Raw genomic sequence first — 57,015 nt, 5'->3', positions numbered from 1 at the left:
CCCTTGGCGTAGAACTCCCGGCGGCCGGCGAGCAGCGCGGCCACGAAGGCGGCGGTCAGCGCGATCGAGACCCAGTTCTGCGGGTAGCGCCGGATCTCCGGGAACGCCATGGCGAACGCGAACAGCGCGAGGAACAGGCCGCTCAGCACGAGGTTGAGGATCCAGGCGGCCCGCTTGCGCCGCCGCATCGTGATCGCGAGGAACGCGGTGAACACGCCGGAGGCGAAGCCCGCCGTCAGCAGGTACGGCGTGAAGAAGTCCTCCTGGTTGTGCCGCCGCACGTCCTGCCCCAGCGACACCCACACCGCGCTGAGGAAGTTGACGAAGGCGACGGCCCGCAGGTACCACACGGCGGAGGCGGCGGCCCGCCGGGAAACCCCGACGGCCCGCCACCGTTCAACGGCAATCCGGACATCTCCCATGGAGATGGATCATATGGGCGCTCTCGCGGTGAACGCCGTCACACGCACGGGCCTCACCGTCGCCGGTGACACCGCTACTCCTCCGGCTTGTCCTCCGACACCCCGGCCGCCTCTTCCCCGGCGCGCTCGGGGAGTTCGGCCGCCAGCGCCGCGGCGGAGCGCACCAGCGGGAGGGCCAGCAGCGCCCCCGCTCCCTCACCCACCGTCACGCCCTGGGCCAGCAGGGGCTCCAGGGCCATCCGGTCCAGCGCCTTCGCCTGGCCCGGCTCGCCGCTGTCGTGGCCGGCCAGCCACCAGTCCGGCGCCCGGAACGCGATCCGCTGCGCGACCAGCGCGCACGCGGCCGTCACCACCCCGTCCAGCACCACCGGCAGCTTGCGGACCGCCGCCTGCAGCAGGAAGCCGGTCATCGCCGCGAGATCGGCCCCGCCGACCGCCGCCAGCAGCTGCACCTGGTCACCGAGCACCGGCCGGGCCCGCCGCAGCGCGTCCCGGATCGCCGCGCACTTGCGCATCCACGCCAGGTCGTCGATGGCGAGCCCGCCCCGTCCGGTCACCACGGACGCGTCGGTCCCGCACAGCGCCGCGATCAGGACGCAGGCCGCCGTGGTCCCGCCGACGCTCACGTCGCCGAGCACCACCAGATCGGTCCCCGAGTCGGCCTCGCCGTCCGCCAGCGCCATCCCCGCCCGGAAGGCGGTCTCGGCCTCCTCCGGGGTGAGCGCGTCCTCGACGTCGATCCGGCCGCTGCCGCGCCGCACCCGGTGCGACACGACCTCCGCGGGCAGCGCCTGCGGGTCGCAGTCGAGGGCCATGTCGACGATCCGCAGCGGCACCCCGAGCCGCCGCGCCAGCACCGCCACCGGGCTGGCCCCGGCGAGGACCGCCCGCACCAGCACGTCGGCGGTGCCCGCGGGCCGCGCCGAGACGCCGAGTTCGGCGACGCCGTGGTCACCGGCGAAGAGCAGGACCCGCGGCCGTTCGACCGGCCGTACCGGCACGCACCCCTGCGCGGCGGCCAGCCACTCGCCCAGGTCGTCGAGGCGGCCCAGCGCCCCGGGCGGCACGACCAGCCGCTCCCGGCGGGCCTCCGCGTCACGGCGCACGCCGCCGTCGGGGCGCTCGATCAGATCGGTGAAGTCGTCGAGATTAAGCGAGCTCATTCGCCGAACAGTACCGGCACCGCACGAACGGTTCGGTGCCAGATCGCCACCACACCCGCACGGCGTCTTGGCAGGCAAGATCCGTATCCCATACGTTCCATTTTGCAGTGGATTGCCTACTGGGAGCACAGGGAGCCGCCGATGCCGCCCACACCCGAACTCCTGCCGGGCGCCGACCGGTTCCACGAACCGCGCCGCGCGGACTGCCCCTGGTGCGGCTCCCGGCGCCTGCGCACCCGGCTGCGCACGCCCGACCTCCAGCACCGCCGGCCCGGCACCTTCGCCGTCGACGAGTGCCGCGACTGCGGCCACGCCTTCCAGAACCCGCGCCTGACCGCCGAGGGGTTCGTCTTCCACCACCGGGACCACTACCAGGGCCGCCTGGAGGACCACGCGGACCGCCTGCTCGCCACCCGCGCCGGCCGCCGCAGACACCGCGCCGCCGCCCGCGCGGTGCTGGCGCTGACGGAGCCGGAGAGCTGGCTGGACGTCGGGACCGGCCGCGCCCACTTCCCGCGCGCGGCCAGGGAACTCTTCGCGTACACGTCGTTCGACGGCCTGGACTCGACCCTGCGCGTGGTGTGGGCCCAGGCCGACGGACACGTCGAGGAGGCCCACTGCGGCCACCTGACCGCACCCGACATGCAGGCCCGGCTGCGCGCCCGCTACGACGTCGTCAGCATGTTCCGGCACCTCGAACACGCCCCCGACCCGCGCGCCGAACTCCGCGCGGCGCTCGCGGTGCTGCGGCCCGGCGGCCACCTCCTGATCGACACCGCCGACCCGCGCAGCGCCTACGGCACCCTGCTCGGCAAGTGGTGGGTCCCGCACGGCCAGCCCCGCCACCTGCACCTGCTGCCGCCCGCCAACCTGCGGGCGGAACTGGAGGCGCAGGGCTGCGAGATCCTGCGGGCCGACCGCGGCGCGCCGCACATCCCCTACGACATCTCCGCGGCGCTCGCGCTGCTGCTGGGCCGCCTGCTGCCCCGGCGGGCGCTGCGCGCGACGGCCCCGCTGGTGGCCGCCGCCGCGGCCGTCGACCACCTGCTGGCCCCGCTGCTGCGCCGCACACCCTTCTCCAACGGCCACCGGATCATCGCGAGGAAGACGCGCTGACGGCCCCGGCCCGGCACCGGGCGCTCCTACCTCAGCACCAGCGCCTGGCCGGCCACCACCAGCACCACCTGTTCGCACTCGGCCGCGAACGCCGTGTTCAGGCGGCCCAGTTCGTCCCGGTAGCGGCGTCCCGACGCCGTGGCCGGGACGATGCCCGAGCCCACCTCGTTGGAGACGGCGACGACCGTCCGCCGGGTCGAGCGCACCGCCTCCGTCAGCTCCCGCACCCGCTCCCGCAGCGCCTTCTCGCCGCCCGACGCCCACTCCGTGTCGTCCCACGCCCCGACGGCGTCCATCGCGTCCGTCAGCCACAGCGACAGGCAGTCCACCAGCAGCGGCGGCCCGTCCTGCGCCAGCAACGGCACCAGGTCGCACGTCTCGGTCGTACGCCACGAACCCGGCCGCCGGTCCCGGTGCACCGCCACCCGGGCCGCCCACTCGGTGTCCCCGCCGCGGGTCCCGCCCGTGGCGACGTAGAGCACGTCGGGGAAGGACTCCAGCCGCCGTTCGGCCTCCACGGACTTGCCGGACCTCGCCCCGCCCAGCACCAGCGTCCGGCGCGGCACGTCGGGCACCTCCTCGTACACCCCGACCGTCAGCGTCGTGCCGTCCGGCACCGCCCGCGCCCCGGCCGCCGCCAGCCGCCGCCGTGTCTCCGGTCCCGGCGGCACGTCGTGGCCGAGATGGACGGCGACGACGTCGGTGGCCGGACCCACCGCGCCCACCGCCCGCAGCCGCGCCAGCGCGTCGGGCCGTCCCACGACGTCCAGGAGCGCCATGTCGTACGACTCCGAGCCGCCGTTCTCCAGCCCGGCCGGCGCGCCGCCCGGCGGCAGGTACAGCATCCGCTGCCCGTCGGGACCGGTCACCGCGTACCCGGTGCCGCCCGCGTCCATCGCCAGCGCCCGCACCCGGTGCCCGGTCAGCAGCGTCAACTCCCGGCCGTCCGGCACCCGTACCGGCTGCGGCAGCCCGGCCGGCACCTCGACGGCGGGCCCGTCGTGCGGATGCGACAGCAGCACCTGCCGCACCCCGGTGAGGGACCGTCCGGCCCGCGCCGCCGCGAACGCCACGCCCGGCGTCAGATCGAGCAGCAGCGTGCCGTCCACGAGCACCGAGGCGGCCGCCCTGGCGTCCTCCCCGACGGCACGGGCACAGGCCGCGCAGGGACAGTCCGGGCGGGGCAGGCCCGCGGGGGCACCGGTACCGAGCAAAGTCACTTCCACGGACCGATTCTCACCCGTCCCGACGGTTCCCGCTCCGGCCATCGGCCCGGAGTCGAGCCCGCAACCAGCAGAGTTTTCGTCGCCCCGCTTATACGATGCACCAGTTGGATCAAAGGAGGCCTACATGGCGGCATGGACGTGGCGGTTCGAGAAGGCCGACGGGACGGAGGTCCAGCCCGCGGTGGAGCCAGAGGAGTTCACCACCCAGGGCGACGCCGAGTCCTGGATCGGCGAGCAGTGGAAGGACCTGCTGGCCGGCGGCGCCGACCAGGTGCGGCTCTACGAGGACGCCACCGAGATCTACGGCCCGATGAGCCTGCACGCGAACGAGTCCTGAGAGGTGCCGGTCAGGGGCGGCTCCCGACGGGGCCGCCCCGCCGTCACTGCTCTCCCAGGGTCACGTCCACGGTCCGTTCGACGTCCTCCCGGCTGTAGGTCACCGTCGTCTTCTGCCCCGGCCGGTCCGCGGCGAGCGACTCCGCCAGTGAGGTGATGGTGGTGACGTGCTCGCCGCCCAGCCCGGTGATGATGTCCCCGGCCCGGATGCCGGCCTTGTCCGCCGCGTCCCTGGGCTTCACCGTCACGACGGCCACCCCGGCGGGCTGGTAGTTCACGTCGACGACGGTGCGCCCGCTGATGCCGAGCGCGGCCCGCCCCGAGTCCGTGACCTTGCCCTGCTTGATGATCTGGTCGGCGACCGTCTTCACCATCGACCCCGGGATGGCGAACCCGATCCCGGGCGCCGCGCTGCCGCCCAGGTCCGGATCGCTCGCGGCCAGCGTCGGGATGCCGATGACCTGGCCGTCCAGGTTGACCAGGGCGCCGCCGCTGTTGCCGGGGTTGATCGCGGCCGACGTCTGCACCATGTTCGGGATGGTGGCGCCGGTGCCGCCGCCCTCCTGGTTCTCGCTGACGGTCCGTCCGGTCGCCGACACGATGCCCTCGGTCACGCTGGACGACAGCCCGAGCGGCGAGCCCATGGCCAGCGTGATCTGCCCGACCTCGACCTTCTCGGTGTCCCCGAAGGACGCCGCCTTCAGCCCGTCAGGCTTCTTGTCGAGCCTGAGCACCGCCAGGTCCTGCTCGGGGTAGGAGTAGACGAGCGTCGCGGTGAGCGGTTCCTCGCTGTTGGCGGTCGTCACCTTGAACTTCTTCTCGCCCTGGACGACATGCGCGTTGGTGACGATGTGTCCGTCACCGTCGTAGACCACGCCGGATCCCAGGTCCTTGGTGGCCTGGATCTGCACCACCGACGGCAGGACGTCCTTGATCACCCTCTGGTACTGGCTCTGCAGATCGGACGCCGCCGCGGGGACGGCCGCCGCCCGTGCGGTCGAGGGGTCCCCGGCCGGGGAGCCGGCGGCGGAGCAGCCGCAGAGCAGGGCGAGACAGCAGGAGCCGAGCGCGGCGGCCGTACGCGGGATCCGGCGGGTACGGGAAGCGTCCATGCCCCCGAGTCTCGTCGTGGGGTGCCGGTCCGGCGCGTGCTGCTGACCCGAACGGGCAGCACGCCGCGGGTTCAGCCGCGGACCCCGCACAGATGCAGCAGCGCGGCGACCGCGCGGTACGGATCGGTCCGCCCGGCCCGCTCCTCGGCCGCCAGCAGCGTCTCCAGATCCCCGGGCGCTCCGGCGCCGTCCGGGGCCGTGTCCGTGAACACCCGTACGCCGTACCAGGAGTGCAGCGGCGCCCCGATGCCGGCGAGCGCCGCGGTGACGGCCGCCAGCCGGTCGGCGCGCACGTCCAGGCCGAGCCGGTTGCGGTAGGAGACGGTGTCGAAGGCGTCCAGCGCCCCCGCCCAGTCACCGCTCAGCCCCGGCCGCATGGCCAGCGCGTCGGCGTTGCGCACCAGCAGCGACAGCAGCCCGCCCGGCGCCAGCATCCGGGCCAGTCCGGCCAGCAGCGCGTCCGGCTCCTCGACGTACATCAGCACGCCGTGACAGAGCACCAGGTCGAAACCGCCCGGCAGGAAGTGGACGCCCGTGTCCCGGCCGTCGCCCTCGACGATCCGCACCCGCTCGCGGATGCCCTCCGGCTCACCGGCCAGGGCCTGGCGCGCGGCGGCGATCATCGCCGGTTCGCGCTCGACACCGGTCACCTGGTGCCCGGCACGGGCCAGCCGCAGCGCCTGCGTGCCCTGTCCCATCCCCACGTCGAGCACCCGCAGCCGCTGCCCCACCGGGAACCGGCCGGCTATCTGCTCGTCGAGCTGCCGGGCGACCAGCTCCTGTCGTACGACGTCACGCAGTCCGCCCAGCTTCTCCAGCCAGGCCTTCGCCGCGCCCCCGGTGAACGGCTCTGCGCTCAGGGCCGCTCTCCGCGCTTGACCTGCGGCTTGGGCAGCCGGAGCCGACGCATCTGGAGGGAACGCATCAGACCGTAGGCGACGGCGCCCTTCCGGTTCTGGTCGGGGAAGCGCTCGGTGAGGCGCTTGCGCAGCCGGATGCCGCTCACCGCCGCGTCGAGCACGATCAGCACGATCACGACCAGCCACAGCAGCAGCGCGATGTTCTTGATCGCCGCGTTGTTGACGACGCTCATGACCAGGATGATCACGGCAAGCGGCAGGAAGAACTCCGCCACGTTGAACCGCGAGTCGATCCAGTCGCGGGCGAACTTGCGGACCGGGCCCTTGTCACGGGCCGGCAGGTACCGCTCGTCGCCGGTGGCGAGCGCCTGGCGCTGCCGCTCCATGGCGGCACGCCGGTCCTCCCGCTGACGCTTGGCCGCGTCCTTGCGGTTGGTCGGCGTGCTGGCCACACTGCGACGCTGGGTCTGGGCCGCACTGCGCTTGGGCGTGGGCCTGCCCTTGGGCGCCTGCGGGTCACGGGTCTGCTTGGAGTCGGTCACCGCCGCCTTGTCGGCGGGGGCCTTCTCTTCCTTGGCACGGCTACGGAACACAAAACCCAAGGGTACGGGGTGGATGCGTGTGGGCCCTAGTCCGGCGGGGAACGATCCCGCAACGCCGGACGTCTCCATGGGGGACAGAGGGGACGATGCAGACGCTTCGCTCAGGGTTCACTCTCCTACCTGTGCCGGAGCGGAGCGGTCGGCAGTCGTCCTTGGGGATGAGCGCATCGGTCCCCGAACAGTGCGGTAATGGAGGCAGGGCCCGTACTGTGGGTTCTGTCGCAGGATCTGTGAGCCGGAGTCCGTCAGAAGGGGGCGCGCGAAGCCCATGAGCGGTGTCATGAAGCGTATGGGGATGATCTTCCGCGCGAAGGCGAACAAGGCCCTGGACAGGGCCGAGGACCCGCGCGAGACCCTCGATTACTCGTACCAGAAGCAGCTCGAACTGCTCCAGAAGGTGCGCCGCGGGGTGGCCGACGTCGCCACCTCCCGCAAGCGGCTCGAACTCCAGCTGAACCAGCTCCAGCAGCAGTCCTCCAAGCTGGAGGACCAGGGGCGCAAGGCGCTCGCGCTCGGCCGCGAGGACCTCGCCCGCGAGGCGCTGTCCCGCCGCGCCGCCCTCCAGCAGCAGGTGACCGACCTGGAGACCCAGCACTCCACCCTCCAGGGCGAGGAGGAGAAGCTCACCCTCGCGGCCCAGCGCCTGCAGGCCAAGGTGGACGCCTTCCGCACCAAGAAGGAGACCATCAAGGCCACCTACACCGCGGCCCAGGCGCAGACCCGCATCGGCGAGGCCTTCTCCGGCATCTCCGAGGAGATGGGCGACGTCGGCCTCGCCATCCAGCGTGCCGAGGACAAGACGCAGCAGCTCCAGGCCCGCGCCGGCGCGATCGACGAACTCCTCGCCTCCGGCGCCCTCGACGACCCGACGGGCATGGCCAAGGACGACATCGCCGCCGAGCTGGACCGCCTCTCCGGTGGTACGGATGTGGAGCTGGAACTCCAGCGGATGAAGGCGGAGCTGGCCGGCGGCCAGCCGCAGCAGGCCATCGAGGGCGGCGCCGGCCAGGACCGGCAGGCGCAGCAGCCGCAGGACACCCCGCGCTTCGACAAGCAGTAGCCGACGCCTGGAGGGCGACATGGCCGACATGGTCGTAAGGATCATGGGGGAGGGCCAGGTGAGGCTGGCCGACAGCCACCTCACCGAACTGAACAGGCTGGACGACGAACTCCTCGCGGAGACCGAGTCCGGCGACGAGGCGGCCTTCCGCCGCACCCTGACCGCCCTCCTGGACAAGGTCCGGGAGCTGGGCAGCCCGCTCGCGGACGACGCCCTGGAGCCCTCGGACCTGATCCTCCCCTCCCCGGACGCGAGTCTGGAGGAGGTCAGGGCACTCCTGAGGGACGACGGCCTGATCCCGGGCTGACCCGAGGCCCCTGACCCGAGGCCCGCGGACGAAGGCGGACCCGTATCCCCGCCCACCCCCTCCGGGGCCGCGGACGAAGGCCGGTCCGCACATTGATCAGCCCGTCCGGCGCTTGAGGACGAGGCCGTTCAGGCCGAAGCGGGGGTGCGGGGGCGGCAGCCCCCGCGAACGGCACCCGCGGCGGCGGGCCGGAGCGCCGGTTCCGGCGCACCCGGAGCCGCCGTACTGTTCACACCGTGAGCCCCTTCGAAAGAGCCCGCTGCCGCGTCGGCGCCCACCCGCTCGCGGTGGACGCGGTCATCGCCGCGGGCGCTCTCGTGTGCATGGTCGTGAGCTCCTTCGCCGTCCCGCACGGCGCGCACGGCGTCGCCTGGGGCATCCGCACCCCGGACCCGCTCAGCCTGGTCCTGATGACGCTCGCCGCCGTCGCCCTGGTCTTCCGCCGGCACGCCCCGAAGACGGTCCTCGCCGTCACCGGCGCGGCCTCCGTCGTCGAATGCGTCACCGGCGACCCCCGCGCCCCCGTCGCGATGGCGGCCGTCGTCGCCCTCTTCACCGTCGCCGCCACCACCGACCGCCGCACCACCCTGCGGGCCGGCCTGCTCACCATGACCGTGCTGACCACCGCCGCGATGGCCGCGGGCCCGCTGCCGTGGTACGCCCAGGAGAACCTCGCGATCTTCGCCTGGACCGGCATCGGCGCCACCGCGGGCGACGCGGTGCGCAGCCGGCGGGCCGTCGTCCAGGCCATCCGGGAGCGGGCCGAACGCGCCGAGCGCACCCGCGAGGAGGAGGCCCGCCGCCGGGTCGCCGAGGAGCGGCTGCGCATCGCCCGGGACCTGCACGACGTCGTCGCCCACCACATCGCCCTGGTCAACGTGCAGGCCGGCGTCGCCGCGCACGTCATGGACAAGCGGCCCGACCAGGCCAAGGAGGCGCTCGCCCACGTCCGCGAGGCCAGCCGCTCCGCGCTCAACGAACTGCGCGCCACCGTCGGCCTGCTCCGCCAGTCCGGCGACCCCGAGGCCCCCACCGAACCCGCGCCCGGCCTGCACCGCCTCGAAGAGCTCGCCGACACCTTCCGCAACGCCGGCCTCCAGGTCGAGGTGGCCCGCGCCGACCAGGGCACCACCCTGCCCGCCGCCGTGGACCTCGCCGCCTACCGGATCATCCAGGAGGCCCTGACCAACGTGCGCAAACACGCGGGGCCCGAGGCCAAGGCCGAGGTCAGCGTCGTACGCGTCGGACCGCACATCGAGGTCACCGTCCTGGACGACGGCCCCGGCGAGGGCGCGGAGTCCGCCGCCACCGAAGGCGGCGGCCACGGCCTGCTCGGCATGCGCGAGCGCGTCACCGCCCTGCGCGGCACCCTCACCACCGGCCCCCGCTACGGCGGCGGCTTCCGCGTCCATGCGATCCTGCCCGTCAAGACCGACGCCGACGACCGTACGGACCGCCGCACGGCCGCCCTGGGGGATTCCGCATGACGATCCGTGTGCTGCTCGCCGACGACCAGGCACTGCTGCGCAGCGCGTTCCGCGTGCTCGTCGACTCCGAGCCGGACATGGAGGTGGTCGGTGAGGCCTCCGACGGCGCCGAGGCGGTGCGGCTGGCCGGGCAGACGGCGGCCGACGTCGTCCTGATGGACATCCGGATGCCGGGCACCGACGGGCTGGCCGCCACCCGGATGATCAGCGAGGATCCGTCCCTCGACCGGGTCCGGGTGGTCATCCTGACCACGTTCGAGGTCGACGACTACGTCGTCCAGGCGCTGCGCGCCGGTGCCTCCGGCTTCCTCGGCAAGGGCAGCGAACCCGAGGAGCTGCTGAGCGCCATCCGGGTCGCCGCCGGCGGCGAGGCACTGCTGTCCCCGGCCGCCACCAAGGGCCTGATCGCCCGGTTCCTCGCCCAGGGCGACGACGGAGCCGACGGCCGCGACCCGGCCCGCGCCGAGCGGCTGGACGCGCTCACCTCACGCGAGCGCGAGGTACTGGTCCAGGTCGCCGGCGGACACTCCAACGACGAGATCGCCGAGCGCCTGGAAGTCAGCCCGCTGACCGTGAAGACGCACGTCAACCGGGCCATGGCCAAGCTGGGCGCCCGCGACCGGGCGCAGCTCGTCGTGATCGCCTACGAGTCGGGACTGGTCCGCCCGCGGATGGACTGACCTCCACCCGCGCGTACTCCACCGGGAGTATGAGCCCGGTGAAGGACGGCACTCAGGGCCTACGGGAGGGGGGCCGCGCATGGGTGAGGGTGGTGGGGTGGGCGCTCACAGGTGCCCCCTGTGCCGCTCGTCCGTCGCTCACGCGCACCGCTCCGCAGCTCCGCGCACAGCAGCTCACCGAAAAGAGACCCTGACCCATGTCCTGGCTGTCCCGATTCAGCCTCGCGCAGCGGGCCCTGATAGGCCTCATGTCCTTGATCGCGCTCGTCTTCGGAGCGATCGCGATCCCGCAGATCAAGCAGCAGCTGCTGCCCACCATCTCCCTGCCCATGGTGTCCGTGATCGCCCCCTACCAGGGCGCGGCGCCGGACGTCGTCGAGAAGCAGATCGTCGAGCCGATCGAGAACAACCTCGAAGGCGTCGAGGGCGTCACCGGCGTCACCTCGACCGCGAGCGAGGGCAACGCCGTGATCATGGCGTCCTTCGACTACGGCAACGACACCAAGCAGCTGGTGGCCGACGTCCAGCTGGCCGTCAACCGCGCCCAGCTCCCGGCCGACGTCGACCCGCAGGTCATCTCCGGCTCCACGGACGACATGCCGACCGTGGTGCTCGCCGTCACCTCCGGAAAGGACCAGCAGGCCCTCGCCGACCAGCTCGACAAGACGGTCGTCCCGGACCTGAAGGGCATCGACGGCGTGGGCCGCGTCCAGGTCACCGGCGTGCGCGACCTCCAGGTCACCGTCACCCCCTCGGACGCGAAGCTGGCGAAGGCGGGCCTCACCTCCGCCGCCCTCGCCCAGACGCTCCAGGCGGCCGGCGCGACCGTGCCGGCGGGCTCCTTCGACGAGGACGGCGCCAACCGCACCGTCCAGGTCGGCGGCGGCCTCACCTCGCTGGCGCAGATCAAGGACCTGAGGGTCACCGGACAGGGCGGCACGAAGCCCGTGCGCCTCGGTGACGTGGCCTCGGTCGCGGAGCGGGAGGCCCCGGCCGACTCGATCACCCGCACCGACGGCCGTCCCAGCCTCGCCGTGAACGTCACCATGGACCACGACGGCAGCGCCGTCTCCATCTCGAACGCGGTCAAGGACAAGCTGCCCAAGCTGCGTCAGGACCTCGGTTCCGGCGCGACCCTCACCGTGGTCAGCGACCAGGGTCCCGCGGTCTCCAAGTCCATCAAGGGCCTGACCACCGAGGGCGCCCTCGGCCTGGTCTTCGCGGTCCTGGTCATCCTGGTCTTCCTGGCCTCGGTCCGCTCGACCCTGGTGACGGCGGTCTCCATCCCGCTGTCGGTGGTCCTCACGCTCATCGTGCTGTGGACCCGCGGCCTCTCCCTCAACATGCTCACCCTCGGCGCGCTCACCATCGCCATCGGCCGGGTCGTCGACGACTCGATCGTGGTCCTGGAGAACATCAAGCGCCACCTCGGCTACGGCGAGGAGCGCCAGGCCGCCATCATCGGCGCGGTCCGCGAGGTGGCCGGCGCGGTCACCTCCTCCACCCTCACCACGGTCGCCGTCTTCCTGCCGATCGGCCTGGTCGGCGGCATGGTGGGCGCCCTGTTCGGCTCGTTCAGCATCACCGTGACGGCCGCGCTGCTCGCCTCCCTGCTGGTCTCCCTGACGGTCGTACCGGTGCTGTCGTACTGGTTCCTGCGGGCCCCGAAGGGCACCCCCGAGGACGCCGCGGAGGCCCGTCGCGCGGCCGAGGCGAAGGAGGCCGACAGCCGGCTCCAGCGCGCCTACGTGCCCGTCCTGCGCTTCGCGACCCGGCGCCGCCTGACCAGCGTGCTGATCGCCGTCGTGGTCCTGGTCCTCACCTTCGGCATGGCCGGGGCGCTGAAGACCAACTTCTTCGACCAGGGCGACCAGGAGGTCCTCACCGTCAAGCAGGAGCTGAAGCCGGGCACCAGCCTGGCCGCGACCGACGCGCAGGCGAAGAAGGTCGAGAAGCTGCTCGCCTCCGTCGACGGGGTCAAGGACTACCAGGTCACCATCGGCTCCTCCGGCTTCATGGCGGCCTTCGGCGGCGGCACCGACACCAACCAGGCGTCGTACTCCGTGATGCTGGACGACGCGGCGTCGTACGACAAGGTGCAGACCGCCATCGAGGACGGCCTGCACAAGCTGCCGGGTGTCGGGACGACCACGGTGTCGGCCGGTGACGGCTTCGGCAGCCAGGACCTGAGCGTCGTCGTGAAGGCGGCCGACGCGGACGTGCTGCGCAAGGCCTCCGAGCAGGTCCGGGCCACCGTCGCGAAGCTCGACGACGTCACCGACGTCACCAGCGACCTCTCCCAGAGCGTGCCGCGCATCTCGGTGAAGGCCAACTCCAAGGCCGCCGCGGCCGGGTTCGACGACCAGACGCTGGGCGCCGCCGTCACCCAGGCGGTCAAGGGCACCACGGCCGCGAAGGCCACCCTCGACGACACCGAGCGGGACGTCGTCGTGAAGTCGGCGAAGCCCGCCGAGACCCTCGCCCAGCTCCGCGCCCTCAAGCTCGGCCCGGTGAAGCTCGGCGACATCGCCACCGTGAAGGTGGTGGACGGGCCGGTCTCGATGACCCGGATCGACGGCCAGCGCGCCGCGACCGTCTCGGCGAAGCCGACCGGTGACAACACCGGCGCGGTCAGCAGCCAGCTCCAGTCCAAGATCAAGGCGCTGAAGCTCCCGGCGGGTGCGACGGCCTCGATCGGCGGCGTCACCTCGGACCAGGACAGCGCGTTCAAGAACCTGGGCCTGGCGATGCTGGCGGCGATCGCGATCGTCTTCATGCTGCTGGTGGCGACCTTCCGTTCGCTGGTCCAGCCGCTGATCCTGCTGGTCTCCATCCCGTTCGCGGCGACCGGCGCGATCGGCCTGCTGGTCGTCACCGGCACCCCGATGGGCGTCCCGGCGATGATCGGCATGCTGATGCTGATCGGCATCGTGGTGACCAACGCGATCGTCCTGATCGACCTGGTCAACCAGTACCGGCGCCAGGGGTACGGCGTGGTCGACGCGGTGATCGAGGGCGGCCGGCACCGGCTCCGCCCGATCCTGATGACCGCGCTGGCGACCATCTTCGCCCTCCTGCCGATGGCGCTCGGCGTCACCGGCGAGGGCGGGTTCATCGCCCAGCCGCTGGCGGTGGTCGTGATCGGCGGTCTGATCACCTCCACGCTGCTCACCCTGCTGCTCGTCCCGACGCTGTACGCGATGGTCGAACTCCGCAAGGAGCGCCGGGCGGCGAAGCGGGCGGCGAAGCGGGGCGGCACGGACGCGGACGCCGCGCCGAAGGCGGAGGAGCCGCAGCCCGCGGGCGTGTGACACCCCCGCGCGCGGCGGCCGGAACGCCACCGCGCACGACGGCCGGTTCCCGGGACACCCCCGGGAACCGGCCGTTCGCGTGCGGCCGTTCCGTATGCTGGCGCCGCGAACCGCAGGACGGGGAAGGGGAGTTTTCGGCGTGCCGCTGCACAAGGACGACCCGAGGTCCCTCGGCGGGTACCGGCTGGCCGACCGGCTCGGGGCCGGCGGCATGGGCATCGTCTACCGGGGCCGGTCGCGCTCCGGGCGCGAGGTCGCCGTCAAGGTGGTGCACGCCCAGTACGCCGGCGACCCGGTCTTCCGCGCCCGGTTCCGGCAGGAGGTCGAGGCCGCCCGCCGGGTCAGCGGGGCCTTCACCGCACCCGTCCTGGACGCCGACCCGGACGCGCGCGCCCCGTGGATGGCCACCCAGTACGTGCCAGGACCCTCCCTGGCCGCCCGGATCAGGGCCCAGGGCGCGCTCCGCCTCACCGAACTGCGGCCGCTGGCCCTCGGCCTGGTGGAGGCGCTCGGGGACATCCACCGGGCCGGGGTCGTGCACCGGGACCTGAAACCGGCCAACGTCCTGATGGCCGACGACGGTCCGCGCGTCATCGACTTCGGCATCTCCCGGGCCGCCGAGGGCCACCACACCCTGACCGAGACCGGGCAGATGGTCGGCACCCCGCCGTTCATGTCGCCGGAGCAGTTCACCGACGCCCGTACGGCCGGTCCCGCCTCGGACGTCTTCTCGCTCGGCGCGCTGCTGGTGTACTGCGTCACCGGACGCGGCCCCTTCGACGCCGACAGCCCCTACCTGACCGGCTACCGCGTGGTCCACGACGAACCCGTCCTGGACGGTGTGACCGGCTCGCTGCGCGCGGTCCTGGAGCGCTGCCTGGCCAAGGACCCCGCCGCCCGGCCCGGACTCGACGCACTGGCCCGGGAGTTCGCGGCGGCGCTGCCGGAACCCGGGCCGGACGAGCCGCACACGACGACCCTGCGGCCGCTCTCCGCGCGGCCCGGCACCGCGCCGTCGGCCGGCGACACCACGGGGCCGTTCCGCGCCCGCCGCCCGCGCCGCCGCGCCCCGCGGCTGCTGCTCGCCGCGGCCGCGGCGACCGCCCTGGCCCTCACCGGCTACCTCCTGCCCGGCCCCTGGAACGCCGACGGCGAGACGCGCACCGGCTCCCCGGCGGCCCCCGGATCCCGCTGGGGGACCCTGCCCGACGGCTGGAAGCCCTGGCAGACGACGGTGTCCGCGACCGCCGAACGGGGGGTGACGAAGGCGCCCGGCTACGAGGGCGACACCTCGCCCTCCTGCGTCTCCGACGGCTCCTCCGTGTACTGCGGCGGCACCGCCCTGCTCCCCACCCGGATCGACGCCACCACCGGCCGGACGCTGTGGCGGGCCGGGATCGCGCCCGCGGGCGTCCCCGCCGACCGCTTCATCACGACCGTCCTCGGCGTGGACGACGGCCGGGTCCTCGTCGAACTCCAGGTCACCGCCGACAACGGCGCGGGACAGGCGCAGTCCGTCATGGCGCTCGACGTCGGGAACGGCACGAGGATCTGGTCCCGCCCGGTCCGCACCGACAGCCTCGGCTCGGCCTACGCCGACGGGGTGACCCTGACCCAGGAGGGCGACGGCGGCGCCGTCACCGTCCGCTCGGCGCGGGACGGGAGCGTGCGCAGGACCGTGCCGGTGCCCCGCGGCTGGCTCTGCTCGCTGCTGTCGGCCGGTGACTTTCCCTACGTGGACTGCGGCGACCAGGCGGACGGCTCGCGGGCCACGCGGTTCTTCACCGTCGACCCGGCCCACGGCCCGGTGCGCACCCTGGACTCGCCGGCCCGGACCGGCAGTTTCGTCGGCAGGCTCGGCAAGCAGCTGGTCTTCCTGGAATCGGACGACCAGGACGTGAACAACGGCCCCGACCTGATCTACACCCGCATCGTGCGGGCGGACGCGGAGACCGGCAGGCGGTCGGTGACCGAGCTGCCCGAGCACTACCGGGGCGGGCTGCCCACGCTGGCCCGCGGCACGCTCTACCTCGCCACCTCCAGCGGCCTGGTCACCGCCTTCTCCCCGACGACCGGGAAGAAGCTGTGGAACAGCCACACCACCCTGGAGACGCCGGGCCAGGCCTCGGTGGACGCGAGCGGCCGCACGCTCTACATGGCCGGCGCGAGCGGCCGGGTGGCCGCGCTGGACACGGCCGCGGGCACGGTCCTGTGGGAGTCCTCGGCCCGCGCCGAGGTACTGGGCAACAGCGGCCTGCTGCCCACCGTCTGGTTCAACCGGGGCGCCCTGGTCCTGTCGACCTCCGACGGCACCGTCTTCACCCTCGACCCGGCGCACCCCGAGCGGAAGCCCGTCCCGGGGTGACGCAGGGCGGTACGGCTACGGCAGCGCCAGCATCCGCTCCAGGGCGAGCTTGGCGAACTCCTCGGTCTCCCGGTCGACCTCGATCCGGTTGACCAGGTTGCCCTCGGCCAGCGACTCCAGGGCCCAGACCAGGTGGGGGAGGTCGATGCGGTTCATGGTGGAGCAGAAGCAGACCGTCCTGTCGAGGAAGACGATCTCCTTGCCCTCGGGAGCGAAACGGTTCGCCAGCCGGCGGACCAGGTTCAGCTCGGTGCCGATCGCCCACTTGGAGCCGGCCGGCGCGGCCTCCAGGGCCTTGATGATGTACTCCGTCGAACCGACATAGTCGGCGGCGGCCACCACCTCGTGGTGGCACTCCGGGTGGACGAGGACGTTCACGCCCGGGATGCGCTCGCGCACGTCGTTCACCGAGTCCAGCGAGAAGCGGCCGTGCACCGAGCAGTGGCCGCGCCACAGGATCATCTTCGCGTCCCGCAACTGCTCGGCCGTGAGGCCGCCGTTCGGCTTGTGCGGGTTGTAGAGCACGCAGTCGTCCAGGGACATTCCCATGTCCCGCACCGCGGTGTTGCGGCCCAGGTGCTGGTCGGGCAGGAACAGCACCTTGTCGCCCTGCTCGAAGGCCCACTCCAGGGCCCGCTGCGCGTTGGACGAGGTGCAGATGGTGCCGCCGTGCCTGCCGGTGAACGCCTTGATGTCCGCGGAGGAGTTCATGTACGAGACGGGGACGACCCGGTCGGCGATCCCGGCCTCGGTCAGCACGTCCCAGCACTCGGCGACCTGCTCGGCCGTCGCCATGTCGGCCATCGAGCAGCCGGCCGCCAGGTCGGGCAGGACCACCTTCTGGTCGTCCGAGGTCAGGATGTCGGCGGACTCGGCCATGAAGTGCACACCGCAGAAGACGATGTACTCGGCCTCCGGGCGGGCGGCCGCGTCCCGGGCCAGCTTGAAGGAGTCGCCCGTGACGTCGGCGAACTGGATGACCTCGTCGCGCTGGTAGTGGTGGCCGAGCACGAAGACCTTGTCGCCGAGCTTCTCCTTGGCCGCGCGGGCGCGCGCGACGAGGTCCGGGTCGGACGGCGAGGGCAGGTCGCCGGGACACTCGACACCCCGCTCGCTCTTCGGGTCGGCCTCGCGGCCGAGCAGCAGCAGGGCGAGCGGGCTCGGCTGTACGTCGAGTTCCGTGGTCTGGGCGGTGGTCACGACACGCACCCTTTCTACTTTTCGTCGTTCTGACGTTATCTATCATAACCGCTTCACGTCACTTTGACGATGGCCATTGTGTCCATGTGACGTGAATCCCGGCCCCGTACGGGAGGGTTGCGGGGGAGTGGCCACGGGGTGCCGACGCGCTGGTGACGGGACCGCCGCGGGGTGGTCGGCGGAGCACTGCGCGTGACTTCGGGCATGTGCGAGCATGAAGAAGTAGAGAAAACGCGAGAACGCGAATGCCGGCCCGGAATGAAACAGCGGACCCGCCGGTTGCACTCGTCGGCAAGCAGTCTCCGTACAACCCGGGAGAGATGTAGATGTCCGTATCGGACGAGACCAGCACCGCCACCGACGGCATCATCCTCAGTGACGCCGCCGCGGCCAAGGTGAAGGCCCTGCTCGACCAGGAAGGCCGTGACGACCTCGCGCTGCGCGTCGCCGTCCAGCCCGGTGGCTGCTCCGGCCTGCGCTACCAGCTCTTCTTCGACGAGCGCTCCCTCGACGGGGACGTCGTCAAGGACTTCGGCGGCGTCAAGGTCGTGACCGACCGCATGAGCGCTCCCTACCTGGGCGGCGCGTCGATCGACTTCGTCGACACCATCGAGAAGCAGGGCTTCACGATCGACAACCCGAACGCGACCGGCTCCTGCGCCTGCGGCGACTCCTTCAGCTGAGCCGTCGGCACGGCGAGCGGCACGAAGGCGGCGGTCCCTCCCCGAGGGGCCGCCGCCTTCGTCCGTCTCAGCCCACCTGCGGGTCGAGCGGGGTCGCCCTCTCCTTGGGCACCGCACGGCCGTCCGCGCCGACCACCTTCCGGCCGTCCAGCGGCGTGTCGAGGCGCACCGTCTTGTGGTACTGCTTGGCGATCATGACGCAGATCTTGTCCGGCCAGGGCGTCGCGGTCACCTTCACCGCCACCTGCCCCGCGCTCTCGTCCGCGGTGACCGCGTAGTCGGCGCACACCCCGCCGGTGAAAGCGACGGTGAGGTCACGGCCGTCGGCCGTGTAGCCGTCCGCCTTCACGTCCTTCGGGGCGCCCGCGGACGAACTAGGCGTCGGCGAGGCGGCGGAGGCCAGGTACGCCGGGTCCACCGCCGGATAGGTCACGGTGTACGAGTCCGCCGCGCCGCGCACCCGGAACAGCCAGGACGGCACCAGCGCCTGCCGGCCGCCCACGGAGTGCGCGGCCAGCCCGAACACCGCGCCGTCGACCACGGCCGAGGAGGCGGACGGCGAGGAGGCGGAGCACGGCTGCTCCAGCCGGTCCTTGAGCGGTACGGAACTCGCGCAGCCCCCGATCCCCATCCGGTGGTCGGACCGCGGCGCCGCGTTCATCAGGCGGAGCGTCCTCGCGGCGCTCAGCACCGGATACGTGTCGCCCTCGACCGGCGTGGCGAGCATCCCGTTGCCGCCGACGACCTCGCCCTTCCCGCCGACGGTGAGCCCGGTCGTCCAGCCGTGGGTGGGCAGCCCGCCCACGACCGGGTCGGCGTTCACCGCCCGCTGGGCGCCCATGACCTGGCTCGCGTCGAGTTCCGCGCCGTCCTGTCCGAGCGCTTTGAGCACCGGCGCGGCGGCCTTCTCGGCGGCGGCGACGCTCACCGGCGCCCGGGCCGGTGCCCCCGGGTCCCGGCCGCACACCGGTCCGGCCTTGCAGTTGTCGGTGCCGGGGGCGTAGCGGCTGTACGTCCAGATGCCCGCGGCGTCCCTGTTGACCTGGAGGCTGCCGCCGGAGCCGTCGTGGTCGGTGCCGACCTTCCACACCTGGCCCTCGGCGACCGGCGCGCCCTCCACCCCGAGCGCCTTCGCCAGCGCGGCCACCCTGTCCTTCGGGACCTCGCCGGACGGCCGGTACACCGCGGCCGAGCCGGGGCCGTCGGGGAGCGTTCCGTCCGCCCGGTAGGTCGTGCCGTAGGGGTCGGGTTCGCCCGGCGCGATGCCGTTGCCCCCGGAGGAGTAGCCGTCCAGGGCGAGCGGCGGGGGAGCGGAGCCGCCGGACGCGCCGGTCCCCTCCCGGCCCCCGCCGCCGGAACCGCCGCTCGCGGCGACATAGGCCCCGCCACCGCCGGCCAGCAGCACGGCGACGGCCACGGAGACGACGACCAGCGGAGACCGGCGCCGGACTGGACGGCCGGACTCGCCCCCGGTGCCCTCGCCGGCGCCGGCGAGGGCCGCCACCTCGGCGTCGTCGTGGGCCGCGTCCTGAGCGGAGTCGTCGTCCGGGGCCGGGGCCTTCCCCGAGGACGGTGCCGGTGCCGCGTCGGCGGCGGCTGCCTGCTCGGCGTCGTCCGCGGGCTCGGGGGTCGCGGTGTCGTCGTCGCCGGTGGCGTCCTGGGCCGGGGCCTCGGCGGGAGGCGCGTCCGGGGCGGTCGCGTCCCGCGCGGGACGCGCGGTGCCGGGTGTCCGCGGCGGCTCCGCCGTGTCCTGGGGCTCCGCGGGCTCCCCGGTGGCACCCGCGGCCGCGTCCTCGTCGTTCTCGGGTCGCTCGCTCTTCACCGCATCGCTCCTCGCCGCGTGTCGTATCCCGCCTCCCCTGCACGGGGGACGGCGATGGGACGCGGGAGGGGAGCGCGCGGTTCCCCGTGAACGCGCCGGGCGCGTCAGTCCCCGTAGTCGGACATCGCGTCCAGCAGCCTGGCGGACTTCTTCGGCACGGTCACCCCGTGGATGAGCGACGGCGGCACCGGACGGGTGTCGCCGTGATCGGGGACCGCCCAGTGCGGGGCCATCCGGGCGCAGTCCCCGCGCAGCGACGCGAGGTCGCCGTCGAGGTCGGCCGGAGCGGAAGCCTGGACCCTGAGGTTCGTCATGAACGAACCGTATGCACGCCCCGGGCCGCGAAGAAAGATCTACTATCGGGTAGTTTTGTCACCTTCAGAGCCCCCGGCCGACCCGGTAGCGTTAACTGTCATTCACGCCTCCCCTCAGGAGAGTCCCAGCCGTGCGCATCGCAGTCACCGGCTCCATCGCCACCGACCACCTCATGACCTTCCCCGGCCGCTTCGCCGACCAGCTCGTCGCGGACCAGTTGCACACGGTCTCGCTGTCGTTCCTGGTGGACAACCTGGACGTACGGCGGGGCGGCGTCGGCGCGAACATCGCGTTCGGCATGGGACAGCTCGGCACCCGCCCGGTCCTGGTCGGCGCGGCGGGCTTCGACTTCGACGAATACCGGGCCTGGCTCGACCGGCACGGCGTCGACACGGACTCCGTCCGCATCTCCGAGACCCTGCACACCGCGCGTTTCGTGTGCACGACCGACGCCGACCACAACCAGATCGGCTCGTTCTACACGGGCGCGATGAGCGAGGCCCGGCTGATCGAGCTGAAGACGGTGGCCGACCGGATCGGCGGCCTCGACCTGGTCCTGATCGGCGCCGACGACCCGGAGGGCATGCTCCGCCACACGGAGGAGTGCCGGGCCCGCGCCATCCCCTTCGCCGCCGACTTCTCCCAGCAGATCGCCCGGATGAACGGCGACGAGATCCGGATACTGCTCGACGGCGCGACCTACCTCTTCTCCAACGAGTACGAGAAGGGCCTGATCGAGACCAAGACCGGCTGGAGCGACGAGGAGATCCTCGGCAAGGTCGGCCACCGGGTCACCACGCTGGGCGCGCGCGGGGTGCGCATCGAGCGGGCCGGCGAGGAGGCCATCGAGGTCGGCTGCCCGGACGAGGAGCGCAAGGCGGACCCGACGGGCGTCGGCGACGCGTTCCGCGCCGGGTTCCTGTCCGGCCTCGCCTGGGGCGTCTCGCTGGAGCGGGCGGCGCAGGTCGGCTGCATGCTCGCCACGCTCGTCATCGAGACCGTCGGCACGCAGGAGTACCAGCTGCGCCGCGGGCACTTCATGGAGCGGTTCACCAAGGCGTACGGCGACGAGGCCGCCGAAGAGGTGCGCGGGCACCTGGTCTGACGTCGCCGGGCGGCGGGCGCGGGGAACCGGTCGCACGGATCTCCGCGCCCCTGCCGACGCGCCTCAGCCGACCCGGCGCACCAGGTACGCCGTCCCCTTTTCCGCCGCCTCCTCACCCACGTACTCCTGGCCCCGCATCTCGCACCACGCCGGGATGTCCAGGCGTGCGGCCTCGTCGTCCGACAGCACCCGGACCAGGCCCCCCACCGGCACGCTCCCGATGACCTTCGCCAGCTCGATGACCGGGATCGGGCACCGCTTGCCCAGCGAGTCCACGACGACCTCGGGGCTGTCCGCCGTCCGGACGGCCGACGTCACCGGCGGTGCGTCCAGCTTCTCCCGCACCCCCGCCACCACGCCCGGCAGCACGTCGAGGAAGCGGTCGACGTCCTCCTCGGACGTTCCCGCCGGCAGCGACACCCGCACGTTCCCCTCGCTCAGCACGCCCATCGCCCTGAGCACATGGCTCGGTGTCAGCGTGCTGCTCGTGCAGGAGGATCCGGAGGACACGGCGAAGCCCTCGCGGTCCAGCTCGTGGAGCAGGGTCTCCCCGTCGACGTAGAGACAGGAGAAGGTGACGACACCCGGCAGCCGCCGGTCCGCGTCGCCCACCACCTCCACGTCCGGCACCACCTGGGGCACCCGCGCCCGGATCCGCGCCGTCAGCTCCCGCAGCCGTAGGGCCTCCTGCTCGGCCTCCGCCCGCACCGCGCGCAGCGAGGCCGCGGCCGCGACGATCGCCGGCAGGTTCTCGAAACCGGGCGCCCGGCCCGACTCCCGTTCGTCCGACGCCCCTTGGACGGCGAACCGCACGCCCTTGCGCACCACCAGCAGCCCGACTCCGCTCGGCCCGCCCCACTTGTGCGCACTCGCCGTCAGCAGCGACCAGTCGCCCTCGACGCGTCCCCACCCCAGCGACTGCGCCGCGTCCACCAGCAGCGGCACCCCGGCCGCCCGGCACGCCTCGGCGACCGCGGCGACCGGCTGCACGGTCCCCACCTCGTGGTTGGCCGACTGGAGGCAGGCGAGCGCGGTGTCGGACCGCAGGGCCGCCGCGTAGGACCCGGGGTCCACCGCCCCCGTGCGCCGCACCGGCACCCGGGTCACCGTCCCGCCCTCCGCCTCGAACACCTCGGCCGAATGGAGTACCGAGGAGTGTTCGACGGCTGACACGATCAGGTGACGTCCGGTGCGACGGCGGCCGGCCAACGCCCCGCCGACGCCGGTGTGGACGGCCCGTGTCCCGGACGGGGTGAACGTCAGCTCGTCCGGCCGGCAGCCGACGGCCTCGGCGGCCGCCTCCCGCGCGGCGTCCAGCAGCATCCGGGCCCTGCGGCCCTCGCGGTACAGCCGGGAGGGGTCGGCCCACCCGTCGTCGAGCGAAGCCAACAGTGCCTGGCGGGCGACGGGATGAAGGGGAGCGGCGGACGCGGCGTCGAAGTAGGGCACACGGCAACGTTAGAACGCGGGCAAGCACATCAGGGGCGCGGGGCTGCGCCGGTATGCGGCTCCGCCGCGTGGGCGCGACCAGCCACAACGCACGCCGCACCCGCCCGTCAAACCGCGACAACCCGAGCTATTGGGCGCCCATTCCCACCCCAACCGAGTGACAGGCGACGCGTATGCCCCCCTCCCCGCGAACCCCCGGAGGGCGTCGGCTAGGGTTTGGTCCGCATAAACATCCAAACCCCTGCCCGACGCAGGGCGGCGACCGACCAGCGAGAAGGCCGCAGCCGAACCGCGCGGGCGAGACTCTCGGGAAGGCGCTACGTGAGTCCCAACGGCTCCGACCGCTCGCCGCGGCGCCCGATGCGGCGGAAGCTGCTGCAGGCTATGACCGCGGGCCTGGTCCTGGCATCCGCTACCGGATGCACATACAAGGACTTCCCCCGCCTTGGTATGCCCACCCCGACCACGGAAGAGGCTCCGCGGATCCTCTCCCTGTGGCAGGGCTCCTGGGCCGCCGCGCTTGTCGTCGGCGTGCTGGTGTGGGGTCTGATCATCTGGAGCGCCATCTTCCACCGGCGCAGCCGCACCAAGATCGAGGTGCCGGCGCAGACCCGGTACAACATGCCGATCGAAGCGCTGTACACGGTGGTTCCGCTCATCATCGTCTCGGTGCTGTTCTACTTCACCGCGCGTGACGAGACGAAGCTGCTCAGCCTCACCGACAAGAAGCCCACCGTCACGGTCAACGTGGTGGGCTTCCAGTGGAGCTGGGGCTTCAACTACGTCACGCCCGTCGACGGGGTCACCGGCGACGCGAAGACCGACCCGAACCTGGCCGCCATTCCGGACCGGTTCAAGAAGGACTTCCCGGCTGCCGCCGGCGGTGTCTACGACGTCGGCACTCCGGGCGTCAAGAACCCGCAGACCGGCAACCCCGGTCCGACGCTCTGGCTCCCCAAGGGCGAGACCGTCCGCTTCGTCCTCACCTCCCGTGACGTCATCCACGACTTCTGGGTGGTGCCGTTCCTGATGAAGATGGACGTCGTCCCGGGCCACACCAACGCGTTCCAGGTGACCCCCAATCAGGAGGGCACCTTCCTCGGCAAGTGCGCCGAGCTCTGCGGCGTCGACCACTCCCGGATGCTGTTCAACGTGAAGGTCGTCTCTCCTGAGCGTTACCAGCAGCACCTCAAGGACCTCGTCAAGAAGGGGCAGACCGGTTACATTCCCGCCGGCATCGCGCAGACGAGCCACGAGAAGAACCGGGAGACGAACAACCTGTGAGCATCCTCAACGAACCCCAGGGTGCCGCGGCTGAAGGCTCGTACGCTGACGAGCTGCCGGTCAGGCGCAAGCAGCCCGGCAATGTCGTGGTGAAGTGGCTGACGACCACCGACCACAAGACCATCGGAACGCTCTATCTGGTCACCTCGTTCGCGTTCTTCCTGATCGGTGGAGTGATGGCGCTGCTCATGCGCGCCGAACTCGCTCGCCCCGGTCTGCAGATCATGTCGAACGAGCAGTTCAACCAGGCGTTCACGATGCACGGCACGATCATGCTGCTGATGTTCGCGACGCCGCTGTTCGCGGGCTTCACCAACTGGATCATGCCGCTCCAGATCGGCGCGCCCGACGTCGCCTTCCCGCGGCTGAACATGTTCGCCTACTGGCTCTACCTGTTCGGCTCGACCATCGCGGTCGGCGGCTTCCTCACCCCGCAGGGCGCGGCCGACTTCGGCTGGTTCGCGTACTCGCCGCTGTCGGACGCGGTCCGCTCGCCGGGCATCGGCGCCGACATGTGGATCATGGGTCTGGCCTTCTCCGGCTTCGGCACCATCCTCGGCGCGGTCAACTTCATCACCACGATCATCTGCATGCGCGCACCCGGCATGACGATGTTCCGCATGCCGATCTTCGTGTGGAACGTGCTGCTGACGGCCGTCCTGGTCCTGCTCGCCTTCCCGGTCCTCGCCGCCGCGCTGTTCGCGCTGGAGGCGGATCGGAAATTCGGGGCACACGTCTTCGACGCGGCCAACGGCGGAGCCTTGCTCTGGCAACACCTCTTCTGGTTCTTCGGCCATCCAGAGGTGTACATCATCGCGCTGCCGTTCTTCGGCATCATCTCCGAGGTCATCCCGGTCTTCTCCCGGAAGCCCATGTTCGGCTACATGGGCCTGATCGCGGCGACCATCGCGATCGCCGGCCTGTCCGTGACGGTGTGGGCGCACCACATGTACGTCACCGGCGGTGTGCTGCTGCCGTTCTTCTCCTTCATGACGTTCCTCATCGCCGTACCGACAGGCGTGAAGTTCTTCAACTGGATCGGCACCATGTGGAAGGGGTCACTGAGTTTCGAGACCCCGATGCTGTGGGCCACCGGCTTCCTGATCACCTTCACCTTCGGTGGTCTGACCGGTGTCATCCTGGCCTCGCCGCCGATGGACTTCCACGTCTCCGACTCGTACTTCGTGGTGGCGCACTTCCACTACGTGGTCTTCGGCACGGTCGTCTTCGCGATGTTCTCCGGCTTCCACTTCTGGTGGCCGAAGATGACGGGCAAGATGCTCGACGAGCGCCTCGGCAAGATCACCTTCTGGACGCTGTTCGTCGGCTTCCACGGCACCTTCCTGGTCCAGCACTGGCTGGGCGCCGAGGGCATGCCGCGCCGGTACGCCGACTATCTGGCAGCCGACGGCTTCACCACGCTGAACACGATCTCGTCGATCAGCTCCTTCCTGCTCGGCCTGTCGATCCTGCCGTTCCTCTACAACGTCTGGAAGACGGCCAAGTACGGCAAGAAGGTCGAGGTCGACGACCCGTGGGGTTACGGCCGTTCGCTGGAGTGGGCGACCTCCTGCCCGCCCCCGCGGCACAACTTCCTCACCCTGCCGCGGATCCGCAGCGAATCCCCGGCCTTCGACCTGCACCACCCTGAGATCGCCGCCCTGGAGCAGCTGGAGCACGGCCACGCCGCCGCCGCTGTCGCGGGCAGCAAGGAGGCCGGCAAGTGAAGATCCAGGGCCGCATGTTCGTGTGGCTGAGCGTCTTCGTCCTCGCCATGGCGATCGTCTATGGCGTGTGGTCGAAGGAGGCGGCCGGAACCACGGCGCTCTTCATGGCCTTCGGCCTGTGCATCATGATCGGCTTCTACCTGGGCTTCACGGCCTCGCGGGTGGACGCCGGTGCCCAGGACAACAAGGAGGCCGACGTCGCGGACGAGGCCGGCGAGGTGGGCTTCTTCAGCCCGCACAGCTGGCAGCCGCTCGCCCTCGGTATCGGTGGCGCGCTGGCCTTCCTCGGTGTCGCGGTCGGCTGGTGGCTGCTGTACTTCTCGGCGCCCATCATCATGATCGGCCTCTTCGGCTGGGTGTTCGAGTACTACCGCGGTGAGAACCGCACCCAGTAGACAGTGCCGAACGCACCGGGAGCCCGGATCCTCCGTCAGGAGGGTCCGGGCTCCCGGCGTTGCGGGGACGGCTCCCGCCTTCGGCGCAGTGGCGTCACCCGTCCGGGTCATCCGGCATGCCGGGTCGGAAAACGTCTCATAACGTGACCATATGAGTCAGACTCCGTGCGCCCGCACCGTCGTCAGCTGCGCCCTGCTGGTGACCGCCCTCGGAGCGGGCATCACCGCTTGCGGATCCAGCGGCAACCCCCTGTCGGAGAAGCCGCACGACGCGGCGGACCAGATCTCCTTCAACACCCCCACCGGCGCCGGGAAGCGAGCCGATCCCGACAAGCCGCTGGAGGTCGTCGCCAAGAGCGACGAGGACCGGATCACGGACGTCACGGCCCAGGACGCCACCGGTCGCGTCGTGGCGGGCGAACTCGACGCCGACGGGCGCCGCTGGCACAGCACCTCCCCGCTGGCCGCCGACGCCCACTACACGGTCCAGGTCAGCACCGAGGACGAGGACGGCGTACCGGGCCGCAAGACCCTCACCTTCGCCACCAGCAAGCCCACCACGCAGCAGCGGCTGAAGGTCACCTTCGGGCCCAAGGCGGGCGAGTACGGCGTGGGCCAGCCCGTCACCGCCCAACTCGACCAGCCCGTCAAGGACAAGGCCCAGCGCGCCGTCGTGGAGCGCGGCCTGCGGGTCGACTCGGTCCCCGCCGTCGAGGGGTCCTGGTACTGGGTGAGCGACAAGGAGCTCCACTACCGGCCCAAGGACTACTGGCCCGCGCACGCCACCGTCCAGGTGCGCAGCAACCTGGACGGCATCAGGATCAGCGACCGCCTGTGGGGCGGCGCGGCCGCGCCCCTGAAGCTCACCACGGGCGACAAGCTCCTGGCCGTCACGGACGCCGGCGCCCACCAGATGACGGTCTACAAGAACGACAAGGAGATCAACCAGATCCCCATCACCACCGGCAAGCCGGGCTTCGAGACCCGCAACGGCGTCAAGGTCGTCCTGGAGAAGCAGTACTTCGTACGCATGCGCGGCTCCACGGTCGGCATCGCCGAGGGCACCTCGGACTCGTACGACCTCCCGGTCTACTACGCCACCCGGGTGACCTGGTCCGGCGAGTACGTGCACGCCGCGCCCTGGTCGGTGGGGTCCCAGGGGTACGCCAACGTCAGCCACGGCTGCACCGGCATGAACAACTCGAACGCGGAGTGGTTCTTCGACACCTTCCACCCGGGTGACCTGGTGAAGGTCGTCAACTCCAACGGCGAGGAGATGGAGCACTTCGGGAACGGCTTCGGCGACTGGAACCTGTCCTGGAAGGACTGGCAGGCCGGCAGCGCCCTCGGCGGCGGCACCCGGACCGCCCAGAACCCCCAGAACGCGGCGAGAGTGCAGCCGGCCGCGCTGTGACGCGCCCCGCAGGGGCGCGGGGCGGTAGCCGACGTGCGGCTACCGCCCCGCGGGCGCGACCGGCCGCGCACGACCGGTACCCGCGCACAGGACCCGCGCCCCGCTGCTCCCTAGGCGCTCTGCAGCCTCCGCTGCCGCAGCAGGGCGGCCAGGGACGCCGCGAACTCCACCGGGTCCACCGGCAGCGTCACCGCCGCGTCCGCGCGGCTCCAGGTGGCCAGCCAGGCGTCCTGGGGCCGCCCGATCAGCAGCAGCACCGGCGGGCAGTTGAACACCTCGTCCTTGATCTGCCGGCACACCCCCATGCCCCCCAGCGGCACGGCCTCGCCGTCCAGCACGCACACGTCGATGCCGCCCTTGTCCAGTTCGGTGACGACCGCCTGGGGCGTCGCGCACTCCACGAACTCGACGAGGGGCACATCGGGGGCAGGGCGCCGGCCGGCGGCCAGCCGGACCTGCTCGCGGGTGTTGGAGTCGTCGCTGTAGACCAGCACCGTGGCGGTCGGCTGCATTCTTCCTCCGAGACGTCAGCGTCGTACGGACAGGACCGATGGGCCGGATGCTACTCCCCCGGACACCTCGTCAACACCTGTTGGAACACCGCTTCGATGGGCCATCCGGGCAGTACACACGGTGCGGACACCCCGAACGGCACCCCCCGGAGTGAGCGCGAGATAAGCGACCGACATAATGTCGGTCGTGGCGACAGCAACGACAGTAGAAACCGGGCACGCGCACCCGTCGGTCAATCGGCCGAACCTCACCAGCGTCGGAACCATCATCTGGCTGAGTTCCGAGCTGATGTTCTTCGCGGCCCTCTTCGCGATGTACTTCACCCTGCGATCGGTGACCGGTCCGGATCACTGGAAGGAGATGGCGAGCCATCTCAACATTCCGTTCTCCGCGACCAACACGACGATCCTGGTGCTCTCCTCCCTGACCTGCCAGCTCGGCGTGTTCGCCGCCGAGCGCGGGGACGTGAAGAAGCTCCGGGGCTGGTTCATCATCACCTTCGTGATGGGCGCGATCTTCATCGGCGGTCAGATCTACGAGTACACCAACCTGGTGAAGGAGGACGGCATCTCGCTCTCCTCCGACCCGTACGGCTCGGTGTTCTACCTGACCACCGGCTTCCACGGCATGCACGTGACGGGCGGCCTCATCGCCTTCCTGTTCGTTCTCGGCCGCACCTACGCGGCGAAGCGCTTCACGCACGAGCAGGCGACCGCGGCCATCGTCGTGTCCTACTACTGGCACTTCGTCGATGTCGTCTGGATCGGCCTCTTCGCCACGATCTATCTGATCAAGTAGCCGGGCCGGCTCCACGCGCTGCAGAAGCGCACAACCCAGAAGCATCGACGCAGAAGATCCTGACACCGGGGTAATCCGTGAAAAAGCTCTCCGCACGACGACGCCATCCGCTGGCGGCGGTCGTCGTCCTACTCTTTGCGCTGGCGGCCACTGGGGGGCTGTACGCCGCGTTCGCGCCCGCGGGCCGGGCGCAGGCCGATGAGACCTCCCAGTCCCTGACCATTGAGGAGGGCAAGAAGCTCTACTCGGTCGGCTGTGCCAGCTGCCACGGCACCGGCGGTCAGGGTTCGTCCGACGGCCCCAGCCTGGTCGGCGTGGGCGCCGCGGCGGTCGACTTCCAGGTCGGCACCGGCCGTATGCCGGCCGCCACCTCGCAGGGCCCGCAGGTCGTCAAGAAGAAGAACATCTACAGCCAGGCCCAGATCGACCAGCTCGCGGCGTACATCGCCTCGCTGGGCGCCGGTCCCGAGGTGCCCACCAAGGAGCAGTACGGCCCGGGTGGCGCCGACATCGCCGCCGGTGGCGAGCTGTTCCGCACCAACTGCGCGCAGTGCCACAACTTCGTGGGTGCGGGTGGCGCGCTGACCAAGGGCAAGTTCGCGCCGACCCTGCAGGACGTCGCCCCGAAGCACATCTACGAGGCCATGCAGACGGGCCCGCAGAACATGCCGTCCTTCCCCGACACGACGCTGTCCGAGAAGAACAAGAAGGACATCATCGCGTACCTCGACGCGGTCAACAGCTCCAAGACGACGAACCCCGGCGGTCTCGACCTGGGCGGCCTCGGGCCGGTCAGTGAGGGTCTGTTCGCCTGGATCTTCGGTCTCGGCGCCCTGATCGCCGTCGCCGTCTGGGTCGCCGCTCGGACCGCAAAGGCCAAGAAGTCATGAGTAGCCAAGAGATTCCAGAAGAGAACCTGCCCGCTGAGCAGGGACACGCGCACGGTGCCGTGAGCGTCGCGGACGAGAAGGACCCGTTCGCCGACCCCGGTCTGCCGCCCCACGAGCACCGGATCCAGGACATCGACGAGCGGGCCGCCAAGCGGTCCGAGCGCGTCGTCGCCCTGCTGTTCACGGTGTCGATGCTGGCCACCGTCGGGTTCATCGCGTCCTACGTGACGATCCCGAAGGACAAGTCGATCTTCGTCTTCCCGCTCGGTCACATCAGCGCGCTGAACTTCGCGCTGGGCCTGACCCTCGGTGTGGCGCTGTTCTGCATCGGCGCGGGCGCGGTCCACTGGGCCCGCACCCTGATGTCCGACGTGGAGGTCGCCGACGAGCGGCACGCGATCGAGGCGAGCCCCGAGGTCCGCGCGAAGGTCCACGCGGACTTCAAGGAGGGCGCCAAGGAGTCGGCGCTCGGCCGGCGCAAGCTGATCCGCAACACCATGTTCGGCGCGCTGACCCTGGTCCCGCTCTCCGGCGTCGTGCTGCTGCGCGACCTCGGCCCGCTGCCCGGCACCTCGCTGCGACACACGGCGTGGTCGAAGGGCAAGCTGCTCGTCAACATGAACACCAACGAGCCGCTGCGTCCCTCCGACGTCGCCGTCGGTTCGCTGACCTTCGCCAAGCCCGAGGGCGTCGAGGAGTCCCAGGAGGACTTCCAGAACGTGATGGCGAAGGCGGCCCTGATGATCATCCGGCTGCAGCCGGACAACATCAAGGACAAGCGCGAGCTGGAGTGGTCCCACGAGGGCATCGTGGCCTACTCGAAGATCTGCACCCACGTGGGCTGCCCGATCTCGCTGTACGAGCAGCAGACCCACCACGTGCTCTGCCCGTGCCACCAGTCCACCTTCGACCTCTCCGACGGTGCCCGAGTGATCTTCGGCCCGGCCGGTCACGCCCTGCCGCAGCTGCGCATCGGTGTGAGCGAGGAGGGCTACCTCCAGGCGCTCGGCGACTTCGAGGAGCCCGTCGGTCCTGCATTCTGGGAGCGCGGATGAGCACTACGACGAACGACGAGACCCGCGCACGCGGGAAGGCACCGGCCGGCGAGCGTGTCGCCGACTGGGCCGACGGACGGCTCGGGATCTACTCCCTCGCCAAGTCCAACATGCGCAAGATCTTCCCCGACCACTGGTCGTTCATGCTGGGCGAAGTGTGCATGTACAGCTTCATCATCATCATCCTGACGGGTGTCTATCTGACACTGTTCTTCCACCCGTCGATGAACGAGGTGACGTACCACGGCAGCTATGTCCCGCTCCAGGGGCAGATGATGTCGGAGGCGTTCAACTCGACCCTGCACATCTCCTTCGACGTGCGCGGTGGCCTGCTCATCCGGCAGATCCACCACTGGGCCGCGCTGATCTTCCTCGCGGGCATGTTCGTGCACATGATGCGCGTGTTCTTCACGGGCGCGTTCCGCAAGCCGCGTGAGATCAACTGGATGTTCGGCTTCCTGCTGTTCGTCCTCGGCATGTTCACCGGCTTCACCGGCTACTCGCTCCCGGACGACCTGCTCTCCGGTACCGGCGTCCGCTTCACCGAGGGCGCCATCCTGTCGATGCCGATCGTCGGCACGTACATCTCGTACTTCCTCTTCGGCGGCGAGTTCCCGGGCCACGACTTCGTGGCGCGGTTCTACTCGATCCACATCCTGCTGCTGCCGGGCATCATGCTCGGCCTGATGGTGGGCCACCTGATCCTGGTCTTCTACCACAAGCACACGCAGTTCGCGGGTCCCGGAAAGACCGAGAAGAACGTCGTCGGCATGCCGCTGCTGCCGGTCTACATGGCCAAGGCCGGAGGCTTCTTCTTCCTGGTCTTCGGTGTCATCGCGGCCATCGCGGCGACCACCCAGATCAACCCGGTCTGGGCCATCGGCCCCTACCGTCCGGACCAGGTGTCCACCGGCGCCCAGCCCGACTGGTACATGGGCTTCGCCGAGGGCCTGATCCGTTACATGCCGGGCTGGGAGATCAACTTCTGGGGCCACACGCTGGTCCTGGGCGTCTTCATCCCGCTGGTCCTGTTCGGCCTGGTGCTCGGCGTGATCGCGGTCTACCCGTTCATCGAGTCCTGGGTCACCGGCGACAAGAGCGAGCACCACATCCTGGACCGGCCGCGCAACGCCCCGACCCGTACCGGGTTCGGTGTCGCCTGGGTGACCGTGTACATGATCGGCCTGATCGGTGGTGGCAACGACCTCATCGCCACCCACTTCCACCTGTCGATCAACGACGTGACCTGGTTCGTCCGGATCTTCTTCTTCGCCGGACCGGTGATCGCGTTCATCGCCACCAAGCGGATCTGCCTCGGCCTGCAGCGCCGGGACCGCGAGAAGGTGCTGCACGGTCGCGAGACCGGCATCATCAAGCGGCTGCCGCACGGTGAGTTCATCGAGGTGCACGAGCCGCTCAGCCAGGAGCAGCTGCACACCCTCACGGCCCACCACCAGTACGAGCCGGCCGAGATCGGCGCGGGGGTCGACGAGAACGGTGTCGAGCGGAAGATCAAGGGGTCCGAGAAGCTCCGCGCCAAGCTGAGCAACGCCTACTACGGCGAGGACAACCAGATCCCGAAGCCCACCGTCGAGGAGTACAAGGAGATCACGAGCGGCCACGGCCACCACTGATCGACCGCGTCGCCACACGACGGCCGAAGGGCCCCCGTCCGGGGTACGGACGGGGGCCCTTCGCCGTGTCCGGAGCTGGATAGGGTAGGCCCCGAGAACCCTTTTCCCCGGACGACGATCAGGAGCGGCTTCATGAGCGCTGTGACCCCCGCTGGAGGCGACACCGCGGCGGGCCGTTCCTGGCCCGAGGTGCTGAACGCGCTGCTCTACGGCCAGGACCAGAGCGCGGACGCGACGGCCTGGGCGATGGACCAGATCATGCGCGGCCAGGCGACCGACGCCCAGATCGCCGGCTTCGTCGTCGCCCTGCGCGCCAAGGGCGAGACCGTCGACGAGATCAACGGCCTGGTCCGCACGATGTACGCGCACGCCAACGTCATCGAGGTGCCGGGACGCACGGTCGACATCGTCGGCACCGGCGGCGACGGCGCCAAGACGGTGAACATCTCCACGATGTCGGCGCTGGTGGTGGCCGGCACCGGGGCGAAGGTCGTCAAGCACGGCAACCGGGCCGCGTCCTCCGCGTCCGGCGCCTCGGACGTGCTGGAGAAGCTCGGCGTCAACCTCGACCTGACCCCGCGGCGGGTCGCCGAGGTCGCCGAGGAGGCCGGCATCACCTTCTGCTTCGCGGTCAAGTTCCACCCGGCGCTGCGGTACGCCGGCGCGGCCCGCGGCCAGCTGGGCATCCGCACGGTCTTCAACATCCTCGGCCCGCTGACCAACCCCGCGCAGGTGCGGGCCCAGGCGGTCGGCGTCGCGGACCCGCGCATGGCGCCGGTCGTCGCGGGCGTCTTCGCCGAACGCGGCAACTCCTCGCTGGTCTTCCGCGGCGACGACGGCCTCGACGAGCTGACGACCACCGCCACCTCCCGGGTCTGGATCGTCCGCGACGGCACCGTCACCGAGGAGAGCTTCGACCCGAGGGACGTCGGCATCGGCCTGGTCCCGGTCGAGGCGCTGCGGGGCGGCGACCCGTCGTACAACGCGGAGGTCGCCCGCCGGCTCCTGGACGGCGAGTCGGGCCCGGTCCGCGACGCGGTCCTGCTGAACTCGGCCGCGGCGCTGGTCGCCCTGGACCCGGGCACCGGGACGCTGGCCGGGCAGATCCGCGCCGGCATGGACAGGGCCGCGGAGTCGGTCGACTCGGGTGCGGCCAAGCGGGTGCTGGAGCGCTGGGCGGCGGCGACCCACCGGTAGCACCCGGCCGGCCGGAGACCACACGCCGGCGCCGCCGCTTCCGTCCCGTCATCCGGACAGAAGTTGCGCGCCGGCGATCATCTCCTCTACTTTTCCCTTCAGGTCATGAGTGACAGTCAAGAGGCCCCGGCCGACTGTCCGGCAACCCTCCGTCCGTGGCGGGGTGCCCCGGGTGAAGACCAGGCCGTGGGCAGCGAGGTCCGCGGCAAGCGCGGATCCCTCTGACACCAGGGATCCTGGTCATCGAGGGAGTCTCCCGTGAGCAAGCGAATGCGCTAGGGCGCCGAGCCCCCCTTCCGCGCACCTTCCCGCACCCCTTTTCGCCTTCTTCTTTCCTCTCACGGGAGTTCCGCCATGTCCGTCTCCACCGCTGTCTCCGCCCAGTCGGTTTGTGCCCCGCTGCCCGTTCTGGGGCGTGATGTCACCGTCCCGCTCGTCACCGGCGGCGAAGTCGCCTACGCCGCCCTCGACTACGCGGCCAGCGCCCCCGCGCTCCAGCGGGTCTGGGACGACGTGGCCGCGTACGCGCCCTACTACGGCAGCGTCCACCGCGGCGCCGGCTACCTCTCCCAGCTCTCCACGGACCTCTTCGAGAACGCCCGCAGGACCGTCGCGGAGTTCCTCGGCTGCCGCCCCGACGACCAGCTGGTCTTCACCCGTTCGACCACGGACTCCCTGAACCTCCTGGCCCGCGCCCTGCCCGCCGGCTGCCAGGTCTTCGTCTTCGAGACCGAGCACCACGCGAGCCTGCTGCCCTGGCAGGACGCCCGGGTCAGCTACCTCGACGCCCCGCGCACCCCGGGCCAGGCCGTCCGGACCCTGGAGCGCGCCCTCGCCGAGCGTGACCCGCACGGCCCGGCCCTGGTCTGCGTCACCGGCGCCTCGAACGTCACCGGTGAGCTGTGGCCGGTACGGGAGCTGGCGGCCGTCGCGCACGCGCACGGGGCCAGGATCGTGCTGGACGCGGCCCAGCTGGCGCCGCACCACCCGGTGAGCGTCCGCGACCTGGACGTCGACTGGATCGCCTTCTCCGGCCACAAGCTGTACGCGCCGTTCGGCTCCGGCGTCCTGGCCGGCCGCGCCGACTGGCTGCGGGCGGCCGAGCCGTACCTCGCGGGCGGCGGCGCCAGCCGCAGGGTGACCCGGCGCGAGGACGGGGGAGTGGCCGTGGAGTGGCACGACAGCGCCGCCCGTCACGAGGCGGGCTCCCCGAACGTCATCGGGGCCTATGCGATCGCCGCGGCCTGCAAGGCGCTCACCGAGGCGGGCTTCGAGACGCTGGTGGCCCGCGAGCGGCACCTGATCGCCAAGGTCCGCGAGGGCCTCGCCGAGGTCCCCGAGGTCCGCGTCCTGTCCCTCTTCGGCGACGACGCCCCGCGCGTGGGCGTGCTCTCCTTCGTCGTCGAGGGCTGGAACAGCTCCCACTTCGCCGCGGCCCTCTCCGCCGAGTACGGCATCGGCGTCCGCGACGGCCTCTTCTGCGCCCACCCGCTGGTGCGGACCCTGCTGGGCTCCGACCCCGGAACCCAGGGCGAGTGCGGGGCGCCGGAGGCGGCGCCGGGCGAGAAGTCCCTGAACGCGATCCGGGTCAGCTTCGGCGCGGGCACGCCCGACGAGCACGTGGAGCGCTTCGTCACGGCGGTCCGTGAACTGGTCGCCGACGGCGCGAAGTGGTCGTACCGCACAGAGGACGGCCGCTGCGTCCCGGCGGTCTGATCAGCGCCCCCTCGGGGGCGCGGGGAACTGCGCGACAAGCCCCCACCGGCCCGCAGGGTGGTCCACCGCGGGTGTGCCGTGGCCTCTCGCGCGCTTCCTCCCCCAGCCTTCGGCCGGGGGCGCCCCCAGCGCCCTGACGGGGCCTAGGACCTGTCTGACAATTCCCGTCTGCCGCGCGACGCCATGCACGCACTCTCGCCGCACCGGGCGCAGACCCGAGTACGTCCAGTACGAGGGTCTGCGCCCGGCACGCCGAGAGCACGCACCTGACGCCGCGCGGCCGCCCTCCGGGCGACGACGGGAATTGTCAGACAGGCCCTAGCTGTCCAGGCCGATCGCGAACGCGGCCTCCAGGTCGTGCTGGGAGTACGTGCGGAACGCCACGTGCGTGTCCGTGCCCTCCACGCCCTGGATCTTGCTGATCCGGCCCGGGATCACCTCGGCCAGGTCCTCGTGCTCGCGCACCCGGACCATGGCGATCAGGTCGTACGTACCGGTGACGGAGAAGACCTCGCTGACGCTGTCCAGCGCGGCGATCTGTTCCGCGATCTCGGGGATCCGGTCCACGCTGGTCTTGATGAGGACGATCGCGGTGATCACGGCTGGTTCTCTCCCTCGGGAGCCGGAGCTGGGGCGGCCTTCACTTTAGTCGCACGCCCGTACCGCACCCACGCGTAGCCGAGGCCGAGCCCGAAGCCGACCACGTGGGCGAGATAGGCCACGCCGGGACCGGAGGGCGCCTGGTTCAGGGCGAGCCACTGCAGGGCCGCCCAGAAGGGGAGCACCACCCAGGCCGGGAACCGCAGCGGGAGGAAGAAGAGGAACGGCAGAAGACTGGTCACACGGGCGCTGGGGAACAGGTAGAGGAACGCTCCGAGGACTCCTGAGATCGCTCCGGACGCCCCGACCAGCGACTGCTGGGACGAGGCGTTGGCGGCGGCGTAGCCGAGCAGCGCGAGGTAGCCGCAGACGAGGTAGAAGAGGGTGAACTCCACGCGGCCCATCCGCTCCTCGGTCATCGTCCCGAAGACGAAGAGGAAGAGCATGTTGCCCAGGAGGTGCACCCAGCTGCCGTGGATGAACAGCGCCGTGGCCGGGGTCAGCAGCTCCCGTGCCGGGCCGTCGAACAGGTCGGCCGGGACCACTCCCCAGCGCCGGAAGTACGCGCGCTGGGCGGCCGCCAGGGCGTCCCCGGTGCCGTAGGAGTGGTTGAAGCCGGACGCCGGGCCGAGCAGGAAGATCAGGCAGCACACGGCGATCAGGGTGTACGTCATGGGGGCCGAGGTGCCCCTCAGGCTCCGCAGGGTCCGCACGGCCGTCGGGTTCCAGTTGCCGATCATGGACATAGAGCATGGCGTAACCGGACGCACTGGTGCAGATCGCCTCGCCGCCACGGACGGGGCCGCGTCGAGTACGCGCCAGGCCGTAGGGTAACGAGCCACACGCGTCGGGACGGCGCGTCACGGACACTAGAAGGAAGCGAACAGTCACGATGACGGTTCCCCTGCCGACCGCCACGACGCGGTGGCGCTGCACCCTCTGCGGCAACCTCACGCGCTTCGACGTGACCCGCTCGTCGAAGGTCGTGGAGTACGTCCACCTCGACCTGGCCGGTGAGCCCAAGGTCGAGGAACGCGAGGTGGTCAGTGAGACCATCGAGTCGGTGCGCTGCCGCTGGTGCAACGCGGTGGACCAGGTGGAACTCGTGGACAGGCCGGGCGCCGACTCCTGAGACCGGGAGGCGGCCCCGCACAGGTGATGGGGTGTGACGGATGGTGGAGACCACAGGCGGAGGGCCGGGCGACGGCACCGCCGAGGTGCTTGACCGTCCGCTGCCCGACGGCGTGCGACGGCGGGTCGTGCAGATCGTGTCGGACGGCTTCGGCGGTCTGACCGTCGCCGAACTCCCCGCCCAGCTACGGCAGTACGCCCGGTTCGCGCCGAACCGGCGGGCCAAGTTCGCCGGCAACGCCATGGCGACCGCGCTGGAGACGGACACCCTCTTCCGGCAGCGGATCGGGGAGAAGCTGAGAGAGGCGCAGCCGGAACTCGCCGGCGCCCTCGACGCCGGCTCACCGCCCCCGGCCGCGGACCCGCTCGACGTGGCGGCCGCGGCCTACGTACTGCGCCCCACGGGCTGGGTGAAGCTGGTGGCGGCGGCCGGCGAGGAGGCCCAGCGGGCCGACGCCGAGCGGGCCGACGAGGAGAGCCGCGCCGAGCTGGAGCGGCTGCGCGCGGAGCTGGACCGGGCCCGGGAGCAGACCCGTGCCGAGACCGAGCGGCTGCGCGCGGAGCTGGACGCGGCGCGCAAGGAAGCGGAATCGCTTCACCGCAAGCTGCGCGCGGCCCACAGCGACGTCAAGCGCGGCGAGGCCGCGCTGCGCAAGCTGCACGCGGAGCTGGAGTCGGTGCGCGCCGACGGGCAGGCCCAGGTGTCCGCTGCCGAGAGCGAGGGCCGGCGCCTCAAGGCCCGGCTCGGCGAGGTCGAGGCGGCCCTGGAGGCCAGCCGCAGGGCCGCCCGCGAGGGACGCAGCGTCGAGGACATGCGGGTGCGGCTGCTGCTCGACACGGTCCTGGACGCGGCCCAGGGGCTGCGCCGCGAACTCGCCCTGCCGCCGGTGTCCGTGCGGCCCGCCGAGACGGTGGACGCGGTCGAACCGGGACGGATGACCCCGAAGGACATCGCGGCCCGGGCGCTCTCCGAGAACGACCCGGCCATCCTCGACCAGCTGCTCGCGCTGCCGCAGGCGCACCTGGTCGTGGACGGCTACAACGTGACCAAGACCGGCTATCCGCAGATGCCGCTGGAGAAGCAGCGGCTGCGGCTGCTCGGCCAGCTCTCCCAGCTCGCCGCGCAGACCGGCGCCGAGGTCACCTGTGTCTTCGACGGCGCCGAACTGGCCGCGCCGGTGCTGCTCGCCCCGCCGCGCGGGGTCCGGGTGCTGTTCTCCAAGCCCGGTGTCACCGCGGACGAGCTGATCCGCCAGCTGGTCCGCGCCGAGCCGCCGGGGCGGCCGGTGATCGTCGCCTCGACCGACCGCGAGGTCGCCGACGGGGTCGCGAAGGCGGGTGCCCGTCCGGTGGCTTCTGCGATGCTTCTGAAGCGACTGTCCTGAACATTCAACGGACATATGCAATGCCCGAATTGACCGAACAGTGACGCAACGTAGTGTCAATCGAGCATCACGGCACGTGAGTTATGTGCAAAGAGTGCGTTGCGTGACCAGTTTTTTCGCTGTTGGGTTTGAACTGATCACGGGGAGGTCACTAGGGTCAGGCCTCGAACCTCCACACGGGTGATCACTCAAACGAAGGAGCCCGTCTCCGTGGCGTCCCATCGTCGACCCAGGCAGCCCAGTCGCGCGCGCGTGACCGTGCTGACCACCGCAGCCGCCGCTGCCGTCGTTCTCAGCGCCAATGCCGCCAACGCGGCACCCAGCGAGAAGCTGAACAAGGACGAGGTCAAGGCAAAGGTCGACAAGCTCTACGAGGAGGCCGAGCAGGCCACCGAGAAGCTGGACGGAGCCAAGGACAAGCAGCAGAAGCTGCAGAAGGAGATCTCCACGATCCAGGACAACGTGGCTCGTGGGCAGGAGGACCTCAACAAGCTGCGGGACAGTCTCGGTTCGCTGGCCACCGCGCAGTACCGCTCCGGCGGCATAGACCCCTCGGTCCAGCTCTTCCTCTCGTCCGACCCGGACGACTACCTCGACAAGGCGTCCACGCTCGACCAGCTGAGCGGCCAGCAGGTCGAGGCCCTGAAGAAGATCCAGGACAAACAGCGCGAACTCGCCCAGGAGCGGGCAGAGGCCACGGACAAGCTCAAGGACCTCTCCGCCACCCGCACCGAGCTGGCCAAGCAGAAGAGCGCCGTCCAGTCCAAGCTCGCCGACGCGCAGAAGCTCCTGAACACCCTGACGGCCAAGGAGAAGGCCGCCCTCGACGCCGAGCAGGCCCAGGCCGCCAGCCGCGCCTCCTCCCGCGTGAACCTCGGCAACACCGGCTCCGCCTCCGGCCGCGCCGGCGCCGCCTTCTCCGCCGCCCAGTCCGTGATCGGCTCGCCGTACGTCTACGGCGCCTCCGGACCGTCCTCCTTCGACTGCTCGGGCCTGACCTCCTGGGCCTACGCCCAGGCCGGCGTCACCATCCCGCGCACCTCCGAGGCCCAGGCCAACGCCGGCACCCGGATCTACAGCCAGAGCGACCTCAAGGTCGGCGACCTGGTCATCTTCTACGGCGACTTCCACCACGTCGGCCTCTACGCGGGCAACGGCCAGGTGCTGCACGCCCCGCACACCGGCGCGGTGGTGCGCTACGAGGCGATCGGCGACATGACGTTCGAGTTCGGCGTCCGGATCTGACCCCCGAGGGTCACGGCGACACCCGTACGGCCCAGAGACGACCCGCCGCAGCGCCCGAACGGGCGAATCCCGGCGACCCCGGATGACTTCACGCCCCGCCGTTGACCTGCGTCAGCGGCGGGGCGTCACCGTGCGTGGCGGCCGGGGTCTTTGGCCGGGGTGCGGTCGCACGGCTACTGTCTGGCGCGTTTCCTCCGGTGCGGGGCATCCCCGTCCCCGACACCGGGGGAAGCGGTACCCGTCCGCCGGCAGAAGGACCACCGTGGGGTTTCACCGCCGTCTCGCACCGTCCGGGTTCAACCGTGGCGCCGGTGCCGCCCTGTGCGCGCTGTCCGCCGCGGCGGCCGCGCTCGGCGCCGTCCCCGCGCACGCGGCCCCGAAGGGACCCACCCGCGCCGAGGTGGACCGGCTGTACCAGCAGGCCGAGGAGGCCACCGAGGCCTACAACAAGGCCGACGAGCGGGCCGGGGTGCTGCGCCGCGAGGTGAACGACTCCCAGGACCGCATCGCCCGCCGGCAGCAGAGCGTCAACACCCTGCGGGAGGCGCTCGGTTCGCTGGCCGGCGCCCAGTACCGCTCCGGCGGCATCGACCCCACCGTCGCCCTGCTGTTCTCCGACGACCCGCAGGAGTACCTCGACCGGGCGTCCCTGATCGACCGCATCGACGTCCGCCAGGCCGGACAGCTCAAGGAGCTGCGCTCGGCGATGCGCGAACTCGCCCAGGAGCGCGACGAGGCGGCCGGGCGCCTCGCCGAGCTGGAGCGCAGCCGGACCGCGGTCGCCTCCCACAAGGCCGCCGTGGAGAGGAAGCTCGCCGAGGCCCGGCGGCTGCTCGGCGCGCTGCCCGCGGCCGACCGCGCCGACTTCGCGCGCGCCTCCCGGGGCGACGCCCGCGCCGACCTGCCCCTCCTCTCCGGCGCCACCGCCCCCGACGCCCGGGCCGCCGCCGCGGTGGCCGCCGCCCGCGCCGCCCTGGGCAGGCCGTACGTGTGGGGCGCCAACGGCCCCTCCGGCTTCGACTGCTCGGGCCTCATGCAGTGGTCGTACGCGCAGGCGGGCATCCACCTGCCGCGCACCTCGCAGGAGCAGCGCGGCGCCGGCCGCCAGGTCCCGCTCTCCCAGGCGCAACCCGGTGACCTGGTCGTCTACCGCTCCGACGCCAGCCATGTGGGGATGTACGTCGGCAACGGACAGGTCATCCACGCCCCCTACCCGGGCGCACCGGTGCGCTACGACCCGGTCGGGATGATGCCCATCTCCTCCGTCACCCGGCCCTGACTTCCGGGCCCGGGCCCGTACGATCGGAAAGTGGCTGGTGGCAGACGGGCGTGGCGCGCGGCAGCGGCGGGGCTGTGCCTGCTGCTCCTGCCGCTGACGGGATGCGGCGGCGGGCAGGCGGCGACCGGGTCGGCGATGGCGGAGGTGCAGCAGGTCCTGGACCGGCGCGCGGCCGCCGTCCTCGGCCATGACGAGCGGGCCTACGCCGAGACCGGGACCCGGGCCTCCTACGCGGACCTGCGGGCGGTACCCCTCGCGGAGTGGAGCTACCGGCTGACCGCGCTCCACCCGGACGGCGCCGAGGCCACCGCCGAGGCCCGGCTCAGCTACCGCGTCCGGGGCTACGACCAGGCCCCGGTCACCACCGACCGGGCCCTGACCCTCAGCCGCACCGCGGACGGCCGGTGGTACGTCGCCGCCGACAAGCCCGCCCCGAAGGCCGGACAGCAGCTCTGGGACCAGGGCACCGTCACGGCCGTCGAGGGCACCCACAGCCTGGTGCTCGGCGTCGGCCAGTCCGCGGACACGCTGCGGGACTACGCCGGGCTCGCCGACACCGCGGTACCCGCGGTCTCCAGGGCCTGGGGCACGCAGTGGACCCGGCGGGTGGTGCTGGAGGTGCCCGCCTCGCTGGACGGCATGGCGGGCCTGCTCGGCGCCCCGGCCTCCAACTACCGCGGCATCGCCGCCGTCACCACCGGTGAGGCGGGAGGCTCCGGCCGCGGTCCGGCGGACCGGGTCATCCTGAACCCCGAGGCGTACGCCGTCCTCGGCCCGCTCGGCAAGCAGGTCGTGCTCACCCACGAGACGACCCACGTCGCCACCCGCGCCCACACCTCGCCCGCCACCCCGCTGTGGCTCTCCGAGGGGTACGCGGACTGGATCGGCTATCTCGGCACCGGCCGCACCCCCACCGAGACCGCACCGGAACTGGCCCGCGCCGTCACCGACGGCGACCTGCCCGAGGACCTGCCGGCGGACCAGGACTTCGGCTTCACCGACGACCCCACCCGGCTGGCCGAGGCCTACGAGGGCGGCTGGCTGGCCTGCCGGATGATCGCCGCGCACTGGGGCCGGGACCGGCTCGACGCCTTCTACCGCGCCGTCGGCGCCCACCGGGGCCGCACCGGCGCCGTCGAGGACGCGCTGCGCACGGAACTCGCCACCACCCTGCCGGACTTCACCGCCCGCTGGCGCGCCTACCTGAGCGACCAGCTCGGCGGCTGACGCGGACCGCGCTCACGAGCGGACCGGGGCCCTCGCCGGACGGGCGGCCGGGGCGGGCGGCGCGGCGGCCGGGTCCGCGGCCGCCGTGGAGCGCCACAGCCGCCGGGCCGCCGTGACCGCCGCCGCGAGCAGCAGGCCGTTGCGCAGGAACAGCAGCGTGATGCCGTACCAGTCGCTCACCACGACGTGCGAGAAGCCGACCGGGAACTCCAGGACCGTCACGAAGGCGGCCAGGAGGACCAGGAGCGCCGGCGGCGTCATCCGCCCGGCCCGGAAGCAGAGGCAGACGGCGGCCAGGCCCACCAGCCACACCAGGTACTGCGGACTGATCACCCGGCTGGTGACGGTGAACATCAGGACGGCCGTGAACGCGGCGTCCGCGAGCGTGTGGGACCGGAAGCGGGCCGCGCGCAGCCGCCACAGCAGCAGCCAGCCGAAGGCGCCCGCGCTCAGCAGCAGGGCCGCCGCGCTCACCGCCTTCACCTGCGGGCCGAGGAACTCGATCGAGCCGTAGTTCAGCAGCACCTCGCCGTGCCAGCCGTGGTGCCGGGCGACATGGAGGACCAGCGCGCCCAGCGACTCCACCTCCGTGCCGCGGTCCCGCTGGAAGGTCAGGAACGCGAACGCGCCCGGCATGGTCACCGCGAACAGCGCCCCGACCACGCCCGCCGTGACCGCCGCCGACACCCAGGCCCGCCGTCCCGGAGTGCCGCCCCGGACGGAGGCGCCCACCAGGAGCAGCGCGGGCCACACCTTGACCATCGCGCCGAGCCCCGCCAGCGCCCCGGCCAGCCGCGGACGCCGGGCCCCGGCGAGCAGGGCGGCCACGGCGACGGCGGTGACCATCAGGTCGTAGCGGGCGTAGACGGTCGGGCCGAGCAGCGGTACGCCCGCCACCCAGACCCAGGCGCCGCGCAGGGTCCGGCCGGGCCGCAGGCCGGTGCGCAGGAGCAGGGCCAGCACCGCGGCGTCGGCCAGCAGGACCAGCACGAAGAAGGCGGTGGAGTAGTCCAGGAAGGGCAGCAGCCCGGGGGAGAGGACCGCCAGGGCGGCCGCGGGCGGGTACTGCCAGGTGACGTCGTCCAGGGGAAACGTTCCGTGCCGCAGGACCTCGTACCACCCCTGGTAGATCACCGACACGTCGGACGTGACGTCGGCGCCCGGGAACACGAACACCTTCAGCACGAACAGCAGCAGCGTCAGCCGGGTCGCGGCCCACACGGCCGACGGCAACGCCAGGGCACCCCTCGCGCCGGTCCTGTCCATCCGAGCCCCTGTCCTCCGCCGTGCCTGGAACGCGCCACATGATCTCCCGGCGGCCTGTGCGGGGGCCATGAGGCACGGCCGGACACGCGGGGCGGGTAAGGTCGGCCGCGATGCACAGGACCCTCATCGTGACGAACGACTTCCCGCCCCGGCCCGGCGGCATCCAGGCCTTCCTGCACAACATGGCCCTGCGGCTGGACCCGGAGCGGCTGGTGGTCTACGCGTCCACCTGGAAGCGGGGCCGGGAGGGTGTCGAGGCCACCGCCGCCTTCGACGCGGAACAGCCCTTCACCGTCGTACGGGACCGTACGACGATGCTGCTGCCCACGCCGGGGGCGACCCGGACGGCGGTGCGGCTGCTCCGGGAGCACGGGTGCACCTCCGTGTGGTTCGGGGCGGCGGCGCCGCTCGGCCTGATGGCACCGGCGCTGCGCGCCGCGGGCGCCCGGCGGCTGGTCGCCACCACCCACGGCCACGAGGCCGGCTGGGCCCAGCTGCCCGCCGCCCGTCAGCTGCTCGGGAGGATCGGCGAGACGACCGACACGATCACCTACCTCGGCGAGTACACGCGCTCGCGGATCGCCACCGCGCTCCGTCCGGCCGCGGCCGCCCGGATGGTCCAGCTGCCGCCCGGCGTGGACGAGAAGACCTTCCACCCGGGGTCCGGAGGTGCCGAGGTGCGGGCGCGGCTCGGGCTGACCGACCGGCCGGTGGTCGTCTGCGTGTCGCGGCTGGTGCCGCGCAAGGGGCAGGACACGCTGATCCTCGCGCTGCCGCTGATCCTGGCCGCCGAGCCGGACGCGGTGCTGCTGATCGTGGGCGGCGGCCCGTACGAGAAGGAACTGCGGCGGCTGGCCAGGGAGACGGGCGTCGAGGCGTCGGTGCGGTTCACCGGCGCCGTGCCGTGGGCCGAGCTGCCCGCGCACTACGGCGCAGGCGACGTCTTCGCGATGCCCTGCCGGACCCGGCGCGGCGGCCTGGACGTGGAAGGGCTCGGCATCGTCTACCTGGAGGCCTCGGCGACCGGACTGCCGGTGGTGGCCGGCGACTCGGGCGGCGCGCCGGACGCGGTGCTCGACGGGGAGACCGGCTGGGTGGTGCGGGGCGGCTCCCCCGAGGAGACCGCCGAGCGCGTCGTGGCGCTCCTGGGCGATCCCGAACTGCGGCGGCGGATGGGGGAGCGCGGGCGGCGGTGGGTCGAGGAGAAGTGGCGGTGGGACCTCCTCGCGGAGCGCCTGAAGGAACTGCTCTAGAGATACGCGCCCGCCGGTTGTCACCAACTCGGCCGCAGGTCTAGGCGGAACCGGAAAATCCGCCCATGCTGCGCGCATGACAGCAAAACTGATGCAGCGTCAGCTGACGAGACGTCATATCCTGGGCATGATCGCCCTCCAGACCGCCGCCGCGGCCGGTCTCACCCGCGTCCAGCTCCGGTCCGCGCAGGCCGCCGAGGAGGCGCCCGCCGTCGACAACGCGCCCGCGATCGTGGTCGGTTCCGGCTACGGCGGGGCCGTGGCCGCACTCCGGCTCGGCCAGGCCGGGGTGCGGACCCTGATGATCGAGATGGGGCAGCTGTGGAACACGGCCGGCTCCGACGGCAAGGTCTTCTGCTCCACCGCCGCCCCGGACAAGCGGTCCATGTGGTTCAAGACCCGCACCGAGGCCCCGCTGGCCAGCTTCCTGTGGCTGGACGTCGTCAACAAGGACATCACCCCCTACCCCGGAGTCCTCGACCGGGTGCACTACGACAACATGTCCGTCTACGTCGGGCGCGGCGTCGGCGGGGGCTCGCTGGTCAACGGAGGGATGGCGGTCACCCCGCTCCAGTCGTACTTCGCCGAGCAGTTCCCGACCGTGGACGTGAACGCGATGTACGGCACGTACTACCCGCGCGCCCGCGCCATGCTCGGCGTCAACACCGTCGACCCCGCCTGGTTCGAGTCGACGGAGTGGTACCGGTTCACCCGGACCTCCAGGAAGGCCGCCGCCAACGCCGGTCTCAGGACCACCTTCGTGCCCAACGTCTACGACTTCGGGTACATGCAGCAGGAGGCCGCCGGCACCGCCGCGAAGTCCGCGCTCGCGCAGGAGGTCATCTACGGCAACAACCACGGCAAGAAGAGCCTCGACAAGACCTACCTCGCCGCCGCCCTCGGCACCGGCAACCTCACCCTCCACACCCTGGAGAAGGTGCGGACCATCAGCCGCGCGGCCGACGGGAGCTGGCTGCTCGGCGTCGACCGGATCGACGCGACCGGAGCCGTCGTCGAGACCAAGCAGTACAGCTGCGCCTACCTGTTCCTCGGCGGCGGGAGCCTCGGCACCAGCGAACTCCTCGTACGCGCCCGGGACACCGGGGCCCTGCCCGCGCTCGACCCCGGTGTCGGCGCCGGGTGGAGCACCAACGGCAACACGATGGTCGGACGGGCCAACCACATCTGGGACACCACCGGCGCCAACCAGGCGACCATGCCGGTGATGGGCATCGACGACTGGGCCAACACATCCAACCCGGTCTTCGCGGAGATCGCCCCGCTGCCCATCGGCTTCGAGACCTGGGTGAGCCTGTACCTGGCGATCACCAAGAACCCGCAACGGGCGTCCTTCACCTACGACGCGGCGAGCGACGGCGTGAAACTCGGCTGGACCGCGGCCCAGAGCGCGGTCTCGGTCGCCATGGCCAAGAAGCTCTTCGACCGGATCAACCTGGCCAACGCCACGATCTACCGGTACGACCTGTTCGGGTCGGGCAGCAAGGTGTTCGCGGACGACTTCTGCTACCACCCGCTGGGCGGCTGCGTGCTGGGCCGGGCGACCGACGACTGGGGCCGGGTGAAGGGCTATCCCAGGCTGTACGTCACGGACGGCTCACTGGTGCCCGGGAACATCGGCGTGAACCCGTTCGTGACCATCACCGCGCTCGCCGAGCGGACGATGGACCGGGTCCTCGCCGAGGACATGTGAGCCCCTACTTCGCGTAGATGGCCTCGATCTCGTCCGCGTAGTCCTTCGCCACCACGTTGCGCTTGAGCTTCAGGGACGGCGTCAGGTGGCCCGACTCCTCCGAGAACTGGGAGGACAGAATGCGGAACTTCCGCACCGATTCCGCCTTCGACACCGCGGCGTTGCCGTCGTCGACCGCGTCCTGGATCGCCGCGACCAGGTCCGGGTCGTCACGCAGCGACGCCGCGGTGGAACCCGCCGGCTTGCCGTGGTCGGCCGCCCAGCGGCCGAGGAACTCGTCGTCGACGGTGACCAGCGCGCCCACGAACGGCCGCCCGTCGCCCACCACCATGCACTCCGCGACCAGCGCGTGCGCGCGGATGCGGTCCTCGATCACGGCCGGAGCGACGTTCTTGCCGCCCGCGGTGACGATGATCTCCTTCTTGCGGCCGGTGATCCTGAGGTAGCCGTCCTCGTCCAGGGTGCCGATGTCGCCGGTGTGGAACCAGCCGTCGGCGAGCGCCTCGGCGGTGGCGCCGGGGTTGTTCCAGTACTCCTTGAACAGGTGCTCGCCGTGCAGCAGCACCTCGCCGTCGTCCGCGATGCGGACCACCGAGCCGGGCAGCGGCTGCCCGACCGTGCCGATCTTCTGCCGGTCCCAGGGGTTGAACGCGGTCGCGGCACAGGACTCGGTCAGGCCGTAGCCCTCCAGGACCGTGAAGCCGATGCCGCGGAAGAAGTGGCCGAGGCGCTCGCCGAGCGGGGCGCCGCCGGAGATGGCGTACTCGCCCCGGCCGCCGAGCACCGCGCGCAGCTTGCTGTAGACGAGCTTGTCGAAGGTCCGGTGCTTGATCCGCAGGCCCAGCGACGCGCCCGACGGCGTGTCCAGCGCCTTGCTGTACGCGATCGCGGTGTCCGCGGCCTTGTCGAAGATCTTGCCCTTGCCGTCCGCCTGCGCCTTGGCGCGCGCCGAGTTGTAGACCTTCTCGAAGACCCGCGGGACGCCGAGGACCAGCGTCGGCCGGAAGGAGGCCAGTTCGTCGGTGAGGTTCTTGATGTCCGGGACGCAGCCCAGCTTGATCGGCGCCATCATCGGGGCGATCTGCACGAGCCGCCCGAAGACGTGGGCGAGCGGGAGGAAGAGCAGGACGCTGCACTCGCCGGTGCGGAACAGCGGGCGCAGCCGCTCCACGATGTTGCCGCACTCGGCGAAGAAGTTGCGGTGCGTCAGGACGCAGCCCTTGGGACGGCCCGTCGTCCCCGAGGTGTAGACGATGGTCGCCGGGTCGTCGGCCTTCGCCTGCGAGCTGCGTTCCTCGACGGTCGCGTCCGTGACGCCCTGGCCGAGCCTGCCCAGCTCCTCCAGGCCGCCGGCCTCGATCTGCCACACCTGCTTGAGGGCCGGCAGCGTCTCGCGCACCGACTCGACGGCGGCCGCGTGGCTGTCGAGTTCGACGACGCACGCGGTCGCGCCGGAGTCGCTGAGGATCCACTGCACCTGCTCGGGCGAGCTGGTCTCGTAGACCGGCACGGTGACCGCGCCGGCGCACCAGATCGCGAAGTCGAGGAGCGTCCACTCGTAGCGGGTGCGGGACATCAGGCCGACCCGGTCGCCCGGCTGCACGCCGGAGGCGATGAGTCCCTTGGCGGCCGCGTGCACCTCCGTCAGGAAGGCGGTCGCGGTCACGTCCTGCCAGACACCCCCGACCTTGCGGGCCATGACGGCGACATCCGGGTGCTGCGCGGCGTTTCTGCGGACGATGTCGGTCAGATTGCCGTCCGCGGGGACCTCGTACAAAGCCGGAAGGCTGAACTCGCGCAAGACTGCTGCTCCTCATAGGGCGCCGGCGCCACGACGTTGTGCGATGCGACGGTGCGGTCCAAGGCTCGGGCAGGTGCTCAGGGCTTCGCCACGGGCCACATGATCCGTTGGTTGAATTCCTGAGCACGACTGGACTGCCCGGACGTTACCCGCCGGTATGGCTTCTAGGACAGGGGGTCCCGGCGAGATGTTCGGTGCGTCACACAGATTGGGTGTTCCTTCGCGTACGGTAGTCCACCGCTTTAGTGACTGACCAGTAACCGCAGGTCCGGCCACTGCCTGTTCACGTTTGCCGCACAGGCCTACGCTTGATCACCATGGCAGCCACACCCTCAGGCAACCGCAGGACCCGCGTCCACGTGGTCAGCGACGTGCACGGCAACACCCGTGACCTGGCCCGGGCCGGCGACGGCGCCGACGCCCTGATCTGCCTCGGCGACCTCGTCCTCTTCCTCGACTACGCCGACCACTCGCGCGGCATCTTCCCCGACCTGTTCGGCGTCGAGAACGCCGACCGCCTCGTCGAACTGCGCACCGCCCGCCGCTTCGAGGAGGCACGGGAACTGGGCGCCCGGCTGTGGGGCGGCATCGGCATGGACCGGGCGACCGCCATCGAGAAGGCGGTCCGCAAGCAGTACGCCGAGATGTTCGCGGCCTTCCCCACCCCGACGTACGCCACCTACGGCAACGTCGACATCCCCCCGCTGTGGCCGGAGTACGCCGGAGCGGGCACCACCGTCCTGGACGGGCAGAGGGTGGAGATCGGCGGCCGTGTCTTCGGCTTCGTGGGCGGCGGACTGCGCACGCCGATGCGCACCCCCTACGAGATCTCCGACGAGGAGTACGCGGCCAAGATCGAGGCGCTCGGCGAGGTCGACGTGCTGTGCACGCACATCCCGCCGGAGGTGCCGGAGCTGGTGTACGACACGGTGGCGCGCCGTTTCGAACGGGGCAGCCGGGCCCTGCTCGACGCCATCCGGCGCACCAGGCCGCGTTATTCGCTCTTCGGACATGTCCACCAGCCGCTGGTGAAGCGGATGCGGATCGGAGCCACCGAGTGCGTGAACGTCGGACACTTCGCCGGCACCGGCCGCCCCTGGGCGCTGGAATGGTGACGGCGGCCCCGGACCGGGGGTGAAGTCGCCTGGTCGGCGCGCGGTAGCCTTCACGCTGCACACGCGTGCGCACGCCCGCGCACGGAGACCCCTTGTACCGGTCTCACCGGCCCGCATCTGGAGGAGCCACGGCGATGGCGGAACACACCAGCTCGAGCATCACGATCGAGGCGGCCCCGGCCGACGTCATGGCGGTGATCGCCGACTTCGCCCGCTACCCGGACTGGACCGGTGAGGTGAAGGAGGCCGAGGTGCTCAAGACCGACGCGCGCGGCCGCGCCGAGCAGGTCCGCCTCGTCATGGACGCGGGTGCGATCAAGGACGACCAGACCCTCGGCTACACCTGGACCGGGGACAACGAGGTGGCCTGGACGCTGGTGAAGTCCCAGATGCTGCGCTCGCTGGACGGCTCCTACCTGCTGAAGCCGGCCGGCGCCGGGGCGACCGAGGTCACCTACTCGCTGACCGTGGACGTGAAGATCCCGATGCTGGGGATGATCAAGCGCAAGGCGGAGAAGGTCATCATCGACCGGGCGCTGGCGGGACTGAAGAAGCGGGTCGAGTCGGGCGCGTAACCCTCGGCCGGGCCTCCGGCCGGGCAGCGCGCCCGGCTTTCCGGCCGCGCGTTCCGGCCTTTCGGCCGCCGGTGGGCGAAAGGCCGGGCGGTTCGGCTCCGGTTCGGCAGCGGCTGCCCGCGCGGTTCCCCGCACCTCTCGACGGGCGCCGCGCTCGCGCCGCCCTCCTGCCCGCGGACGGGCGCGGGCGGCACACGGCCGCCTCCGGTGAGCGTCCCCGCCCCCGGCCCCGGCTCCCGGCACCGTCGAGCGGGCCCCGCTTCCGTTACGGTTCACCCCCATGCGCACCATCCTGATCACCGGACCCGGCGGCAGCGGCCGTACCACCGTCGCCGCGGCCACCGCCCTGCGCGCCGCGGCCGAGGGCGTTTCGACCCTCGTCCTCGGCGCCGACCGCACCGACACCCTCGGCGCCGCCCTGGGCACGGCGACAGGACCCGCGCCGACCCGTGTCACCGCCGCCCTCACCGCCTGGCGCCCGGACGCGGGCGCCCGCTTCCGGGAGGACCTCACCGCCTTCCAGACCCGCGCCGCGGGCGTCCTCGACCTGCTGGGCGCCGCCCGCCTGGACGCCGAGGAACTCACTCCGCTGCCCGGCGCCGAGGAACTCTCCCTGCTGCGCGCCCTGCGCGACGCGACCCTCTCCGAGCGGTACGAGCTGCTCGTCGTGGACCTCCCGGCCGCCCCGCGCGCCCTGGACCTGCTCGCCCTCCCCGAGGAACTGCGCCGCTACCTGCGCCGGCTGCTGCCGCCCGAACGGCAGGCGGCCCGCGCCCTGCGCCCCGTCCTCGGCCGGCTGGCCGGCGTGCCCATGCCCGCCGACTGGCTCTACGAGACGGCCGCCCGCTGGGACGTCGAGCTGGCCGCCGTGGAGGCCGTCCTCGCCGACCGCGACACCGCCGTACGCCTGGTCGCCGAGCCCGGCCCGGCCGGCGCCGACGCCGTCCGCGACACCCGCCTCGGCCTCGCCCTGCGCGGCCTGCGCACCGAGACCCTGATCGCCAACCGCGTCCTGCCCGACGACCTCCCGCTGCACGGCCTGGCCGCCCAGCAGCGCAAGGCCCTCGCGGACTGGACGCAGGCCTTCGACGTCACCGCCGTGCCGCACCTCGGGCACGACCCGCGCGGCGCCGAGGACCTCGCCGCGCTCGCCGTGCCCGGCGTCAACACCGCGCCCGCACCGGTCGAGTGGCCCGTCACCGACCACATCGAGGAGGACGGCGTCCTGGTCTGGCGCATCCCGCTGCCCGGCGCGATACGGGACGGCCTGGACCTCGTGCGGCGCGGCGACGAACTCGTCATCACCGTCGGCGGCTTCCGCCGGATCGTCGCGCTGCCGTCCGCCCTGCGCCGCTGCACCGTCGCCGGGGCCGCGCTGCGCGAGGGCGAGCTGCGGCTGCGCTTCGCCCCGGACCCGGATCTGTGGCCGCGCTGACGATGAATCCGGTACGCCCGTTCGGGTAACGTCGTAGGGACGAACCGTAGGCAGGAGTCCGTCATGAGCGAAGAGCGCCCCACGAACGACGCCTCCGAGGCCGCGGACGACGCACGGGTCTCCGACGCCGACGCCTGGGCCACGGCCTGTGCCGAGGACCTGGAGGCGGAGAAGGCCCGCCGCCGCACCCAGTACGGGCCGCCCGCCGGGTCGGCCGCCGAGGAACTGCGCAAACTCGTCGACGCCGTCGCCGACAAGCTGTCCGGCATCCAGAGCCCGCTCCTCGGAGCGGTCGCCGGGCCCGCCGCCCAGCAGGTGGTCCGGCAGGTCGTGCAGCAGGCGAAGAACGCCGTCGAGCCCGTCATAGAGCGCAACCCCGACGTCTTCGACCACCTGGCCGCGGCCGGCAGCGAGCTGCTCGCCGCCTACCGCTCCGCGGTCCAGGCCCAGGAGACCCGCTGGACCGCCGGCGACCACGACAAAGGCGACGACCCCGGCCCCGGCGAACGCATCGACCTCGACTGACAGCCCCCTGAAGGCCCTGCCGTCGGGTTGGCCTCGGGTACGGTTGGCCGTAGCGGGGTTCGACCGAAACTGAGGGATTCATGGGACTCACCATCGGCGTCGACATCGGCGGCACGAAGATCGCGGCCGGCGTGGTCGATGAGGAAGGCAACATCCTCTCGACCCACAAGGTGCCGACCCCGGGCACGCCCGAGGGCATCGTGGACGCCATTGCTTCCGCCGTAGAGGGTGCGCGCGCCGGACACGAGATCGTCGGCGTGGGCATCGGCGCCGCCGGCTACGTGAACCGGCAGCGCTCCACGGTCTACTTCGCGCCGAACATCGACTGGCGCCAGGAGCCGTTGAAGGAGAAGGTCGAGGCCCGCGTCGGCCTCCCCGTGGTCGTGGAGAACGACGCCAACGCGGCGGCCTGGGGCGAGTACAGGTTCGGCGCCGGCAAGGGCCACCGCAACGTCATCTGCATCACCCTCGGCACCGGCCTCGGCGGCGGCATCATCATCGGCAACAAGCTGCGCCGCGGCCACTTCGGCGTCGCCGCCGAGTTCGGCCACATCCGCATGGTCCCGGACGGGCTGCTGTGCGGCTGCGGTTCGCAGGGCTGCTGGGAGCAGTACGCCTCCGGCCGCGCCCTCGTCCGCTACGCCAAGCAGCGGGCCAACGCCACCCCGGAGGCGGCCGAGCTGCTGCTCGCGCTCGGCGACGGCAGCCCCGACGGCATCGAGGGCAAGCACATCTCCATGGCCGCCCGCCAGGGCGACCCGGTCGCCGTCGACTCCTACCGCGAGCTGGCCCGCTGGGCCGGCGCCGGTCTCGCCGACCTGGCCTCCCTCTTCGACCCGTCCGCCTTCATCGTCGGCGGCGGCCTCTCCGACGAGGGCGAACTGGTCCTGGACCCGATCCGCAAGTCCTACAAGCGCTGGCTGGTGGGCGGCAACTGGCGTCCGGTGGCCGAGGTGATCGCCGCCCAGCTGGGCAACGAGGCGGGCCTGGTGGGCGCCGCGGACCTGGCCCGGGAGCCCGACCCGATCATGTAGTGCCCCGGGGGTGCGAGGAACGGCGCGGCCGGCCACGACGGTTTGGCGGCCGCGCACGGACCTCGCGCCCCACACCCCCGGCGGACGCACGGCCCCGCCACCCGGCGTACATTGATCCACATGGCGCCGCTCCCCAACTCCCACACCGAGCCCGACGGTTCCGCCGTCATCCGCGTCCTCAGCTACAACGTCCGCTCGCTGCGGGACGACACCGAGGCCCTGGCCCGCGTCATCCGGGCCTGCGCCCCGGACCTGGTCCTGGTGCAGGAGGCCCCCCGCTTCTTCCGCTGGCGCAAGAAGCTCGCGCGCCTGGCCGCCGCCTGCGACCTGGTGATCCTCACCGGCGGGGGGACCGCGGCCGGTCCCGCCGTCCTCTGCGATCTCCGCGCCACCGTGGAACGCACCGAGGACGTGCTGCTGCCCCTCACGCCCGGCCTGCACCGCCGCGGCCTCGCCACCGCCGTCGTCCGGTTCGGCGGTGCCCGCCTCGGCGTCACCAGCTTCCACCTCAGCCTCCAGCAGGAGGAGCGCTACGAGCAGGGCGGCATGCTCCTCGACCGGATCGCGGGCATGGGTGTGGAGCACGCCGTCGCCGGCGGCGACCTGAACGACCGCCCCGACGGCCGGACCTTCCGCCGCCTGGCCGACGCCTTCCAGGACTGCCGGGCCACCGCGCCCTGGGGCGGCGAGTTCACGTCCGGGTCCGCCGACCCGCACCAGCGCATCGACGCGATCTTCGCGACCAAGGGCATCGAGGTGCTCGGCTGCGGGGTGCCGCAGGACCTGCCGGGCGTGACCGGCGCCGACCTCGCCGGGGCGACGGACCACCTGCCGGTCCTGGCCGTGCTCCGGGTGCCCGCGGCCTGAACCCGCCGAGGGCACCGCACGCCCGCCGGTCCCGGGAGCCCGGCGCCGGCGTCCTCGCGGGTGGCTGCGACCGGCTCAGACCACGGCACCGCGTCCCGGGTCGTCGTGCTCGTCGTCGTCCGTCTTCATCCGGGTCACCAGCGTGGCGAAGCCGCCGAGGAACCCGCCGATGCCCAGCGTCGCCAGCCACCAGGTCATGTCCCAGCCGAGCAGCACGGCGAGCAGGAGCAGCACCGGCCCGCCCACCACGCCCAGCCAGGCGAACCTGGCGGTCGTGTCGGCCGCCGGCAGCGGCGGCGGCTCGGGCGGCACGAAGTGCCCCTCGTCGTCCTCGTCGAAGTCGTCCTCGGACGACTCCGGGGCCCGGTAGTCCCGCGGCCCGACACCGGGCGCGAAGGAGACCGAGCTGCCGAGCGGCTGCGCGGGCCGCTGCTCCTCGGCCGCCCCGGGTTCCTCGGCGTCCTCCTCGGCCGGAGGCAGCGCGAGGTCCTCCACCGGCTTGTAGGGCTTGGCGCCCGGCGGGTCCGGCGGCTCATCGCCGTACCCCGCGACGATCGCCGCCCAGGCGGCGGCCTCGTCGAAGGGCACCCCCTTCTCGTCCGGCTCGCGGTCCTCGCGGTCGGAGTCGTGCTCAGCCAACTGCGGCCGTCCCTTCCTTGCCGACACTGGGTGCGAGCCGGCCGATGAAGGCGAGGCTCCCCTCGAAGATCCGGTCCGCATCGAAGTCCAACGTCGCCACGTGGTAACTCTGTTCCAGCACTACCTCGGTTACGTCCGTGGAGGACACCCGGCTCAGGATCCGGGCCGAGTCGACCGCGGGAACGACGTGGTCCTGGGTGCTGCGCAGCAGCAGCAGCGGCTGGGTGACCTGCGGAAGCTCGCCGTCCACCCGGCGGAAGAAGTTCCGCAGCGAGTGCGCGGCGTGCAGCGGCACCCGGTCGTACCCCACCTCGGCGGAGCCCGGCAGGGCGATGTCACTGGCGATGCCCGGCGTCGTACGGACGAGGTGGCGGGCCACCGGAAGGGCGTACGCGGACAGGCCGTGCACCTTGTTCGCGGGGTTGACGACCACCACGCCGTCCACCCCCGTCCCGTTCTTCGCGGCCAGCCGCAGGGCCAGCGTGCCGCCCATGGACAGGCCCGCCACGAACACCTGCGAGCAGCGCTCGCGCAGCAGCCGCAGCTCGCGGTCGACCTCCGCGTACCAGTCCTGCCAGCCGGTGACCTGCATGTCCTCCCAGCGGGTGCCGTGTCCGGGCAGCAGGGGCAGGGACACGGTCAGGCCGTGTGCGGCGTGGTGCTCCGCCCAGGGGCGCAGCGACTGCGGTGAACCGGTGAAACCATGACAGAGCAGGACACCGACCTCCCCGCCGTCGTGGCGGTACGGCTCGGCTCCGGGAAGAACCGGCACCTTCGGTCTCCACTTCATGAGAGCGGGCAGGAACTGAGAGAGGCCCGAAAGACGACTTCGGATGTGCTTCACCGTACGCGACGGCACTGACACCGACCAGGGTCGTCGGGGCCATTCCCGGCGCTGCGGGTTAAGGTCTCATCGACGGAAACAGGAGGCACTCGGTTGTTGTACGGCGCGATGAAGGTCGCCATCGGGGGACCGCTGAAGGTCGCCTTCAGGCCCTGGGTGGAGGGTCTGGAGAACGTCCCGGCCGAGGGCCCGGCGATCCTGGCGAGTAACCACCTGTCCTTCTCGGACTCGTTCTTCCTGCCCGCGGTGCTGGACCGCAAGGTCACCTTCATCGCGAAGGCCGAGTACTTCACCACGCCCGGCGTGAAGGGCCGCCTGACGGCCGCCTTCTTCAAGGGCGTCGGCCAGCTGCCGGTGGACCGCTCCGGCGGACGCGGCGCCGGCGAGGCGGCGGTGCGCAGCGGCATGGACGTGCTGGAGCGCGGCGAGCTGTTCGGCATCTACCCGGAGGGCACCCGCTCGCCCGACGGCCGTCTCTACCGGGGCAAGCCCGGCGGCCTCGCGCGCGTGGCGCTGGCGACGGGCGCCCCGGTGATCCCGGTCGCCATGATCGACACGGAGAAGATCCAGCCGCCCGGACAGGTGATGCCCAAGCTGATGCGTCCGGGCATCCGGATCGGCACGCCGATGGACTTCGGCCGCTACCAGGGCATGGAACACGACCGGTTCGTGCTGCGCGCGGTGACCGACGAGGTCATGTACGAGATCATGAAGCTCTCCGGCCAGGAGTACGTCGACATCTACGCGACCGCCGCCAAGCGGCAGATCGCGGAGGCGGCCAAGGCCGGGAAGGAAGCCGCGAAGGCCGAGAAGAAGGCCGCCGAGTCTTAGGACCTGCCTGACAATTCCCGTCTGCCGCGCGACGACGGGAATTGTCGGACAGGCCCTAGACCGGCGGCACGGGGGCCGCGGGGCCGGGGGGTCGCGCGGACGGGTACCGGGGGAGCCGGGGGAGATGACGAAGCGGGAACGCGTCGTACGGATGTCGGTCGAGCAGCCCCTGTGGCGTGCCCTCACCGGCTTCCGCGTGCTGACGCTGCTGTATGCGACGGGCCTGTTCGCGTCCGCCTACGACGACTACGACCGTCCGGGTGTCGCGATCGCCTACTACGCCGTGCTGGCCGTCTGGACGCTGGCGACCCTGCCCCGCGTCCAGAACGCGGCCGCCTGCACCCGGCGCTTCCTCGCCGTCGACCTCGCGATCGCGGTCACCGGCATCGTGCTCACGCCCTGGGTCGTCACCCAGGGCCACATCGACCGCGGCGGCCCGACCCTGCCGTCGATATGGACCGCAGGCGCGGTGCTGGCCTGGGCGCTCAAGGGCGGCTGGCGCTGGGCGGCGTTCGCCTCCACGCCGGTCGCCGCCGCCAACCTGGTCGAGCGCGGCCACCCGGCCCGCGACACCGTCCACAGCGTGATCCTGGTCTGGGTCGCCTCCATCGCCATCGGGTACGTCGTGGAGGTGGCCCGCGCCTCCGAGCGCACCCTGGCCCGCGCCCTGGAGATCGAGGCGGCCACCCGGGAGCGGGAGCGGCTGGCCCGGGACATCCACGACGGCGTGCTCCAGGTCCTGGCCATGGTGCAGCGGCGCGGCGCGGTCCTCGGCGGCGAGGCGGCCGAGCTGGGCCGGATGGCCGGCGAGCAGGAGGTGGCGTTGCGCACCCTGGTCTCCGGCGGCCTGGTGCCGCTCTCCCGGGCCTCCGAGGACGCGGCCGACGGCGCGGTGGTACGCCTGGTCGACGAGCCGGACGACGGCGGCCCGGTCGACCTGCGGGCGCTGCTCGCGCCGTACGCCGCGGCCCGGGTGAGCCTGGCCGAGCCCGGCGCGCCGGTGCGGCT

Annotated in this window: 52 protein-coding genes and 1 riboswitch (2 of these 53 cut by a window edge); of the genes, 35 read left to right on the top strand and 17 right to left on the bottom strand. The window is 72.0% G+C overall.

Translation table 11 applies throughout. From position 1 onward, the window contains the following. Both ACIQOE_RS02110 and cobT read right to left on the bottom strand, forming a co-directional pair. Nucleotides 1-422 carry the start of a phosphatidylglycerol lysyltransferase domain-containing protein gene (locus ACIQOE_RS02110; protein ID WP_351325308.1) on the bottom strand. It extends 1,366 nt beyond the left edge of the window, so only the first 422 of its 1,788 coding nucleotides appear in the window; the start codon lies at nt 420-422; its stop codon lies beyond the left edge, outside the window. A gap of 74 nt (nt 423-496) precedes the next feature. Beyond that, nucleotides 497-1,585: a nicotinate-nucleotide--dimethylbenzimidazole phosphoribosyltransferase gene (cobT, locus tag ACIQOE_RS02105; protein WP_401409033.1), complete on the bottom strand. Its 1,089-nt coding sequence runs from the start codon at nt 1,583-1,585 to the stop codon at nt 497-499. 141 nt (nt 1,586-1,726) lie between these two features. On the opposite strand from cobT, the gene ACIQOE_RS02100 reads away from it, so the two are divergent. Continuing rightward, nucleotides 1,727-2,701 (top strand): class I SAM-dependent methyltransferase, encoded by a 975-nt coding sequence (locus ACIQOE_RS02100; RefSeq protein ID WP_401409030.1) that lies wholly within the window; start codon nt 1,727-1,729, stop codon nt 2,699-2,701. A gap of 26 nt (nt 2,702-2,727) precedes the next feature. Here the strand turns inward: ACIQOE_RS02100 and ACIQOE_RS02095 are convergent, their stop codons facing one another. Then, entirely contained in the window at nt 2,728-3,927 is a 1,200-nt protein-coding gene (locus ACIQOE_RS02095; RefSeq protein ID WP_362169653.1) for a bifunctional adenosylcobinamide kinase/adenosylcobinamide-phosphate guanylyltransferase, read from the bottom strand. A gap of 124 nt (nt 3,928-4,051) precedes the next feature. Between ACIQOE_RS02095 and ACIQOE_RS02090 the strand changes: the two genes are divergently transcribed. Further along, entirely contained in the window at nt 4,052-4,264 is a 213-nt protein-coding gene (locus ACIQOE_RS02090) for a hypothetical protein (protein WP_351325303.1), read from the top strand. 43 nt (nt 4,265-4,307) lie between these two features. On the opposite strand, the gene ACIQOE_RS02085 is transcribed toward ACIQOE_RS02090, so the two are convergent. The 3 genes from ACIQOE_RS02085 to ACIQOE_RS02075 all read right to left on the bottom strand — a co-directional run bounded on the left by ACIQOE_RS02085 (nt 4,308) and on the right by ACIQOE_RS02075 (nt 6,906). Further along, entirely contained in the window at nt 4,308-5,375 is a 1,068-nt protein-coding gene (locus ACIQOE_RS02085) for a trypsin-like peptidase domain-containing protein (protein ID WP_365555178.1), read from the bottom strand. 71 nt (nt 5,376-5,446) lie between these two features. After that, nucleotides 5,447-6,151, bottom strand: coding sequence for a methyltransferase domain-containing protein (locus tag ACIQOE_RS02080; RefSeq protein WP_351325387.1), 705 nt, complete (start codon nt 6,149-6,151; stop codon nt 5,447-5,449). Between the two features lie 80 nt (nt 6,152-6,231). Beyond that, complete coding sequence (locus tag ACIQOE_RS02075; RefSeq protein ID WP_365569941.1) at nt 6,232-6,906, bottom strand: DUF3043 domain-containing protein; 675 nt, start codon at nt 6,904-6,906, stop codon at nt 6,232-6,234. A gap of 199 nt (nt 6,907-7,105) precedes the next feature. Here ACIQOE_RS02075 and ACIQOE_RS02070 point away from each other — a divergent pair, with 199 nt between their 5' ends. The 6 genes from ACIQOE_RS02070 (at nt 7,106) to ACIQOE_RS02045 (ending at nt 16,047) form a co-directional block, all read left to right on the top strand. Next, nucleotides 7,106-7,897, top strand: coding sequence for a PspA/IM30 family protein (locus ACIQOE_RS02070; protein WP_351325298.1), 792 nt, complete (start codon nt 7,106-7,108; stop codon nt 7,895-7,897). A gap of 28 nt (nt 7,898-7,925) precedes the next feature. Next, entirely contained in the window at nt 7,926-8,204 is a 279-nt protein-coding gene (locus tag ACIQOE_RS02065; protein WP_351325385.1) for a hypothetical protein, read from the top strand. Nucleotides 8,205-8,440: 236 nt separating this feature from the next. Beyond that, nucleotides 8,441-9,691, top strand: a complete 1,251-nt coding sequence (locus tag ACIQOE_RS02060; protein WP_362639407.1) for a sensor histidine kinase — start codon at nt 8,441-8,443, stop codon at nt 9,689-9,691. After that, nucleotides 9,688-10,371 carry a response regulator transcription factor gene (locus ACIQOE_RS02055; RefSeq protein WP_351325296.1) on the top strand — a complete coding sequence of 228 codons (684 nt, stop codon included), beginning with the start codon at nt 9,688-9,690 and terminating at the stop codon, nt 10,369-10,371. Before ACIQOE_RS02060 ends, ACIQOE_RS02055 begins: the two co-directional genes overlap by 4 nt. A gap of 197 nt (nt 10,372-10,568) precedes the next feature. After that, entirely contained in the window at nt 10,569-13,682 is a 3,114-nt protein-coding gene (locus ACIQOE_RS02050; RefSeq protein ID WP_401409025.1) for an efflux RND transporter permease subunit, read from the top strand. 139 nt (nt 13,683-13,821) lie between these two features. Beyond that, nucleotides 13,822-16,047, top strand: coding sequence for a PQQ-binding-like beta-propeller repeat protein (locus ACIQOE_RS02045; protein ID WP_401409023.1), 2,226 nt, complete (start codon nt 13,822-13,824; stop codon nt 16,045-16,047). A gap of 15 nt (nt 16,048-16,062) precedes the next feature. Here the strand turns inward: ACIQOE_RS02045 and nadA are convergent, their stop codons facing one another. Next, the gene (nadA, locus tag ACIQOE_RS02040; protein WP_401409020.1) at nt 16,063-17,247 is read right to left on the bottom strand and encodes a quinolinate synthase NadA; all 1,185 of its coding nucleotides are present in this window, start codon (nt 17,245-17,247) and stop codon (nt 16,063-16,065) included. Between the two features lie 326 nt (nt 17,248-17,573). Here nadA and ACIQOE_RS02035 point away from each other — a divergent pair, with 326 nt between their 5' ends. After that, nucleotides 17,574-17,930, top strand: coding sequence for an iron-sulfur cluster assembly accessory protein (locus tag ACIQOE_RS02035; protein ID WP_030951236.1), 357 nt, complete (start codon nt 17,574-17,576; stop codon nt 17,928-17,930). Between the two features lie 67 nt (nt 17,931-17,997). Here the strand turns inward: ACIQOE_RS02035 and ACIQOE_RS02030 are convergent, their stop codons facing one another. Then, entirely contained in the window at nt 17,998-19,752 is a 1,755-nt protein-coding gene (locus ACIQOE_RS02030) for a hypothetical protein (RefSeq protein WP_401409017.1), read from the bottom strand. Between the two features lie 104 nt (nt 19,753-19,856). After that, nucleotides 19,857-20,066: a hypothetical protein gene (locus tag ACIQOE_RS02025; protein WP_351325287.1), complete on the bottom strand. Its 210-nt coding sequence runs from the start codon at nt 20,064-20,066 to the stop codon at nt 19,857-19,859. A 131-nt stretch (nt 20,067-20,197) separates the two neighbouring features. On the opposite strand from ACIQOE_RS02025, the gene ACIQOE_RS02020 reads away from it, so the two are divergent. Next, complete coding sequence (locus ACIQOE_RS02020; RefSeq protein ID WP_351325285.1) at nt 20,198-21,172, top strand: carbohydrate kinase family protein; 975 nt, start codon at nt 20,198-20,200, stop codon at nt 21,170-21,172. 63 nt (nt 21,173-21,235) lie between these two features. On the opposite strand, the gene ACIQOE_RS02015 is transcribed toward ACIQOE_RS02020, so the two are convergent. After that, the gene (locus tag ACIQOE_RS02015; protein WP_401409013.1) at nt 21,236-22,621 is read right to left on the bottom strand and encodes a cysteine desulfurase/sulfurtransferase TusA family protein; all 1,386 of its coding nucleotides are present in this window, start codon (nt 22,619-22,621) and stop codon (nt 21,236-21,238) included. Between the two features lie 321 nt (nt 22,622-22,942). On the opposite strand from ACIQOE_RS02015, the gene coxB reads away from it, so the two are divergent. From coxB to ACIQOE_RS01995, 4 genes are all read left to right on the top strand, one after another. Continuing rightward, complete coding sequence (coxB, locus tag ACIQOE_RS02010; RefSeq protein ID WP_351325281.1) at nt 22,943-23,905, top strand: cytochrome c oxidase subunit II; 963 nt, start codon at nt 22,943-22,945, stop codon at nt 23,903-23,905. Continuing rightward, nucleotides 23,902-25,632, top strand: coding sequence for a cytochrome c oxidase subunit I (ctaD, locus tag ACIQOE_RS02005; protein ID WP_351325279.1), 1,731 nt, complete (start codon nt 23,902-23,904; stop codon nt 25,630-25,632). The genes coxB and ctaD overlap by 4 nt, the downstream gene beginning before the upstream one ends. Next, nucleotides 25,629-26,027: a cytochrome c oxidase subunit 4 gene (locus ACIQOE_RS02000; protein ID WP_351325277.1), complete on the top strand. Its 399-nt coding sequence runs from the start codon at nt 25,629-25,631 to the stop codon at nt 26,025-26,027. Before ctaD ends, ACIQOE_RS02000 begins: the two co-directional genes overlap by 4 nt. A 151-nt stretch (nt 26,028-26,178) precedes the next feature. Further along, nucleotides 26,179-27,441, top strand: a complete 1,263-nt coding sequence (locus tag ACIQOE_RS01995; RefSeq protein ID WP_365569952.1) for an Ig-like domain-containing protein — start codon at nt 26,179-26,181, stop codon at nt 27,439-27,441. Between the two features lie 110 nt (nt 27,442-27,551). Here the strand turns inward: ACIQOE_RS01995 and ACIQOE_RS01990 are convergent, their stop codons facing one another. After that, nucleotides 27,552-27,953: a hypothetical protein gene (locus tag ACIQOE_RS01990; RefSeq protein WP_363013827.1), complete on the bottom strand. Its 402-nt coding sequence runs from the start codon at nt 27,951-27,953 to the stop codon at nt 27,552-27,554. 178 nt (nt 27,954-28,131) lie between these two features. On the opposite strand from ACIQOE_RS01990, the gene ACIQOE_RS01985 reads away from it, so the two are divergent. From ACIQOE_RS01985 to ACIQOE_RS01960, 6 genes are all read left to right on the top strand, one after another. Continuing rightward, complete coding sequence (locus tag ACIQOE_RS01985) at nt 28,132-28,752, top strand: heme-copper oxidase subunit III (RefSeq protein WP_351325272.1); 621 nt, start codon at nt 28,132-28,134, stop codon at nt 28,750-28,752. A gap of 77 nt (nt 28,753-28,829) precedes the next feature. Next, nucleotides 28,830-29,642, top strand: coding sequence for a cytochrome c (locus ACIQOE_RS01980; protein WP_351325271.1), 813 nt, complete (start codon nt 28,830-28,832; stop codon nt 29,640-29,642). Further along, the gene (locus ACIQOE_RS01975; protein ID WP_351325269.1) at nt 29,639-30,697 is read left to right on the top strand and encodes a Rieske 2Fe-2S domain-containing protein; all 1,059 of its coding nucleotides are present in this window, start codon (nt 29,639-29,641) and stop codon (nt 30,695-30,697) included. The genes ACIQOE_RS01980 and ACIQOE_RS01975 overlap by 4 nt, the downstream gene beginning before the upstream one ends. Further along, nucleotides 30,694-32,331: a ubiquinol-cytochrome c reductase cytochrome b subunit gene (locus tag ACIQOE_RS01970; RefSeq protein ID WP_351325267.1), complete on the top strand. Its 1,638-nt coding sequence runs from the start codon at nt 30,694-30,696 to the stop codon at nt 32,329-32,331. The genes ACIQOE_RS01975 and ACIQOE_RS01970 overlap by 4 nt, the downstream gene beginning before the upstream one ends. Before the next feature lie 132 nt (nt 32,332-32,463). After that, the gene (gene trpD / locus ACIQOE_RS01965) at nt 32,464-33,528 is read left to right on the top strand and encodes an anthranilate phosphoribosyltransferase (RefSeq protein ID WP_351325266.1); all 1,065 of its coding nucleotides are present in this window, start codon (nt 32,464-32,466) and stop codon (nt 33,526-33,528) included. 101 nt (nt 33,529-33,629) lie between these two features. Further along, a riboswitch (SAM riboswitch) is annotated at nt 33,630-33,746 on the top strand. A gap of 136 nt (nt 33,747-33,882) precedes the next feature. Further along, nucleotides 33,883-35,244 carry an aminotransferase class V-fold PLP-dependent enzyme gene (locus ACIQOE_RS01960; protein ID WP_351325264.1) on the top strand — a complete coding sequence of 454 codons (1,362 nt, stop codon included), beginning with the start codon at nt 33,883-33,885 and terminating at the stop codon, nt 35,242-35,244. A gap of 318 nt (nt 35,245-35,562) precedes the next feature. Here the strand turns inward: ACIQOE_RS01960 and ACIQOE_RS01955 are convergent, their stop codons facing one another. Together ACIQOE_RS01955 and ACIQOE_RS01950 are read right to left on the bottom strand one after the other, a co-directional pair. Continuing rightward, nucleotides 35,563-35,844, bottom strand: coding sequence for an Lrp/AsnC family transcriptional regulator (locus ACIQOE_RS01955; protein WP_024882613.1), 282 nt, complete (start codon nt 35,842-35,844; stop codon nt 35,563-35,565). Then, complete coding sequence (locus ACIQOE_RS01950; RefSeq protein ID WP_351325262.1) at nt 35,841-36,584, bottom strand: rhomboid family intramembrane serine protease; 744 nt, start codon at nt 36,582-36,584, stop codon at nt 35,841-35,843. The genes ACIQOE_RS01955 and ACIQOE_RS01950 overlap by 4 nt, the downstream gene beginning before the upstream one ends. A 152-nt stretch (nt 36,585-36,736) precedes the next feature. Here ACIQOE_RS01950 and ACIQOE_RS01945 point away from each other — a divergent pair, with 152 nt between their 5' ends. From ACIQOE_RS01945 to ACIQOE_RS01925, 5 genes are all read left to right on the top strand, one after another. Next, entirely contained in the window at nt 36,737-36,976 is a 240-nt protein-coding gene (locus ACIQOE_RS01945; protein WP_009309707.1) for a hypothetical protein, read from the top strand. Between the two features lie 40 nt (nt 36,977-37,016). Continuing rightward, on the top strand, nt 37,017-38,360 hold the full coding sequence (locus tag ACIQOE_RS01940) for an NYN domain-containing protein (protein ID WP_401409001.1): 1,344 nt from the start codon (nt 37,017-37,019) through the stop codon (nt 38,358-38,360). Nucleotides 38,361-38,570: 210 nt separating this feature from the next. Continuing rightward, nucleotides 38,571-39,605 carry an NlpC/P60 family protein gene (locus tag ACIQOE_RS01935; protein WP_351325259.1) on the top strand — a complete coding sequence of 345 codons (1,035 nt, stop codon included), beginning with the start codon at nt 38,571-38,573 and terminating at the stop codon, nt 39,603-39,605. A 262-nt stretch (nt 39,606-39,867) separates the two neighbouring features. Next, nucleotides 39,868-40,884 carry an NlpC/P60 family protein gene (locus ACIQOE_RS01930; protein WP_351325257.1) on the top strand — a complete coding sequence of 339 codons (1,017 nt, stop codon included), beginning with the start codon at nt 39,868-39,870 and terminating at the stop codon, nt 40,882-40,884. A 30-nt stretch (nt 40,885-40,914) separates the two neighbouring features. Beyond that, the gene (locus ACIQOE_RS01925) at nt 40,915-42,111 is read left to right on the top strand and encodes a hypothetical protein (protein ID WP_365569960.1); all 1,197 of its coding nucleotides are present in this window, start codon (nt 40,915-40,917) and stop codon (nt 42,109-42,111) included. Between the two features lie 12 nt (nt 42,112-42,123). Here ACIQOE_RS01925 and ACIQOE_RS01920 read toward each other — a convergent pair whose 3' ends face one another. Continuing rightward, on the bottom strand, nt 42,124-43,377 hold the full coding sequence (locus ACIQOE_RS01920) for a glycosyltransferase 87 family protein (RefSeq protein ID WP_401408996.1): 1,254 nt from the start codon (nt 43,375-43,377) through the stop codon (nt 42,124-42,126). A 110-nt stretch (nt 43,378-43,487) separates the two neighbouring features. Between ACIQOE_RS01920 and ACIQOE_RS01915 the strand changes: the two genes are divergently transcribed. Continuing rightward, on the top strand, nt 43,488-44,630 hold the full coding sequence (locus tag ACIQOE_RS01915; protein WP_351325251.1) for a glycosyltransferase family 4 protein: 1,143 nt from the start codon (nt 43,488-43,490) through the stop codon (nt 44,628-44,630). A 76-nt stretch (nt 44,631-44,706) separates the two neighbouring features. Next, nucleotides 44,707-46,341: a GMC oxidoreductase gene (locus ACIQOE_RS01910; RefSeq protein ID WP_365555204.1), complete on the top strand. Its 1,635-nt coding sequence runs from the start codon at nt 44,707-44,709 to the stop codon at nt 46,339-46,341. Between the two features lie 4 nt (nt 46,342-46,345). Here ACIQOE_RS01910 and ACIQOE_RS01905 read toward each other — a convergent pair whose 3' ends face one another. Continuing rightward, a complete protein-coding gene (locus ACIQOE_RS01905) occupies nt 46,346-48,142 on the bottom strand; it encodes an AMP-dependent synthetase/ligase (RefSeq protein ID WP_365555206.1) in 1,797 nt (598 codons plus the stop codon). A 317-nt stretch (nt 48,143-48,459) separates the two neighbouring features. Between ACIQOE_RS01905 and ACIQOE_RS01900 the strand changes: the two genes are divergently transcribed. The 6 genes from ACIQOE_RS01900 (at nt 48,460) to ACIQOE_RS01875 (ending at nt 53,693) form a co-directional block, all read left to right on the top strand. Then, the gene (locus tag ACIQOE_RS01900) at nt 48,460-49,257 is read left to right on the top strand and encodes a metallophosphoesterase (RefSeq protein ID WP_351325246.1); all 798 of its coding nucleotides are present in this window, start codon (nt 48,460-48,462) and stop codon (nt 49,255-49,257) included. Nucleotides 49,258-49,391: 134 nt separating this feature from the next. Beyond that, entirely contained in the window at nt 49,392-49,832 is a 441-nt protein-coding gene (locus tag ACIQOE_RS01895; protein ID WP_351325245.1) for an SRPBCC family protein, read from the top strand. Between the two features lie 280 nt (nt 49,833-50,112). Continuing rightward, the gene (locus tag ACIQOE_RS01890) at nt 50,113-51,267 is read left to right on the top strand and encodes an ArsA family ATPase (protein ID WP_401408990.1); all 1,155 of its coding nucleotides are present in this window, start codon (nt 50,113-50,115) and stop codon (nt 51,265-51,267) included. Between the two features lie 63 nt (nt 51,268-51,330). Next, complete coding sequence (locus ACIQOE_RS01885; protein WP_351325242.1) at nt 51,331-51,792, top strand: DUF5304 domain-containing protein; 462 nt, start codon at nt 51,331-51,333, stop codon at nt 51,790-51,792. A gap of 80 nt (nt 51,793-51,872) precedes the next feature. After that, nucleotides 51,873-52,826: an ROK family glucokinase gene (locus tag ACIQOE_RS01880; RefSeq protein ID WP_351325240.1), complete on the top strand. Its 954-nt coding sequence runs from the start codon at nt 51,873-51,875 to the stop codon at nt 52,824-52,826. A gap of 120 nt (nt 52,827-52,946) precedes the next feature. Further along, nucleotides 52,947-53,693 carry an endonuclease/exonuclease/phosphatase family protein gene (locus ACIQOE_RS01875; protein WP_365555211.1) on the top strand — a complete coding sequence of 249 codons (747 nt, stop codon included), beginning with the start codon at nt 52,947-52,949 and terminating at the stop codon, nt 53,691-53,693. 75 nt (nt 53,694-53,768) lie between these two features. On the opposite strand, the gene ACIQOE_RS01870 is transcribed toward ACIQOE_RS01875, so the two are convergent. Further along, nucleotides 53,769-54,332, bottom strand: coding sequence for a hypothetical protein (locus ACIQOE_RS01870; RefSeq protein ID WP_351325236.1), 564 nt, complete (start codon nt 54,330-54,332; stop codon nt 53,769-53,771). Continuing rightward, nucleotides 54,325-55,104: an alpha/beta fold hydrolase gene (locus ACIQOE_RS01865; RefSeq protein WP_351325234.1), complete on the bottom strand. Its 780-nt coding sequence runs from the start codon at nt 55,102-55,104 to the stop codon at nt 54,325-54,327. Before ACIQOE_RS01865 ends, ACIQOE_RS01870 begins: the two co-directional genes overlap by 8 nt. A gap of 168 nt (nt 55,105-55,272) precedes the next feature. Here ACIQOE_RS01865 and ACIQOE_RS01860 point away from each other — a divergent pair, with 168 nt between their 5' ends. Both ACIQOE_RS01860 and macS read left to right on the top strand, forming a co-directional pair. Continuing rightward, the gene (locus tag ACIQOE_RS01860; RefSeq protein ID WP_401408985.1) at nt 55,273-56,007 is read left to right on the top strand and encodes a lysophospholipid acyltransferase family protein; all 735 of its coding nucleotides are present in this window, start codon (nt 55,273-55,275) and stop codon (nt 56,005-56,007) included. A gap of 124 nt (nt 56,008-56,131) precedes the next feature. Further along, nucleotides 56,132-57,015, top strand: partial view of a MacS family sensor histidine kinase gene (gene macS, locus ACIQOE_RS01855; RefSeq protein ID WP_351325231.1) — the 5' portion only. It continues 331 nt past the right edge of the window; 884 of the gene's 1,215 nt are visible here — the first part of the coding sequence; it begins with the start codon at nt 56,132-56,134; its stop codon lies off the right edge, out of view.

Origin of the sequence: Streptomyces sp. NPDC091282 (assembly GCF_044757385.1) — a bacterium.
In the GTDB taxonomy this organism is placed as follows: Bacteria; Actinomycetota; Actinomycetes; order Streptomycetales; family Streptomycetaceae; genus Streptomyces; species Streptomyces gramineus.
This window is presented reverse-complemented; position numbering and strand designations above follow the sequence as displayed.

Excerpts from the sequence above, each read along its gene's own strand:
- ACIQOE_RS02085 (WP_365555178.1), bottom strand. The coding sequence starts at position 5,375 with ATGGACGCTTCCCGTACCCGCCGGATCCCGCGTACGGCCGCCGCGCTC.
- ACIQOE_RS01975 (WP_351325269.1), top strand. The coding sequence starts at position 29,639 with ATGAGTAGCCAAGAGATTCCAGAAGAGAACCTGCCCGCTGAGCAGGGA.
- ACIQOE_RS01945 (WP_009309707.1), top strand. The coding sequence starts at position 36,737 with ATGACGGTTCCCCTGCCGACCGCCACGACGCGGTGGCGCTGCACCCTC.
- ACIQOE_RS01915 (WP_351325251.1), top strand. The coding sequence starts at position 43,488 with ATGCACAGGACCCTCATCGTGACGAACGACTTCCCGCCCCGGCCCGGC.
- ACIQOE_RS02090 (WP_351325303.1), top strand. The coding sequence starts at position 4,052 with ATGGCGGCATGGACGTGGCGGTTCGAGAAGGCCGACGGGACGGAGGTC.
- ACIQOE_RS02100 (WP_401409030.1), top strand. The coding sequence starts at position 1,727 with ATGCCGCCCACACCCGAACTCCTGCCGGGCGCCGACCGGTTCCACGAA.
- ACIQOE_RS01880 (WP_351325240.1), top strand. The coding sequence starts at position 51,873 with ATGGGACTCACCATCGGCGTCGACATCGGCGGCACGAAGATCGCGGCC.
- ACIQOE_RS02075 (WP_365569941.1), bottom strand. The coding sequence starts at position 6,906 with ATGGAGACGTCCGGCGTTGCGGGATCGTTCCCCGCCGGACTAGGGCCC.
- ACIQOE_RS02070 (WP_351325298.1), top strand. The coding sequence starts at position 7,106 with ATGAGCGGTGTCATGAAGCGTATGGGGATGATCTTCCGCGCGAAGGCG.
- ACIQOE_RS01920 (WP_401408996.1), bottom strand. The coding sequence starts at position 43,377 with ATGGACAGGACCGGCGCGAGGGGTGCCCTGGCGTTGCCGTCGGCCGTG.
- ACIQOE_RS02055 (WP_351325296.1), top strand. The coding sequence starts at position 9,688 with ATGACGATCCGTGTGCTGCTCGCCGACGACCAGGCACTGCTGCGCAGC.
- ACIQOE_RS01995 (WP_365569952.1), top strand. The coding sequence starts at position 26,179 with ATGAGTCAGACTCCGTGCGCCCGCACCGTCGTCAGCTGCGCCCTGCTG.
- ACIQOE_RS01875 (WP_365555211.1), top strand. The coding sequence starts at position 52,947 with ATGGCGCCGCTCCCCAACTCCCACACCGAGCCCGACGGTTCCGCCGTC.
- ACIQOE_RS01960 (WP_351325264.1), top strand. The coding sequence starts at position 33,883 with ATGTCCGTCTCCACCGCTGTCTCCGCCCAGTCGGTTTGTGCCCCGCTG.
- ACIQOE_RS02050 (WP_401409025.1), top strand. The coding sequence starts at position 10,569 with ATGTCCTGGCTGTCCCGATTCAGCCTCGCGCAGCGGGCCCTGATAGGC.
- ACIQOE_RS01885 (WP_351325242.1), top strand. The coding sequence starts at position 51,331 with ATGAGCGAAGAGCGCCCCACGAACGACGCCTCCGAGGCCGCGGACGAC.
- cobT (WP_401409033.1), bottom strand. The coding sequence starts at position 1,585 with ATGAGCTCGCTTAATCTCGACGACTTCACCGATCTGATCGAGCGCCCC.
- ACIQOE_RS01950 (WP_351325262.1), bottom strand. The coding sequence starts at position 36,584 with ATGATCGGCAACTGGAACCCGACGGCCGTGCGGACCCTGCGGAGCCTG.
- ACIQOE_RS02035 (WP_030951236.1), top strand. The coding sequence starts at position 17,574 with ATGTCCGTATCGGACGAGACCAGCACCGCCACCGACGGCATCATCCTC.
- ACIQOE_RS01895 (WP_351325245.1), top strand. The coding sequence starts at position 49,392 with ATGGCGGAACACACCAGCTCGAGCATCACGATCGAGGCGGCCCCGGCC.
- ACIQOE_RS01910 (WP_365555204.1), top strand. The coding sequence starts at position 44,707 with ATGACAGCAAAACTGATGCAGCGTCAGCTGACGAGACGTCATATCCTG.
- ACIQOE_RS01970 (WP_351325267.1), top strand. The coding sequence starts at position 30,694 with ATGAGCACTACGACGAACGACGAGACCCGCGCACGCGGGAAGGCACCG.
- ACIQOE_RS01985 (WP_351325272.1), top strand. The coding sequence starts at position 28,132 with ATGTCGGTCGTGGCGACAGCAACGACAGTAGAAACCGGGCACGCGCAC.
- ACIQOE_RS01940 (WP_401409001.1), top strand. The coding sequence starts at position 37,017 with ATGGTGGAGACCACAGGCGGAGGGCCGGGCGACGGCACCGCCGAGGTG.
- trpD (WP_351325266.1), top strand. The coding sequence starts at position 32,464 with ATGAGCGCTGTGACCCCCGCTGGAGGCGACACCGCGGCGGGCCGTTCC.
- ACIQOE_RS01900 (WP_351325246.1), top strand. The coding sequence starts at position 48,460 with ATGGCAGCCACACCCTCAGGCAACCGCAGGACCCGCGTCCACGTGGTC.
- ACIQOE_RS01990 (WP_363013827.1), bottom strand. The coding sequence starts at position 27,953 with ATGCAGCCGACCGCCACGGTGCTGGTCTACAGCGACGACTCCAACACC.
- ACIQOE_RS01890 (WP_401408990.1), top strand. The coding sequence starts at position 50,113 with ATGCGCACCATCCTGATCACCGGACCCGGCGGCAGCGGCCGTACCACC.
- ACIQOE_RS02065 (WP_351325385.1), top strand. The coding sequence starts at position 7,926 with ATGGTCGTAAGGATCATGGGGGAGGGCCAGGTGAGGCTGGCCGACAGC.
- ACIQOE_RS02025 (WP_351325287.1), bottom strand. The coding sequence starts at position 20,066 with ATGACGAACCTCAGGGTCCAGGCTTCCGCTCCGGCCGACCTCGACGGC.